51 protein-coding genes, 4 pseudogenes and 3 CRISPR repeat arrays (1 of these 58 running past the window's edge) are annotated in these 57,671 nt (G+C 39.9%); of the genes and pseudogenes, 20 read left to right on the top strand and 35 right to left on the bottom strand.

Going from position 1 to position 57,671, the window contains the following annotated elements; translation table 11 throughout:
- The 4 genes in view from H6G28_RS09620 to H6G28_RS09605 are tightly spaced (at most 9 nt apart) and all read left to right on the top strand, a layout consistent with a single transcriptional unit that may run on beyond the window.
- A protein-coding gene (locus H6G28_RS09620; protein WP_190670452.1) for an RAMP superfamily CRISPR-associated protein crosses the window boundary here: on the top strand, window positions 1–820 show its 3' portion. It extends 194 nt beyond the left edge of the window; only the last 820 of its 1,014 coding nucleotides appear in the window; its start codon lies off the left edge, out of view; the stop codon is at window positions 818–820.
- A complete protein-coding gene (locus H6G28_RS09615) occupies window positions 808–1,359 on the top strand; it encodes a hypothetical protein (RefSeq protein ID WP_190670451.1) in 552 nt (183 codons plus the stop codon). The genes H6G28_RS09620 and H6G28_RS09615 overlap by 13 nt, the downstream gene beginning before the upstream one ends.
- Before the next feature lies 1 nt (window position 1,360).
- A complete protein-coding gene (locus H6G28_RS09610; protein ID WP_190670450.1) occupies window positions 1,361–2,416 on the top strand; it encodes an RAMP superfamily CRISPR-associated protein in 1,056 nt (351 codons plus the stop codon).
- Between the two features lie 9 nt (window positions 2,417–2,425).
- A complete protein-coding gene (locus tag H6G28_RS09605; RefSeq protein ID WP_190670448.1) occupies window positions 2,426–3,124 on the top strand; it encodes a hypothetical protein in 699 nt (232 codons plus the stop codon).
- A 52-nt stretch (window positions 3,125–3,176) separates the two neighbouring features.
- Here H6G28_RS09605 and H6G28_RS09600 read toward each other — a convergent pair whose 3' ends face one another.
- The 10 genes from H6G28_RS09600 to H6G28_RS36775 all read right to left on the bottom strand — a co-directional run bounded on the left by H6G28_RS09600 (window position 3,177) and on the right by H6G28_RS36775 (window position 10,312).
- Window positions 3,177–3,998 (bottom strand): hypothetical protein, encoded by an 822-nt coding sequence (locus H6G28_RS09600; RefSeq protein ID WP_190670447.1) that lies wholly within the window; start codon window positions 3,996–3,998, stop codon window positions 3,177–3,179.
- A 114-nt stretch (window positions 3,999–4,112) separates the two neighbouring features.
- On the bottom strand, window positions 4,113–4,451 hold the full coding sequence (locus H6G28_RS09595) for a XisI protein (protein WP_015113645.1): 339 nt from the start codon (window positions 4,449–4,451) through the stop codon (window positions 4,113–4,115).
- On the bottom strand, window positions 4,439–4,630 hold the full coding sequence (locus tag H6G28_RS09590; protein WP_242048246.1) for an element excision factor XisH family protein: 192 nt from the start codon (window positions 4,628–4,630) through the stop codon (window positions 4,439–4,441). The genes H6G28_RS09595 and H6G28_RS09590 overlap by 13 nt, the downstream gene beginning before the upstream one ends.
- Before the next feature lie 16 nt (window positions 4,631–4,646).
- A CRISPR array of direct repeats spans window positions 4,647–5,404; the repeat unit is 35 nt; unit sequence GTTTCCATCCCCGTGAGGGGTAATTAATTGAAAAC.
- 295 nt (window positions 5,405–5,699) lie between these two features.
- Complete coding sequence (gene cas6 / locus H6G28_RS09585; RefSeq protein WP_190670445.1) at window positions 5,700–6,815, bottom strand: CRISPR-associated endoribonuclease Cas6; 1,116 nt, start codon at window positions 6,813–6,815, stop codon at window positions 5,700–5,702.
- Between the two features lie 150 nt (window positions 6,816–6,965).
- Window positions 6,966–7,196 carry a hypothetical protein gene (locus tag H6G28_RS09580; RefSeq protein WP_190670444.1) on the bottom strand — a complete coding sequence of 77 codons (231 nt, stop codon included), beginning with the start codon at window positions 7,194–7,196 and terminating at the stop codon, window positions 6,966–6,968.
- A 121-nt stretch (window positions 7,197–7,317) separates the two neighbouring features.
- Window positions 7,318–7,623: a hypothetical protein gene (locus H6G28_RS09575; protein WP_190670442.1), complete on the bottom strand. Its 306-nt coding sequence runs from the start codon at window positions 7,621–7,623 to the stop codon at window positions 7,318–7,320.
- 378 nt (window positions 7,624–8,001) lie between these two features.
- Window positions 8,002–8,271: a hypothetical protein gene (locus H6G28_RS09570; protein WP_190670441.1), complete on the bottom strand. Its 270-nt coding sequence runs from the start codon at window positions 8,269–8,271 to the stop codon at window positions 8,002–8,004.
- Window positions 8,272–8,529: 258 nt separating this feature from the next.
- Window positions 8,530–8,808, bottom strand: a complete 279-nt coding sequence (gene cas2 / locus H6G28_RS09565) for a CRISPR-associated endonuclease Cas2 (RefSeq protein ID WP_190588575.1) — start codon at window positions 8,806–8,808, stop codon at window positions 8,530–8,532.
- Window positions 8,808–9,854, bottom strand: a complete 1,047-nt coding sequence (gene cas1 / locus H6G28_RS09560) for a CRISPR-associated endonuclease Cas1 (protein ID WP_190670440.1) — start codon at window positions 9,852–9,854, stop codon at window positions 8,808–8,810. Before cas1 (H6G28_RS09560) ends, cas2 begins: the two co-directional genes overlap by 1 nt.
- Before the next feature lie 341 nt (window positions 9,855–10,195).
- Entirely contained in the window at window positions 10,196–10,312 is a 117-nt protein-coding gene (locus H6G28_RS36775; protein ID WP_242054509.1) for a DUF4351 domain-containing protein, read from the bottom strand.
- A gap of 29 nt (window positions 10,313–10,341) precedes the next feature.
- Between H6G28_RS36775 and H6G28_RS09555 the strand changes: the two genes are divergently transcribed.
- Window positions 10,342–10,566, top strand: a complete 225-nt coding sequence (locus tag H6G28_RS09555; protein WP_190670438.1) for a type II toxin-antitoxin system Phd/YefM family antitoxin — start codon at window positions 10,342–10,344, stop codon at window positions 10,564–10,566.
- 56 nt (window positions 10,567–10,622) lie between these two features.
- A CRISPR array of direct repeats spans window positions 10,623–12,771; the repeat unit is 35 nt; unit sequence GTTTCCATCCCCGTGAGGGGTAAAGGATTTAAAAC.
- 305 nt (window positions 12,772–13,076) lie between these two features.
- Here H6G28_RS09555 and cas1 (H6G28_RS09550) read toward each other — a convergent pair.
- The 3 genes from cas1 (H6G28_RS09550) to H6G28_RS09540 form a co-directional block, all read right to left on the bottom strand.
- Window positions 13,077–15,095: a CRISPR-associated endonuclease Cas1 gene (cas1, locus tag H6G28_RS09550; RefSeq protein ID WP_190670437.1), complete on the bottom strand. Its 2,019-nt coding sequence runs from the start codon at window positions 15,093–15,095 to the stop codon at window positions 13,077–13,079.
- 280 nt (window positions 15,096–15,375) lie between these two features.
- Entirely contained in the window at window positions 15,376–15,654 is a 279-nt protein-coding gene (locus H6G28_RS09545) for a hypothetical protein (protein ID WP_190588578.1), read from the bottom strand.
- The gene (locus H6G28_RS09540) at window positions 15,654–15,833 is read right to left on the bottom strand and encodes a hypothetical protein (protein WP_190670436.1); all 180 of its coding nucleotides are present in this window, start codon (window positions 15,831–15,833) and stop codon (window positions 15,654–15,656) included. Before H6G28_RS09540 ends, H6G28_RS09545 begins: the two co-directional genes overlap by 1 nt.
- A 114-nt stretch (window positions 15,834–15,947) precedes the next feature.
- On the opposite strand from H6G28_RS09540, the gene H6G28_RS09535 reads away from it, so the two are divergent.
- The 3 genes from H6G28_RS09535 (at window position 15,948) to H6G28_RS09525 (ending at window position 22,485) form a co-directional block, all read left to right on the top strand.
- Entirely contained in the window at window positions 15,948–16,691 is a 744-nt protein-coding gene (locus H6G28_RS09535) for a DUF4384 domain-containing protein (protein WP_190588580.1), read from the top strand.
- A 336-nt stretch (window positions 16,692–17,027) separates the two neighbouring features.
- Window positions 17,028–18,448: direct repeats of the CRISPR family, unit length 35 nt; unit sequence GTTTTCAATTCATTACCCCTCACGGGGATGGAAAC.
- Window positions 18,449–18,611: 163 nt separating this feature from the next.
- On the top strand, window positions 18,612–19,445 hold the full coding sequence (locus tag H6G28_RS09530; RefSeq protein WP_242054508.1) for a tetratricopeptide repeat protein: 834 nt from the start codon (window positions 18,612–18,614) through the stop codon (window positions 19,443–19,445).
- Window positions 19,446–19,512: 67 nt separating this feature from the next.
- Window positions 19,513–22,485, top strand: a complete 2,973-nt coding sequence (locus H6G28_RS09525) for a CHAT domain-containing protein (protein ID WP_242054507.1) — start codon at window positions 19,513–19,515, stop codon at window positions 22,483–22,485.
- A 158-nt stretch (window positions 22,486–22,643) separates the two neighbouring features.
- Here H6G28_RS09525 and H6G28_RS09520 read toward each other — a convergent pair.
- The 3 genes and pseudogenes from H6G28_RS09520 to H6G28_RS09510 all read right to left on the bottom strand — a co-directional run.
- Window positions 22,644–22,886 (bottom strand): annotated as a pseudogene (locus tag H6G28_RS09520) (helix-turn-helix domain-containing protein); the annotation flags it as partial.
- 818 nt (window positions 22,887–23,704) lie between these two features.
- Window positions 23,705–26,041 (bottom strand): cytochrome-c peroxidase, encoded by a 2,337-nt coding sequence (locus tag H6G28_RS09515; RefSeq protein WP_190670434.1) that lies wholly within the window; start codon window positions 26,039–26,041, stop codon window positions 23,705–23,707.
- 815 nt (window positions 26,042–26,856) lie between these two features.
- A complete protein-coding gene (locus H6G28_RS09510) occupies window positions 26,857–31,368 on the bottom strand; it encodes a CHAT domain-containing protein (RefSeq protein WP_190670433.1) in 4,512 nt (1,503 codons plus the stop codon).
- A gap of 457 nt (window positions 31,369–31,825) precedes the next feature.
- Here H6G28_RS09510 and H6G28_RS09505 point away from each other — a divergent pair, with 457 nt between their 5' ends.
- The gene (locus H6G28_RS09505; RefSeq protein ID WP_190670431.1) at window positions 31,826–33,592 is read left to right on the top strand and encodes a tetratricopeptide repeat protein; all 1,767 of its coding nucleotides are present in this window, start codon (window positions 31,826–31,828) and stop codon (window positions 33,590–33,592) included.
- Between the two features lie 118 nt (window positions 33,593–33,710).
- Here the strand turns inward: H6G28_RS09505 and H6G28_RS09500 are convergent, their stop codons facing one another.
- Window positions 33,711–34,031 (bottom strand): ArsR/SmtB family transcription factor, encoded by a 321-nt coding sequence (locus H6G28_RS09500; RefSeq protein WP_190593270.1) that lies wholly within the window; start codon window positions 34,029–34,031, stop codon window positions 33,711–33,713.
- A gap of 159 nt (window positions 34,032–34,190) precedes the next feature.
- Window positions 34,191–34,943 (bottom strand): PAP/fibrillin family protein, encoded by a 753-nt coding sequence (locus tag H6G28_RS09495; RefSeq protein ID WP_190670430.1) that lies wholly within the window; start codon window positions 34,941–34,943, stop codon window positions 34,191–34,193.
- A gap of 138 nt (window positions 34,944–35,081) precedes the next feature.
- Here H6G28_RS09495 and H6G28_RS09490 point away from each other — a divergent pair, with 138 nt between their 5' ends.
- Window positions 35,082–36,479 carry an aromatic ring-hydroxylating dioxygenase subunit alpha gene (locus tag H6G28_RS09490; RefSeq protein ID WP_190670429.1) on the top strand — a complete coding sequence of 466 codons (1,398 nt, stop codon included), beginning with the start codon at window positions 35,082–35,084 and terminating at the stop codon, window positions 36,477–36,479.
- A 147-nt stretch (window positions 36,480–36,626) separates the two neighbouring features.
- Here the strand turns inward: H6G28_RS09490 and H6G28_RS09485 are convergent, their stop codons facing one another.
- The 3 genes from H6G28_RS09485 to H6G28_RS09475 are packed head-to-tail and all read right to left on the bottom strand — an operon-like array spanning window position 36,627 to window position 38,855.
- Window positions 36,627–37,427: a hypothetical protein gene (locus H6G28_RS09485; RefSeq protein ID WP_190593267.1), complete on the bottom strand. Its 801-nt coding sequence runs from the start codon at window positions 37,425–37,427 to the stop codon at window positions 36,627–36,629.
- An 8-nt stretch (window positions 37,428–37,435) separates the two neighbouring features.
- Window positions 37,436–38,059 (bottom strand): hypothetical protein, encoded by a 624-nt coding sequence (locus H6G28_RS09480; RefSeq protein WP_199332809.1) that lies wholly within the window; start codon window positions 38,057–38,059, stop codon window positions 37,436–37,438.
- A 4-nt stretch (window positions 38,060–38,063) separates the two neighbouring features.
- The gene (locus H6G28_RS09475; protein ID WP_190871361.1) at window positions 38,064–38,855 is read right to left on the bottom strand and encodes a TIGR04255 family protein; all 792 of its coding nucleotides are present in this window, start codon (window positions 38,853–38,855) and stop codon (window positions 38,064–38,066) included.
- A 353-nt stretch (window positions 38,856–39,208) separates the two neighbouring features.
- Between H6G28_RS09475 and H6G28_RS09470 the strand changes: the two genes are divergently transcribed.
- Window positions 39,209–39,463 carry a hypothetical protein gene (locus H6G28_RS09470; RefSeq protein ID WP_190593265.1) on the top strand — a complete coding sequence of 85 codons (255 nt, stop codon included), beginning with the start codon at window positions 39,209–39,211 and terminating at the stop codon, window positions 39,461–39,463.
- Between the two features lie 3 nt (window positions 39,464–39,466).
- A complete protein-coding gene (gene mltA / locus H6G28_RS09465; RefSeq protein ID WP_190593264.1) occupies window positions 39,467–40,711 on the top strand; it encodes a murein transglycosylase A in 1,245 nt (414 codons plus the stop codon).
- A 75-nt stretch (window positions 40,712–40,786) separates the two neighbouring features.
- Here the strand turns inward: mltA and H6G28_RS09460 are convergent, their stop codons facing one another.
- Window positions 40,787–41,656, bottom strand: a complete 870-nt coding sequence (locus H6G28_RS09460; RefSeq protein ID WP_190593263.1) for a DUF5895 domain-containing protein — start codon at window positions 41,654–41,656, stop codon at window positions 40,787–40,789.
- Between the two features lie 273 nt (window positions 41,657–41,929).
- Between H6G28_RS09460 and H6G28_RS09455 the strand changes: the two genes are divergently transcribed.
- Both H6G28_RS09455 and H6G28_RS09450 read left to right on the top strand, forming a co-directional pair.
- Entirely contained in the window at window positions 41,930–42,634 is a 705-nt protein-coding gene (locus H6G28_RS09455) for a Uma2 family endonuclease (RefSeq protein ID WP_190670427.1), read from the top strand.
- A 134-nt stretch (window positions 42,635–42,768) separates the two neighbouring features.
- On the top strand, window positions 42,769–43,938 hold the full coding sequence (locus tag H6G28_RS09450) for a homocysteine biosynthesis protein (RefSeq protein ID WP_190670426.1): 1,170 nt from the start codon (window positions 42,769–42,771) through the stop codon (window positions 43,936–43,938).
- A gap of 107 nt (window positions 43,939–44,045) precedes the next feature.
- On the opposite strand, the gene patR is transcribed toward H6G28_RS09450, so the two are convergent.
- Window positions 44,046–45,062, bottom strand: a complete 1,017-nt coding sequence (patR, locus tag H6G28_RS09445; protein ID WP_190593260.1) for a heterocyst master regulator PatR — start codon at window positions 45,060–45,062, stop codon at window positions 44,046–44,048.
- Between the two features lie 375 nt (window positions 45,063–45,437).
- On the opposite strand from patR, the gene H6G28_RS09440 reads away from it, so the two are divergent.
- The 3 genes from H6G28_RS09440 to H6G28_RS09430 all read left to right on the top strand — a co-directional run bounded on the left by H6G28_RS09440 (window position 45,438) and on the right by H6G28_RS09430 (window position 47,423).
- Window positions 45,438–46,316 (top strand): tetratricopeptide repeat protein, encoded by an 879-nt coding sequence (locus H6G28_RS09440; RefSeq protein WP_190670424.1) that lies wholly within the window; start codon window positions 45,438–45,440, stop codon window positions 46,314–46,316.
- Window positions 46,317–46,662: 346 nt separating this feature from the next.
- Window positions 46,663–46,857 carry a HigA family addiction module antitoxin gene (locus H6G28_RS09435; protein WP_190593287.1) on the top strand — a complete coding sequence of 65 codons (195 nt, stop codon included), beginning with the start codon at window positions 46,663–46,665 and terminating at the stop codon, window positions 46,855–46,857.
- Window positions 46,858–47,087: 230 nt separating this feature from the next.
- Window positions 47,088–47,423, top strand: a complete 336-nt coding sequence (locus H6G28_RS09430) for a XisI protein (protein WP_190670423.1) — start codon at window positions 47,088–47,090, stop codon at window positions 47,421–47,423.
- A gap of 119 nt (window positions 47,424–47,542) precedes the next feature.
- Here the strand turns inward: H6G28_RS09430 and H6G28_RS09425 are convergent, their stop codons facing one another.
- The 8 genes and pseudogenes from H6G28_RS09425 to H6G28_RS37325 form a co-directional block, all read right to left on the bottom strand.
- On the bottom strand, window positions 47,543–47,950 hold the full coding sequence (locus H6G28_RS09425; protein ID WP_190593286.1) for a VOC family protein: 408 nt from the start codon (window positions 47,948–47,950) through the stop codon (window positions 47,543–47,545).
- Between the two features lie 122 nt (window positions 47,951–48,072).
- Complete coding sequence (locus H6G28_RS09420; protein WP_190670421.1) at window positions 48,073–48,672, bottom strand: MiaE family protein; 600 nt, start codon at window positions 48,670–48,672, stop codon at window positions 48,073–48,075.
- Between the two features lie 143 nt (window positions 48,673–48,815).
- Window positions 48,816–49,091 (bottom strand): annotated as a pseudogene (locus H6G28_RS09415) (transposase); the annotation flags it as partial.
- A 377-nt stretch (window positions 49,092–49,468) separates the two neighbouring features.
- Window positions 49,469–49,843, bottom strand: a pseudogene (locus H6G28_RS09410) (SDR family NAD(P)-dependent oxidoreductase); the annotation flags it as partial.
- 166 nt (window positions 49,844–50,009) lie between these two features.
- Complete coding sequence (locus H6G28_RS09405) at window positions 50,010–50,585, bottom strand: Uma2 family endonuclease (RefSeq protein ID WP_190670420.1); 576 nt, start codon at window positions 50,583–50,585, stop codon at window positions 50,010–50,012.
- Window positions 50,586–50,744: 159 nt separating this feature from the next.
- Entirely contained in the window at window positions 50,745–51,101 is a 357-nt protein-coding gene (locus H6G28_RS09400; RefSeq protein WP_190593255.1) for a DUF5615 family PIN-like protein, read from the bottom strand.
- Entirely contained in the window at window positions 51,098–51,343 is a 246-nt protein-coding gene (locus tag H6G28_RS09395) for a DUF433 domain-containing protein (RefSeq protein ID WP_190593254.1), read from the bottom strand. Before H6G28_RS09395 ends, H6G28_RS09400 begins: the two co-directional genes overlap by 4 nt.
- A 217-nt stretch (window positions 51,344–51,560) precedes the next feature.
- Complete coding sequence (locus tag H6G28_RS37325; RefSeq protein ID WP_277883224.1) at window positions 51,561–51,683, bottom strand: hypothetical protein; 123 nt, start codon at window positions 51,681–51,683, stop codon at window positions 51,561–51,563.
- 128 nt (window positions 51,684–51,811) lie between these two features.
- On the opposite strand from H6G28_RS37325, the gene H6G28_RS09390 reads away from it, so the two are divergent.
- From H6G28_RS09390 to H6G28_RS09380, 3 genes are all read left to right on the top strand, one after another.
- Entirely contained in the window at window positions 51,812–52,111 is a 300-nt protein-coding gene (locus H6G28_RS09390; RefSeq protein WP_190593253.1) for a BrnT family toxin, read from the top strand.
- Window positions 52,108–52,308, top strand: coding sequence for a phospholipase D-like domain-containing protein (locus H6G28_RS09385; RefSeq protein ID WP_190593252.1), 201 nt, complete (start codon window positions 52,108–52,110; stop codon window positions 52,306–52,308). Before H6G28_RS09390 ends, H6G28_RS09385 begins: the two co-directional genes overlap by 4 nt.
- Before the next feature lie 211 nt (window positions 52,309–52,519).
- Window positions 52,520–52,756: a hypothetical protein gene (locus tag H6G28_RS09380; protein WP_190593251.1), complete on the top strand. Its 237-nt coding sequence runs from the start codon at window positions 52,520–52,522 to the stop codon at window positions 52,754–52,756.
- Between the two features lie 188 nt (window positions 52,757–52,944).
- On the opposite strand, the gene H6G28_RS09375 is transcribed toward H6G28_RS09380, so the two are convergent.
- From H6G28_RS09375 to H6G28_RS09360, 4 genes and pseudogenes are all read right to left on the bottom strand, one after another.
- Window positions 52,945–53,157 carry a type II toxin-antitoxin system HicB family antitoxin gene (locus H6G28_RS09375; protein ID WP_190593250.1) on the bottom strand — a complete coding sequence of 71 codons (213 nt, stop codon included), beginning with the start codon at window positions 53,155–53,157 and terminating at the stop codon, window positions 52,945–52,947.
- Window positions 53,141–53,407 carry a type II toxin-antitoxin system HicA family toxin gene (locus H6G28_RS09370; RefSeq protein ID WP_190593249.1) on the bottom strand — a complete coding sequence of 89 codons (267 nt, stop codon included), beginning with the start codon at window positions 53,405–53,407 and terminating at the stop codon, window positions 53,141–53,143. The genes H6G28_RS09375 and H6G28_RS09370 overlap by 17 nt, the downstream gene beginning before the upstream one ends.
- A 96-nt stretch (window positions 53,408–53,503) precedes the next feature.
- Entirely contained in the window at window positions 53,504–57,502 is a 3,999-nt protein-coding gene (locus tag H6G28_RS09365) for an SMEK domain-containing protein (protein ID WP_190670419.1), read from the bottom strand.
- Between the two features lie 35 nt (window positions 57,503–57,537).
- Window positions 57,538–57,671, bottom strand: a pseudogene (locus tag H6G28_RS09360) (IS630 family transposase); the annotation flags it as partial.

The raw sequence follows: 57,671 nt of genomic DNA, 5'->3' as shown, positions 1-57,671 counted from the left end.
TGAACGTATTGTGAGAACGGTAGGTCATCCTGAATATGAAAAACCATCTAATACAAAACTGGTTTGGGCGAACAATCCTTTGGATACTGATAAATATGATTATTTATATGAAAATCCTCAAGCTGAACAAGGAGTAAAAAAGAAATTATCTGCACCGAGAATCTACAAAGAATCATCCTTCACAGATCAGATATTTGGTAATATTGCGATCGCCAGCCGTTTCCGCATTGAAGATGCCTATCCTGATACTTCAGTACCACTCAAAATTGAAGAGCGTAACGGTGTCGCCATTGATAGAGTATTTGGTTCAGTAGCACACGGGCCTTTTGATTATCAAGTCTGCACTGCTGGCGCTTTTAAGACCAAAATTCACTTAAAAAACTTTTCCCTCGCCCAGTTGGGATTAATTGCATTGGTGTTGCGTGACTTAAATGCAGGCTGGTTTGGTATTGGATTTGCCAAATCGCGGGGTTTGGGTATAGTGCGTATAGAGTACAACAGTGCTGTTGTCCAGTATCCTGGCTGCATATTAGATGATAAAAACCAAATTTACTCCTTTGGTAGTTCAACACCTTGGGATAAAATTTACCTTTTAGGGGCTGGAAAGTTTCTACAAGGTGATAACGCTAATCCCTATAATTTCCCAACTAACGACACAGAAAAACAAGAAGTAAAAAATGTGGCGTTAACAGCAATGGATTTTAAATTCGGTGTAGAACTGCGTTGGGATAGTGAGAATGGTGTCTCTGATTTATTTACTAAAGCTGTTGGGGCTTGGAGTCACTTGCTGCAAAATGGGGGTGCGGTATGTGCTTCGTAGGGGTAAATCAGCAACCGCTATCGGCGGAAGAATTAGTTAAATTACTGCAAAAATTCTCTACTCCACCGAGTTATTACTTTTTGCGCTGGGCGCATCGGGTAGGAGGATTTTGGCGACTAGGTACGGAAGATGCTGAATATACTAGTTTAGAAGCAGATGTGCGCGATTTGCTACGCAACGCCTCCGGCGATCGCCTGCAACAAAATCTTAACGAAACTTTCCCCAGTCCACAAGGACAGCTATTTAATTCCATATTAGAAATACGCTGGCAGCAAAAACAAGGAAAATATGAGGTTTTAATTCTCAGTTCCCAAGACAAAGCAGAGATTTTGCAGCCTCAAGATGAGGAGAATAATTTTCGCCTCATTAAAGCAGGTCATTGGGAAATTATAGAGCAGAATGTATTATTGCATTCACCTACAGAAACCCGCTTTCCTAAAGATTTGAACTCTGAAGATATCAAAAATATTGCTCAACGTTACTTTAGAGATAAACGCACTGCTACTGTCCATTTTGTTGCATTGACTATTAAAAAATAACATGGCTAGAAATTCTTCCCGTTCTCAAAATTTTGGTGGTTCAAATCAAGAACGTGGCCCCAGACCATACGATTTTGTTTATTTTCCTACAACACCACCAACTCAAAATCAACCGCCTGGACACCATAAATATTTACCAAACCATTTACACGGCACTTTATTTCTGACTTTAACAGTCCAGACAACACTGCATATATCAACAGGTGTAGTGCTGTTGGGCGAGGATATTAATCAAGCAGACATTCCTTTAATCAAAACAATGGTTCAAGGTAATGACAACGAACTATTAATTCAAGGTAGTTCGTTAAAAGGTTGTATTCGTTCAGTTTATGAGGCTATTACTAATAGCCGTGTCGGAGTTAAGCCCAAACAGCCCAATGAATACCCAGAAGAACGTCTACCAGCCAAGGAAAAAAATCAACTTTGTCCTGCTAGTATAGTTTTTGGTGCATCTGGTGAAAAATGGGGATGGCAAGGGTTAATCACCATTCAAGATGCTCATTGTGAAATAACAGGTTCTGAAGTTGGTTTTATGCCTAATCTTTGGCGACCTAGACCTGATGAAAATCAGGCATATTATAATAATGATGGTAAAACTGTTGGTTGGAAATTTTATTATAATATGAAAAATTCCATCGACAAAGGTTTAGATAACGGGATTCCTGTACAAGTAGCATTTAGAAATGATGAATTTAGTACTCAATTAAATTTTAAAAATCTCAAACCAGAAGAATTAGGAGCTTTACTGATTGCTTTAGGGCAAGATAAAAATTATCCCCTAGTCTTAAAGGTTGGTGCTGGTAAACCCATAGGAATGGGAAGTATGACAGTAGCCATCACTGAAGCAGAAATAGTACAAAATCAAGCTGATTTATATAATCGCTATACGTCTTTAAGTTTACCATCTAGTCAACTCTTAACCGATGAATCTTTGCAAGCTTTCATACAAAGTAAAATCCAACAAGCACACGAAGCGTTAATTGCTCAAACTCAATTACAAAAATTATCAGAAATCCTCAATTCTTCTACAAATCGCATACCTTATGAAAGTTATTAATTAAATAATATGACTAATATACTTGATGAACATTTACAAATAGCTCATAAAATTGCTAAGTTTTTGAATAATGAGCAAAAACGCATTGAACCTGGTAAAGAAGGTATTAGCACTGAGTTAAGTAAATTGATTACTTATCTTGACGCAAAAATTAAGCAAAATTCGTATCTTGATAAAAAATTAAGAAAACCATCAAGGTTTTTTACGTATATTGAACAATTAGTTGAACACGGAAAAACAATTGGGCATAGTAAAAAAACAACCAATTACTATGAAAGTATTAATGAAGTTTGTAATCAATACCTCAGAATTTATGAAAAAAAGCCTTTAGTAATTATCCAAATCTTAGGCTGGTCGCAACGCTTAATGCGGTATTACAAAACAGTAGATGATAATGATAATCTTGATATTTTACCAACTATACAACCAGAATCGAGAAAAACTCTTAAAGCTGTAGAGACTCCCAAAATAACAAAACCTCAGAAAACAGAAGACATAAAAACATTAGAAAGTCCTCAGTTACTCAAACCTGCTAAACCTATACCACCCCAATTAATAGAACCGAAGAAATCAGAAGATTCCAAAAATTTACAACGTCCTAGAACACCAGATTCTCCCAAGCCAATAAAAAATTCTCAACCCGAAGCACCGAAACCTGTAGAACCTCCAAAACCGTGGGAACGGTTTCCTAAAAAACCATCTAAATAAGTTGATATATCTCGATATAAATTTCAATTTAATAATAAGGAAGGCTTATTTATTATTGCTTTTCGCCATAAGCAACATAAGCAGAATCAGCAACAATTCCCATTAAGCTTATAGGTGCATTTACTGGAACATAATAATAATCAACTCGTGCCGCTAAATTATCAATTTCTCTAAACCTTCCTTTCACATAAATTACTAGAACGGTGGTTTTTTCCATCAAAGGCAAAATAGAATCAATTTGGGTTTTTACCTTTTCTTCCCGCTTATTTTCAGCTTCTTTATCTGATAATCCAACAAAATCTTGTCCTTCAAGTAGTTTAGAATTAATCAAATCTAAAACTAAAATATCTCCTAGTGGTTTTTTGGGCTTCCGCTTTTGATTCCAAAACCTAACTTTAGCAAAACCTCTGGCGCGTAATAGCTTACAATCATCGGGTTCTGTTGTATCATCGCTGGGTAAATAATAATCAACAACTGTTGAACCGATTACTCTTTCGCGCTGCAAAGAACGCTTGACACTCTCAATCTCAGCCTGGACTAAATCTGTAATTTTATTTTCTACTTCTCGGTTAATTAATTGACTGGCTAATTTTTTCGCATCATCTAAATTTTTACCTATAGCAAAGGCTAAAAAAGTACCTAAAAAGCCAAATACGACTAAGGTAAATTGCATTGCTGCAACAAATCTGTTAAAGCTTTCACCTAGTTGACCATTGGTAGCCTTGAGAAATTCTAACTGGCTTTTAAGTAGTTCAATATCATTGAGGTTTTTCGCAGGGGTTAATACTGGTGAAGGTGTGGCTGTTGGTGTTGGAGTTTGGGCAATAACCAAATCCCAAAGGTGGGATAAATCAATTGTAGGTAGCCAATCCATAGGTAGTTTGTGTATAGCGATTATTTCTTCATTTAATCATGCGCGATCGCACACATTATTATATTCCCACTTTAACTTAAGCGATCGCACTCCCTTAACAACATTGGAACTACATTAAACAACTACTCCGTATCCTGTGTACGGACGTTTATATGGTGGCTGCAAACCTAAAACAATATCTTCTTTTTGTACTCCCATCTCTAATAGTTCTTGTGCTAAATCCACATCTGTCATATTCTGCTGAATCCAGATTTTATCATTTTTAATATCAAAATGAATAACAGTGTGATACACACGACTTAAACCATTCCACCCTATACGCATCAATTGATAGTGGTCGTGCATTGTATCAAATATTAATTCGTTTTCAATCTCTTCACGTTGAGGTTTATACTTACTGTGTTTTGCTAATATTTCTTGGATAGATTGGCGGTATTGCTCTAGTTTGTCCATCTCACAATCACTTCCATAATTGGATCGTATATTATTAGTTTTAGTTGATGTCGCCGCACGGCAATTTTAGCAAGTTTAGTCTGAAAAAAGGTTTCATAAGCATCAACTGGAACTGCTAAATATAACTGACGTTCTGGTTCGTTTTCTTCCAGTGCAATTTGATTCGCATTATTACCCAATCCAGTAATTGATGATATTTTCATCCCCGTGAGGGGTAATTAATTGAAAACAAGATGAAATCAACAGAACAGAAGAAGCAGAGGTTTTTGTTTCCATCCCCGTGAGGGGTAATTAATTGAAAACCTGAAGATTTATTGTCCCTTGCGTGAGCAGCAAGCTGAGTTTCCATCCCCGTGAGGGGTAATTAATTGAAAACAGATCAAAGATCCAAAGCAAAAAGATGCTGCGGAAATGTTTCCATCCCCGTGAGGGGTAATTAATTGAAAACTGGTTTTTGAGTTAGTGATAGCATTACTGAATGAAAAGTTTCCATCCCCGTGAGGGGTAATTAATTGAAAACTGCAAAGGCGAAACAATACCTTGCAAGTTAAGGCAAATTTGTTTCCATCCCCGTGAGGGGTAATTAATTGAAAACAGCAAAATATCATGAATAGAATCAGGAGCGGCTTTGGTTGTTTCCATCCCCGTGAGGGGTAATTAATTGAAAACTTTTTCAAAAAAAATTAAAACCATCGTAAAATAGGCAGTTTCCATCCCCGTGAGGGGTAATTAATTGAAAACAATTTTTTTCCGCCACTCTCCCAGAGTTGACAGAAGTTTCCATCCCCGTGAGGGGTAATTAATTGAAAACGACGCGATAATTCTATCTCAGCTTGCTAAATGCAAGGTTTCCATCCCCGTGAGGGGTAATTAATTGAAAACGAAGAAAGGGCAGTTTATTGGGAAAATGAACATTCTGTTTCCATCCCCGTGAGGGGTAATTAATTGAAAACCCTACCCTTTTGGAACACTTGCTACAACTGGGTTTGAAAGTGCCATTTTCGCGGGGGGTCTGATTTTACTGTCAATAAGCATACTTTATTGACAATCAGACACCATTACAGACACCTCAAAGCCTTACTGAGTAAGTGATTCGCGGGGGTCAACGGAAGAATCAGGGTTTCAAGCATTGCCTTACCCCCGCGAAAAATTTGCGTGTGAAAAGTAAAAATCAAGACTTTAACTTTCACCAGGAAACGCAATATTAAGTTTTCAAGGTTCTGCTTTCTTGAAACAGAGTATACCAAACTACTCCTCAGTTTTTAAAGCGCGTCTTGCCAACTTGACATAAGTCTTCACTGTTTCATAAGGCATTTCTAAATCTTCTGCCACTACCTGCAACGACTCTCCCATTTCCCGCCTTGCTAAAATTGTCGCCCATTTCGTGGCTATTTCATCTGCTCGTTCTCCACCTGTTCGTTTGCGTCGTGCTTTAAATATCTGTGTTAAATCTTCAATGCGTTTCGCCAAGACAGTTTGCACATCAGGTATATCTTGAACCACTTGAGATGACCAACCAAAACGTGTTTGTCCCAAGCCAAAAGTAGTTTTGTGTCCAGTACCGCAGTAAGGTGCAAGTTTGCCTAAAGCATAAAATAATTGCTCAAATTGTGGCTGCTTGGCTGCTTCCTTTGCCAAAGTTAACTCTATCGCACCAGTAAATCCTGTGACTGCGCCTTTCTTTCCCGCCAGTACCTTTGCAGTTGTAAGTTGACAACGGGTAATCAATACATAATCCTCTACCCAAGCCAAAAAAGCATCCTGGTCAACAGCCATTCCCGAAAAATCATTCCAGCGTCGCAGGTAGCTATGAAATACATTTACTGGTACTGGTAAGGGGAAATGATGACCTTTGCGGCGAAAACTTGTCGGACTGAGAAATTTTAAAGCAATAGTGTCACTATGCTCAGATTCTAGAAGTTGGGCATAAGTTGTGGGAGAATGAGCAATACTAACAGAATGAATTTGCAAAGGTGCATTTCTTAACTCAAGTACTTCTGGCAAATTTTTTACCCACTGCACCATCCATTGTTGCACTCGACGAGATAAAGCTGTGACATACCAACGATAGCAAGTGTTTGCAGATAATTGTATTTGTCTGCCACTACTAATCATCTCTCCATTTAAAGCTGAAATAGTAAAAGGTTTTTCTGACTCACCATCATGGAGGTATGCTGAAAGTTCTGGGTCTTGGGAACGTACTTGTTCCAAAAACCAGGCGTGGAGTCCAATAGTGTACTGTGGGAAGAGGTCACAATCTTTTGCTGGGACTAACTCAAATTCTAAGCCGATTAACTCTGTGTCTGGCGGCCATGTCAGCTTATATGGAGAGGTATCTGCCTTTTTTTGAGAACGTCGAGGCACGGTGTTATTTGAATCACAGTCCTTGTATTTTATCTTGTTTCATCCCCACAAGGGGATAATAAAAAATCCCTAGCAAACGGTTTAGGCGATCGCTAGGGATAATAATATTGTTATGCCACGCTATAAAAACGCAGGTGTTTCGGTAGTCAATCAACTTAAAGCTTTATTCTTGGGTAAATTTCTCACTCCTTGCATATCAAAAATAATCAAAAACTTGATATTTTTGCTTGAATGTTGCAACACTTGTAAATAAGCAACTGCATCATCACGGCGACGAAATCTTGCAATAACATTAGAAATATCGCCAGCATTATCTGACAGTTGTTGATTAGATAAAACCCGAATAATGCACCAAGGATGCAGTTGCTCTTGATAGGTCATTATAACCACCTTGCAAATGTTATAAAATACCCAGAAATTCAGCTTTAAAATTGACTATTATCAAAGTAGCTAATGAGTATTTGTGAAGACATAGCAAGATGCTATTGACAAATTACTTAAACTATGAGTCATGCTGATTAAAGCATAACCAATGCAAAACCTGTTCAGGAATCTCCTCAAAATGTTCTAGAAAAAAATCCATCAAAGCCAAATGAAGTAAATCATTATGTGTGGGATAGCGTCGATTAGAGCTACTTCTGAACCAACCTCTTACTGTTGAATCAGAACGGGAACATATCAAGGCAATTAGTTCATAACTTACAGACCATTTGGCATAAAATTGTGCTGGTGTCATACTCAATTCCCAATTGCTATAGAGTAAAATCAGACGTTGTTCGCGTGCGCTGATTCGACGAAGATTAGACATAGTGAATAAGTAAAAAGTAAAAAGGCAAAAGAAAGAGCCAAGATTAGAAGTCGTAAAAAGTGGTAGGTTGGGTGTAACGAAGTGAAGCCCAACATTATTAAGACTTATGCAACTGGCAATTTTTCCTGTAGGGTGTGTGACGCAGCAAGAAGATTTGAACGTAGTCATGAGACTTATAGCGTCACGCACCAACCACCAATTACGACACCTGCATAAGTCCTGATTATTTAACGTGAGTTGGACAGAACCTAACCCCAACCCTGCTTGTAGCTAAAGCTGCTCAAAATCTATAACTGAGTACCAAAAAATGAGGGTCTTAAGCCTCTCCCCGCGTCGGGGAGAGGTTTGGAGAGGGGTTCTTCCAAATTTATTACATGATTAGTGAGAATCTAAATGTGTGATAATGATGCTTTTTTCCTCCGTATAATGCCAGTAAAATCTTTTCGCCATTGATGCAGAAGAACTCCAAATTTCACCATCTTTGCAGTAATAGCGATGGGTTCTTAAACTGCGATATGCAGGGCCATTATTAGCGAAACATTCAAAAGCTTTATCGTATTGTTTGCGGTCTTTTAGAGATAACGAATCAAGTTGTTTTTGGGCTTTTGCAGCGAAAATCAAACGGAATTTAACAGCTTGAATGTGCATTCAAAAGTTTCCAAATGTGCAAACTCGACCGAAAGGCTAGAGACAGTTGCACAGGTGGAGCGCGTGCTTTTTTCTCAGCGTTCATTTTGCGATAATTTATGTGGGTAAGTAGTTAAACATAATTAATTACACAAAGTCATTGCGAATGGAGCGAAGCGAAATGAAGCAATCGCAAGGGCTGGGATTGCTTCGCTTCGCTCGCAATGACTGTAATTAATTTTGCGTGGTTACTTAATACTTTGTTTGCGGTTGCGTGAGCTAAACTATAAACGCCGCGTCATCTACTACAAACTCAGGTTGCGTTCCCAATACTGCGACCTTGCAACGGTTGTGTGCAGACATGGGATAGAATCTCACTTGGTCTTCGCGTTTATTCACAAGTCGAAACAGGTATTTGGATAAAGTTTCATATTGATTTTCATCCAACACACACTCAAAAACCGACTTCTGCACCCGCAAACCATAAGACTCTAAAAGTTTTGCGACTTTGTTGCGACGTGTATCACTAACAATGTCGTAACAAACTAAATAAAACATTATTGTTTCACCAGCTTTAGAGGAACAGTTGGCGGTTTAGTAGTGTTGATGAAATCAGAATTTGCAGGATGAAACTTCAACGCCAAGGGACGATAAAATTCTACATCTCCCAGTAAAGATGCAAGATATTCTCGCACCTGTAAATCAAGACATTGGCGATAACTTATTTCTCCACCATAAGGATGTAGCACAAAAGTGCGTAGTTTTCCTTCCCAATGTTGGAGAAACTTTTGCAGAAGTTTGTGTGAGTGGTTTTTCCCGTTACCATTACCATTACCATTAGTATTAGCTAAATTTCGGACAAAATTGAGCACCAAGTCATCAACCATCAGTGCGCGAAATTCTGCGGTAAAGTCCCATGCTAAAGGTAGTTCATCATGCTCTTTGTGGTGTAAAATTGCATAATTGGGGTCGAGTCCTACTGTATTTAGCAGTGTGTAAATATATTGGTGTAGCAGTTGGTTGCCTAAATCGATGAGTCCACTAATACGCTTTCTATTGATATATGGAGAACTATTGTAGAAGCTGAGTAAAGAAGTCAAAGCACAGTAATAAATATTATCAGCTTCTTCGCTGTATTCCTGTAGTTCTTCGATTCCTGGTGCTACTGATAAATTATCCATCAAGAGCATTAGATAATTTAATGCTCTTTGGGTTGTGTAATTAGCATAGTGACGATTCCAGTTTTGCAAAAGAGTATGCTGATTGTGCAGTTTTGCCCAGATAATACTTTCTGCTATAGCGCGGTTAAATTCAGTCTTGCTTGCGTGTCTACGCTGGTAGCTGAAATATTTAGCTCGTGTTTGGGATGGGTTTTCTAGTCTGCCTAAATATTCACCAGTTTGGGTTAGATATAAGACGGGAATCTGATATGAAGTAACAAGTTTAATTACTTCTTTTGGTAAACTGATATTCCCAAAAATGATGAACTGATTGATATTCCGAATTGGAATACAGATGCGTTGATTTTGTTGATGCAACACCTTTAAATATTGGTGTTGAATTTGGAATGATACGTCTTGTTCTGTGATGTAAATGGTAGACATAAATTGAAGTCAACTAGGTTTAGTTGTAGGTAAGAAACTTTTCTTTCTTTACCTATGTTTCAATTTTTTCATGTTGATATATGGGTTCATATTTGCGTTTAAGCAATTTTTATATGACTTGGTATATGAGTTATATGAGTTGCTAACAAGGCATTAAAAAAAGCTGGAAATAAGTAACCACGCAAAATTAATTACAGTCATTGCGAGCGAAGCGAAGCAATCCCAGCCCTTGCGATTGCTTCATTTCGCTTCGCTCCATTCGCAATGACTTTGTGTAATTAATTATGTTTAACTACTTAGTATCCCAGACTTAAGTATATCTAAAATAATAAAGTGATTATTTATACTTTTTGTCGATTTAGCCAAGCTTCGAGTTCAGCCACTTCTGAGAAATTTAACAACTCTTCTCCCCATCCAGGGGTAAAAGCACAGTCACAGGTAAAATAGATGTACGCCAAGCCCCCATCCCCAAACCCCACAAACCACCATGAAACAAATTACCCTTGCAGAACTTCCCGAAACTGTCCAAAACCTAATTAACCAAGCTCAAAAAACAGGCGAACCCCTCACTATCATCCAAAATGGTGTCCCCTTCGCCATCATATCCCCCATTCAGAAAAAATCACTCCTGCAAACACTTTCTACCCTTGAACCATTGGACGAAGACTTTGCCGACGTGGACGAAGGATTATTGCCCTTAGAGGGTGTTTGAAAAAAGGAATTAAAACTCAATGAGTTTTTGCAAATTTTAGGAACCATCGGCGTAAAGTTTCCATCCCCGTGAGGGGTAAAGGATTTAAAACTCAAGTATATCAACGTGGTGATACTATCTTTATTCGGTTTCCATCCCCGTGAGGGGTAAAGGATTTAAAACTGGAATCCCATTGATCCTGAGAGTATAAGGATCAAGTTTCCATCCCCGTGAGGGGTAAAGGATTTAAAACTTTTTTGGGTGGTTTTTCTTCGTTAGTTGCAACAGTGTTTCCATCCCCGTGAGGGGTAAAGGATTTAAAACCGGTAGGATTCCAGATTAGTAAAATGGATGGCTGTCAAGTTTCCATCCCCGTGAGGGGTAAAGGATTTAAAACTTCTCATTAGCAGTTGCAAAATTGCTAGAGAGCAATGTTTCCATCCCCGTGAGGGGTAAAGGATTTAAAACACAAGTATTGGGTGCGTTCGCAATTACGGCAACTGGTTTCCATCCCCGTGAGGGGTAAAGGATTTAAAACACTAGTCATGAACTTAAAGGTGACGATTTTTATCGGGGTTTCCATCCCCGTGAGGGGTAAAGGATTTAAAACACAACGCCATTAGGTGTTGCGACAGTCGAATTAATGATGGTTTCCATCCCCGTGAGGGGTAAAGGATTTAAAACCGTGGGTAATTCTAAATCTTATTTTTATTGTTTTGAGTTTCCATCCCCGTGAGGGGTAAAGGATTTAAAACATTTTCCATTGAGGCTGACGGAATGCCCAGCCTGTCAGGTTTCCATCCCCGTGAGGGGTAAAGGATTTAAAACTTCAGGTGAATCAAATTAAAGTGGAGGAGTGGGAAGCGAATGTTTCCATCCCCGTGAGGGGTAAAGGATTTAAAACCCGGCACCAATTCCACAGGACTTCCCAAGTCCAATGGTATTGTTTCCATCCCCGTGAGGGGTAAAGGATTTAAAACACTGTTTCGCCGTCCAAAACACAGACGTTGGATGATGTTTCCATCCCCGTGAGGGGTAAAGGATTTAAAACAAAAGGATTTGTGGAATATTAAAAAACAAGAAAAAGTTTCCATCCCCGTGAGGGGTAAAGGATTTAAAACTCGAAGCTTTCGGTGCCGAATACAAAAAAGGACAATGGTTTCCATCCCCGTGAGGGGTAAAGGATTTAAAACCGAATCTGGTCTGAGAAGGAGCAAGTTGTTGTTGGGTATACGTTTCCATCCCCGTGAGGGGTAAAGGATTTAAAACACTGTTGGGTTTATTCTCTGGCATTGGATTTTTCTGTTTCCATCCCCGTGAGGGGTAAAGGATTTAAAACTTGCAGGCAAAGGAGATTTTTACATTAACATAAAAAAGTTTCCATCCCCGTGAGGGGTAAAGGATTTAAAACGAGCAGCAAAACAAGACGCTGTTCAAGAAAGAAATCGAGGTTTCCATCCCCGTGAGGGGTAAAGGATTTAAAACCCAGAGGGGACAAGAACTCTTGTTCACCGTACCGCTTCTAGTTTCCATCCCCGTGAGGGGTAAAGGATTTAAAACATTTTGCATCAATGCAGCACTTGCCTGATGCAGATCAGTTTCCATCCCCGTGAGGGGTAAAGGATTTAAAACATGATTCTCTTACAGGAAATCATTTTTCAAATCAAAAACAGTTTCCATCCCCGTGAGGGGTAAAGGATTTAAAACCTAATTTTCTGGTTAGCAACCTCAGAAAATTAGCACAGTTTCCATCCCCGTGAGGGGTAAAGGATTTAAAACCCCTTTAATTTTGCTAGGCTTGAATGGTCAAACTATGGGTTTCCATCCCCGTGAGGGGTAAAGGATTTAAAACGGGTATGCCAGGTATGGGTATGCCAGGTATGGGTGCCAATTGTTTCCATCCCCGTGAGGGGTAAAGGATTTAAAACAATTGGCATTTCCTGCTGCTCAGATGCACGTTATAAATGGTTTCCATCCCCGTGAGGGGTAAAGGATTTAAAACTTCGCAATCAAGGTGCATTCGTATGCACTTCTGAGGAGGTTTCCATCCCCGTGAGGGGTAAAGGATTTAAAACTATTAAGGACAGTATCCCTAGTAATGTTAGGGATTTATCTTGTTTCCATCCCCGTGAGGGGTAAAGGATTTAAAACGAATTTGTTTTGGCCGTTGGCCAAAACAATTCAATTGAGAGTTTCCATCCCCGTGAGGGGTAAAGGATTTAAAACCCTACTCTTACAGAGAGCTTACCAAATAAGGCTTACAGAACCATAAAACTGAGGGGGGTCTATTTTTAATGTCAACAAGCCATAGTTATTGACAATAAAGCAGTTTCAAAGCCACTCAAACCCTTATACAGTAAGCCATCTGAGGGGGTCTACGAAACAATCAGCTTTTCAGCCTTTGGATGACCCCCTCAGTTTACATTTCTTTACAAAATGGCTTTAGGAAACTAACCATGTTGATTGAATTTTCATGGTGCAGGCGTTGGTATAAACAATACCATACTAATCAACATGATGCAATTTCTTTATTAAGGTTTCCAAATCATTGGTCGATAGATTTTTACCTCTCCTGTCAGACAAGCTACGTACTCTCGCACTTGTAACTCTAAACACCTGCGAAAACTCACCTTATATCCTGTGTTGGGGTGCGTTAACTCAGACTGCAACTTTTCTTCCCAGTGCTTGAGAAACTTTTTCAACGTATGGGGTTGTAGATATACGCCTCCTTTTTCATCAGGAGAAGTAAAATCATCCTCTGTGAAAATATTGGAATTAATTAAATAAGCCACTAAAGAATCAACTAGTTGAGCGCGAAATTCCTCCATTAAATCGCTAACCAAAGCTGGGTGATTATCGCGGGGAACATGAAGATTCCCAAAGTGACTGTGTAATCCTACAGCTTGGATAAACGAGAAAATATTATGGCCGAGTAACGTATATCCTAAACTTAAAAGGCTATTTACAGGGTCAGTTGGTGGCCGCTTGGTACGCTTTTCAAATTTAAACGCACCAGAAAATAAACTTCCTAATGCTTGAAAATAAACTGTTGCGGCTCTTCCTTCATATCCTCGCAACGCATCCATACTTTCTGCAAAAGGTAATTTATCCATCAAAATATCTAAATCTTTGATTGCTTCTTTGACAAGATTATCGTCAAATTCTGATGATTTTCGGCGTTTTAAACGCATCAATAAAATTCGAGAGTTATGAATTTTAGCTGTCACAATTACTTCTGCTAGAGTTCGTGTAAATTCAGGATTTTGGCAACGTTCAACCTGCAACATCAAATATTCAACCTTAGCATCACCTGAAACTTGTAACCTACCAAAATACCTACCCTTTTGCGATAAATACATAATCGGAATCCTTCGCCGCAATGCCATACTAACAGCACCATGCGAAACATTACAACAACCAAACAAAACTACATTACTCACCCGCATTACCGGGACTTTAATGCGTAATTGACCTTGATAAAAAACCTGAAACTGCTGATTTTTAACGCTTAAATATGCGCCTTGGTCGGTTATATATAAAGTAGTCATAGTATCCTGCCAGTAATGAGATAAAGATGCTCTAGGAAAGTTAATTGGCTTGTCGATACTGCAAGCTTTAGGCGGACGAGAAACTGGTTTTATTGGTCTTGGTTTAGTGCGAAAATAAGGCGTACCCGAATCATTAGTTACCCATTCACCTTTGAGTACAGGTTTGGGTGGTGGCGGTGCATAAACTTCACCGCCAGCAAAGCGATAACCTAAAAAGGTAAACTCATCATCAGGAGTAAAAATCTGTGTCTTCTCTGGTTGGAGAGTTAAATAAACCTCTCCCAACCAAACAGTAATTTTGTCGAGGATGCGGTTTGCTTCTTGCCAACTATTACAAGCAATCACAAAATCATCACCATACCGTACTAAGTTAATACCTTGACTGAGACATTTTTTATCAAAATCAGTCAAATATAAATTAGCCAAAGCACCAGAAAGTATCCCTCCTTGTAACACTCCCTTACCAAAATTGCGATATTGTCCAACAATGATAATTCCTGATTGCAACTGTTGTTCTAGTAACTGTAAGATAATTGGTTCTAGTGATAACTGCTCCAAAAAAGTTAACAACAATGCCCAAGACAGATTGTCAAAAAAATTCGCAATATCAGCCTTAATTATCCATTTCGGTTGATATTGATAGTACCCATATAAATGCTGTACTGCTTGTTGGATATTATGTCCTGGACGATAAGCATAGCTGCAATCTAAAAAGGTATCTTCTAAAGGAAAATACAACTCATCAAGTAGTAATCGCTGGACAATTCTATCCCGCACAGTCGAGATACCAATCAATCGTTTATCACCATTTTTCTTAGGGACATAAAATCCCTTGGCGGGACTGGCTTTGTAAGCTTCATGATTGAGTTGATAGGCAATATTCTGCAATTGTTCGGTAGCCATTGACTCGAATAATTCAACAGAAATCCCATCAACACCCGCAGTCTTACTTCCCGCACGAACTTGCAACCATGCGAAACGCAGATGTTCTAAGGTGAACATGATGAATAAGTTAAAAGTTAAAAGTTAAAAGGCAAAAGCAAGATGGTTTGAAGCTGGATTTAGATCCCCGACTTCTTCAAGAAGTCGGGGATCTAACTAGGTATTTAAAAGGTGTAAAACTTCTTTTAGTACCTTGAATTTAATTGTTGCAGTGCTATATATGAGTTCGTGTCTGGGTTATTGAGTCTTTTATATGAGTTCGTATATGACTGATGCCAATTCAAAAATTATGACTAAGTTTGTTCAAAAGACGTTGCATAGCAACGTCTCTCAATTGAGATTACTGGATGGAAATTTGACGGCTTAAAATACTCATCACCTCATCTGGATTCCCCGTTGGTTGCAATGGACTCCAATCTCCTACGCTGGCGTAACCAATAACTTGCAAATAGTGAATTGTACTGGTGACGGCTTTGGGAGAACCGATGAGCAAATGTTTAATTGGTTCTCGGTGGGGAAATACTGGTTGGGAAATTTGCTTGGGAGTGGAGAAGTGGAAATTTTGTCTTAAAAACTGGACTAATTGGAATTGGGCGAATTTGAGTAATTGTGCCATCATTATCTGTATGCTCCTTTTGTGAGGGGTATAAAAGCGATCGCTCTCTTCTTTGCCGGAATCAGACGATCGCTTTTACCTTTTGTGGGGTTTAGATAAGGGCGGTTGCTTTGTTCTTGAGGGAAAGAAGCGATCGCCTTTATCATGTATTTAATATTAAAGTATAAAATTATACTTGTCAACTACTAATTCCAAAATTTTTATGACTAATTTCTCAATTTTTACAAACACAAATTATCGTGAAATAGCAGTCAACTTTTACCTTTTACCTTTTCACTTTTTACTTTTTACTTGTTATGTCTCGAACTCTGGTAGCATCACCCGAAGGCGTGAAACTGGCAAGAAAAGCCCTAAAAGCTAAAAACTTAACTCAAACAGATTTTGCTGAAGAAGTAAGATTAGGTTATTCAACTGTTAGTAATTTCTTCAACGCTAAACCGATATATCGTACAAACTTTCAAGAAATATGCGTGTTTCTGGGTTTAGATTGGAAAGACATCGCCGTGTTTGGTGATGTAGAAACTGAAGAACTCTCACCCCTCGATAAGTTATGGCAACAACTTCAATCATTAGGTTCGCCAACAGAACAAATGGGGTTAGTTTTAGTCAAAGAAGAAACACTAGGCTGGGGGAAGAAAACCCCAAGCCGATATGAGAAATCGGTAAAACTTGGTAGTTACATTCAAGTAGAGCTAAACTTCTCAACTCCGGGTTATTTGTTACTACTCCAAAAAGATACATCTAATCAAATGTGGTGTTTCTGTCCCTCATGTTTTGCTCAACAGCCACATTTAGATACAGGCAAAACCAGCTTACCGCAACTAGGTTCACCAATAAATGCTTTTCCCGTCGAAGGCACTCCCGGTAAGGAAGAAATTATCGCCATCATTACCAAAGAAGTACCTCAATTAGACTGGTTAACCCAAGATAATGATGAGGTTTTAGAATTAGAGGCTCGTCATTTGACAGAGTTACTAGAATATCTGACCAAACACGGAGAATATCAACTTTGGCATACAGATTATCTGATTACTGCATGATAGAAAAGTTAATGTTTGAAGCTTTTAAAATTTCAAGTACTTTGTTATACTGCCCTTTAAAAGCACAGAACCTTGAAAATTTAATATCAAGTTTCCAACTGAAACTTAAAGTATTGATTTTGACTTTCTTTACATAAGTTTACCTGCGGGGGTCAGGCAATGGCTGAAACCCTTATTTTTTCGTTGACCCCCTCAGATAGCTTACTGTATAAGCTTTTGAGGATAGTCTAATAGTCTGCTATTCTCAATAATATGTGTTTATTGACAGGTAAATTAGACCCCCCTCAGAAATGCCTATCTCTAACCCTCTCTGGCTAAGGCTTCTAAAAGGGTAGGGTTTTCAATTCATTACCCCTCACGGGGATGGAAACTGGCAGAATCATTCTGCCGTACTTGTTTGTGTGTCTGGTTTTCAATTCATTACCCCTCACGGGGATGGAAACTGTAACCCTCTTCAATCATATCAAAGACTGTCGGAAAAGTTTTCAATTCATTACCCCTCACGGGGATGGAAACTTTCTCCCTTCGCATAGCGAATGGAAGCATAGCCTCCGACAAGGTTTTCAATTCATTACCCCTCACGGGGATGGAAACAGCCGTAATGATGCCTGATGACTGCCCATACAACCCATAGCGGTTTTCAATTCATTACCCCTCACGGGGATGGAAACTGTTACACCAGTCAAGAAACTGGCGAGGGCAGGGTCGTGTTTTCAATTCATTACCCCTCACGGGGATGGAAACACGCGAGTGTTGCTCGCGTAGAGGTCTATTTTTTGTTTTCAATTCATTACCCCTCACGGGGATGGAAACATCTAAACTACCCAAGCAAGCCTGGAGGAATCTCGCTAGAGTTTTCAATTCATTACCCCTCACGGGGATGGAAACAGAATGAAGTCGGTCTGATCAATGCCAACTTCGTTTAGTTTTCAATTCATTACCCCTCACGGGGATGGAAACTCAATATAGCCTTTTTCATCCCAAAGTAGCATTAAGTTTTCAATTCATTACCCCTCACGGGGATGGAAACAAAAATTGTTGGCTGCCCCCCTAGAAACTTAAAGTGTTTTCAATTCATTACCCCTCACGGGGATGGAAACTGGTGATGTACTTTTCTAAAACCTCACCTTTAATTAGTTTTCAATTCATTACCCCTCACGGGGATGGAAACTAACCTAATGAGCGTCCCTGGGTCGATACTAGCATCAGTTTTCAATTCATTACCCCTCACGGGGATGGAAACTACTGAGATAGAATCATTTAAACCGTAAAATTCCTTAGTTTTCAATTCATTACCCCTCACGGGGATGGAAACAAGAACGATAACTATAATGTTTTGTTCTCCTCCAAAAACGGTTTTCAATTCATTACCCTTCACGGGGATGGAAACGATAGTGCGTCACCACAAAAATGTTGACTCACAAAAGTGTTTTCAATTCATTACCCCTCACGGGGATGGAAACTAATTGCCTTGGGCAGAGACTTCGGCTCCGCACAAGGGTTTTCAATTCATTACCCCTCACGGGGATGGAAACAGTTAATGGTTTCTGCTTCTTCAAGTGTTACACCATCCCGTTTTCAATTCATTACCCCTCACGGGGATGGAAACTGGAAAAATCCAAATTCCTGAACTTTTGGCAGGATATTGTTTTCAATTCATTACCCCTCACGGGGATGGAAACATTGGTGTTAATATCAGTAATGGAACATTACAGGTAAATAGTTTTCAATTCATTACCCCTCACAGGGATGAGGAATTTTAGATAAGATATACCAATCCTATTTGATTTGTGAAAATGGAGAGGCTCAGATCCCCGACTTCTTTAAGAAGTCGGGGATCTTGTTGTTCACTGATGATTTAGGAGTGCTATAAGTAATTAATAAAAGCGAAAAAAACATATAAACATCTGGAACTAGCAGATGAAAAAACTTATACAACAACTCAATCAACTTAACTTACAAGTTGTCGAATTAGCAGGAAAAGGAAACCTAGAACAAGCTCTAATAGTTGCCCAGCAAGCTGTAAATCTAGGCAAACATCAACAGCTAACAGAAAATCCTGAATATTGTGATAGCTTAAATAACCTCGCCGAATTATATCGGATGCAAGGACATTACTTATTAGCCCAACCGTTATACTTGCAAGCCTTAACCCTCAGAAAAAATCTTCTAGGTTCAGAACATCCTGATGTTGCCCAATCTTTAAATAATCTCGCCGCCTTTTACTATTCCCAAGGTAATTATGTAGAAGCAGAAAAGCTATTTTTATCAGCCCTAGAATTATGGCAAAACATATTTGGTCAAGAACATTTTCAAATTGCGACTAATTTGAATAATCTAGCAGAGATATATCGAGAGCAAGGCAAATATTTTCAATCTGAACAAGTACATTTAGAAGTTTTAGCAATGCGGAAACGCTTATTTGGTGAGGAACATCCTGATATTGCTCAAACCTTAAATAATTTAGCAGCCATTTACACCACACAAGGACGCTATGCTGATGCAGAAAAAATGCACTTAGAAGCGTTGACCATGAAAAAAAGCTTATTTGGCGATGAACATTTAGAAATTGCGGTTACTTTGAATAATTTAGCTGCATTGTATGACGCGCAAGGGCGTTATTCAGAAGCTGAAATTAAATTTATCGAAATTTTAGAAAAATGGACAAAAATTCTCGGAAATGAACATCCATACATCGCCTCTACTTTAAATAATCTGGCCAGCAATTATCAAGAACAAGGACGCTATCTATAGCAATCCTACCCCAAACGTGAGAAAATACGTAGATAAAAATCCTTGTTTTATAAGCGTTTGAGGCTTTTTGAACTCTCACATATCATTTAGGATTGCTATAGAAGCAGAACAGAAATATCTCGCAGCTTTAGCAATGCGGAAATGCCTGCTAGGAAATCAGCATCCTGATGTGGCTGTGAGTTTGAGTAACTTAGCAGAAGTTTATCTTAGCCAAGGGCGTTATTTAGAAGCTGAAAAACTGTATTTAGAAGCTCATACCATCAGAGAAAAATTGTTTGCTTCTGAACATCCTGATATTGCTGAGACTTTAAGTAGTATTGCTGTTGTTTACACATATCAAGGCCGCTATTTAGCAGCAGAAAAGAAATATTTGCAAGTCTTACCAATGCTAGAAAAATCTCTTGGTAAAGAACATCCAATTATTGCCCAATATTTCTTGAATATAGCAGCACTTTATGAAGAACAAGGACGCTATGCAGAAGCGGAACAGAAATATTTAGCCGCGTTAGAAATCCAAAAAAACACTCTAGGTAACTCACATCCAGAAATTACTAACACGCTCAACCAACTAGCTGTAATTTATCGTCTCCAAGGCAGGTATACAGAAGCCGAAAAACTACATTTAACAGCCTTGGCAATGGCAAAAAGCTTGTTAGGAGAACAACATCCATTTGTGGCTGTGATTTTAAATAACTTAGCAGTATTATATGATGACTTAACTCAATATCGAAAAGCAGAATTATTATTTTTACAAGCTTTAAACATTGTGAAAACTGCTTTTGGGAATCAACACCCGCAAGTAGCCACCACAATGAATAACTTAGCTGTGATTTATGATTTTCAAGGGCGTTATCAAGAAGCAGAACAACTGCATTTAGCAGCATTAAAACTGAGACAGTCATTATTAGGAAAAGAACACCCAAAAGTTTCTATCAGCATTAATAATTTAGCTGAACTCTATTTCTCTCTGGGGCGCTTTGCGGAAGCAGAACAGAAATATATCGAAACTTTGGCGATACGAAAACGCTGGTTAGGAGATGAACATCCTGATGTGGCGTTTAGTATGAATAATCTGGCGACTGTGTTAGCTGCTATCAATCGTCCAGATGAGGCTTTAGATTATCGCATCGCTGCCAGCAAAATAGAAGACAAGATTATTAGTAACATATTTTCGTTTAGTTCCGAAAGCGATCGCCTCTCCTTCCTCGACAAAATCAGAAATAATGTTGATTTATTTCTTTCCTTAGTCTACAAACACCTATCACACTCAGATAACGCCAAACTCGCAGCCTTAGATTTTATTTTAAAACGCAAAGGACTAACAGCATCGGCGCTGGCTGCTCAAAACCAAGCCCTCTACAGTGGACGCTACCCCCAACTCCAAGAACAATTCCGCCAGTTGAGTGATTTAAATACGCGACTGGTACATTTAACCTTCTCTATTCCCCAACCCGACATCAGCGCAACCACAGAAAAAACCACACACCAGTTTAGAACCTATCGAGAAAATATTACTCAACTGCAAGCCCAGTATAATTACTTGCAAAAACAACTAGCATTGCAAGTTCCAGAAATTGGGTTATCTGAGCAAACTTTTGACCGTCAAGCCATAGCCGCAGCTTTACCGCCTGATTCTATTTTGGTCGAATTTGTCCGCTTTGATGTATTTGATTTTCAGGCAGTTGCCGCAAACCAAGAAACTCAATGGTATCCGCCGCGCTATTTAGCATTTATTTTGCCAGCCGGACAACCAAACGCAGTGCAGATGCTTGACTTAGGAATAGCCGCAACCATTGATGAAGCAATTCAGGCATTCCGCTTACAAGCCTCTGACTATCACCAGCCAACATTAGCTTTGAGAAAAACCTTCAAAAAACCAAAGCTGCATATTCAATCTTACGATTCCACAGGCGCTATTCAACTAAGTCAACTGCTTTTTGCACCTATCCGTGAGTTTATTAAAAATAGCCGACATCTGATTATCGCACCCGATGGCAACTTAAACTTAGTACCGTTTCAAATTTTGCCTATCAATAGCACTGGTACAAGACTGTTAATGGATGAATACACCATCAGTTATCTCAGTGTCGGCAGAGAAATTCTTCACAGCAAAGTTCCAAAGCCAAAACATTCCATCTCTGCACCGCTAATTATTGCTGATCCTGATTTTGATTTAACAGCAGAGTCCGCTACCCAGATAGCTTCCAAGTCCGAAACGCAAATCAAACCACCCATCCCAGAAACAACCTTCCGTCGCGCTGTGGGGACAAGATTTTTGGGTGAAAGTGTGGCGAAAAAACTTCTAGATGCAAAATTATACTTAGGTGCAGAAGCACTAGAAAGCCGCCTAATTAATAGTGAGTGTCCTAATATCATGCTGATTGCGACTCACGGTCTATTTTTGAGTGACTCTGAACTTCAACGACGCGATCGCCAGCGTACTTTTTTGAGTATAGAACGTCTGCGAACCACCAAAACAGAAAACCCGATGATGCGTTCTGGACTGGCTTTAGCAGGTGCTAACACATGGCTATGCGGTGGCACTCTTCCTCCAGAAGCAGGTAAAGGTTTTGTGTTTGCCCAAGATATCGCCGGTTTAGATTTGTGGGATAATCAACTGACGGTTCTTTGTGCTTGTGATACTGCCAGAGGCGATATTAAAATCGGCGAAGGGGTGTTTGGTTTGCGTCGGGCTTTTGCTGTAGCAGGTTCACAAACCCTAGTTATGAGCCTATGGCCAGTTCCCGATAGAGTGACGGCTTTCTTGATGGAAAGTTTTTTTGATCATCTACAGTCTGGTGTTGGTCGTGCCGAAGCGTTACATCAAGCTCAGAACTATATACGTACAATTACTGTCAAAGAATTACAGCAATCTGCCTTGGGTGTTGAGGCACTCAAAGAAATTTTACAAGTCAATGAATTATCACCAAACACTCAGATTGATTGTCAAGAAAAAGACACACCTTTACAGCATCCTTTTTACTGGGGAGCTTGGATTTGTCAAGGAAGCACAGAGCCACTAACAATTAAAGCAATATAGAGAGATATTACACTAGTACAACAATGCAAAAGTAAAAAGGCAAAAGTAAAAAGAAAGAATAACGATACTACAAGCCTTTTAGCAATTTCTTATGGTCACTGAGCGTACTTGTACTGAGCGCAGCCGAAGTAGCCGAAGTGTGGTATGTTTATTTACGCAGGTCTATCAATTTTTAGTTGAACTAAAGACGCTTTTTGATTGTAATAGTTTGGCTGCTCTTTTAACTCCGGCAAATGACAAATTAATGGGCATCTATCGATAGGACAGCGATTTTGTTCATACCAGTCAAACCTCTGAGCAAGCAGATAATTATACTGACAACGCAGCATCTCCAGCGTTTTATCAATTTTTTCTGCTTGCTCTTTAGTGGGTTTGATTTTGTATTGGTATGAGGTTTTCATCACTTATCCTTGTTTTTCGACCTAGAAACAACATAACATGATGTGTAACCATTGTGTAACTGGGATGAAAAACAAACAATTAAGATTAAGAATGTCTGAACGCAGATTCAGTAAGCTCAAAGAATACGCAGAGTATGCTGACAAAACAATGACTCAAGTGATAGATGAGCTTATTGACTCGTTACCAAGCATAAACAATGCTGACTCCTCACCTACCCCCTGTCCTGTCAAGGAAAGCGGATTGAATTGGTTGTGGGTCAATTCGTCGTCAGCCAAAAATTCATCCCACACTGCCCTTCGGGTCAGATGTGGGATGAATTTTTGATTAAGCTAAATTTCTAATTAATGATACTTTGGGCTTGGATTAATTCAAGTCTTGCTTTGGAATACTTAATTTTATGTACATAAAATTTTTATTTTAGTACCAACAAAAAATAGTGATTATTTTAGCTTTGTATCTACTTTTTTATACTCAATTTAACTCCGCGCATAAATTTTGATTGGTGATGTATCAAAAAAAGGACTCACATCACGCCATACAATTTGATTTTTTACTGCTTGTGAGAAATCCGGGTATATGTATGTCTTGATTATGGTCATAACTGAATTTAATTTCTAGAAGCCCCTCAATAAAAAAAGCCTGGGTTACCAGGCTTTTTTTGTGATGTTATACAGTTAATAAATCAGTCGTTCAATTAACCAGTACTAAACTATAGCAATCCTAAATGATATGTGAGAGTTCAAAAAGCCTCAAACGCTTATAAAACAAGGATTTTTATCTACGTATTTTCTCACGTTTGGGGTAGGATTGCTATAGTTTATTGATTAACTCTGAGGAAGTTTGGCAATGGTTGACCACCATTACGACCAACTGCGGGGATTTCCAGTAAAGAATCAGCAGCTTGTTGAGTACCATCTTCAGTTTGCACACTGTAATTGACAACAACAGAGTTTTGATTTCCTGGATGACCGTTGGGAATCAACAATTGTGGATGGTCAAAGGGTGCTTTTTGATAACGGACTCGTTCATCAGTTAGGCTTCGCAAAAAGGCGACCAAATCGTCTTTTTGCGCTTCTGTTAAGTTAAGTGGGGGAATTAAATTGGTAGATGAGCGAAAATCTCCACCCCGATTGTAAAACTCTACTACTTGTCGTAGGGTTAACTGCCCACCATTGTGGAAGTAGGGAGCAGTGAGTTCTACATTTCGCAGACCAGGAGCTTTGAAGGCTCCAGTTGATACCACTTCTTCATTCGGAGTCAATGGTGGATTGAGGGTGGGAGGTGCTTCCCCGAAAATCTGTTGGAATTTACCTTGTTGAGCGAGTGTTGCTTCTGAGAGGGAATTACCAAAAGTGTCTTTTCCACCTAGACCGGGGTCTTCTTCTTTGGGTCTAACACCAATGTTGAAGAAGCCTGTATCTTCAGGTGGGAAAGGAGGTACTGGTACACGTCCAATGCGTCCGACGCTCTTGACTCTGCTCACAGAAGCGGCTGTCAATTCTGTTCCAGTGTGGCAAGCAATACAAATACCTTGGTTTTGGAAAATTTGCCATCCTCTTTGTTGTTGTTGAGTTAAGGCGGAGTTTTTTCCGCTCAGAAACTGGTCAAAAGGTGTTTGATCAGAAATCAGAGTTGCTTCATAGGCTTGAATTGCCAGGCCAAAGAACAGTGAGAAGTTATACTCCGGTAATGTGTACTCTATGGTACTCAACGGACGTTTTCTGGGTTTGCGATAGAATGAACGATCGCCAGTTTGCGGATCAACACGAATCACCATGTTTGATCGCCACCATTGTGGTTGAAAGGCTTGTTCAATTAATTTTTCATAGGTGATGTTTAGTCCCTTTTGCGGTACATTTCGGGTTGATTTACTGAGAAGTCCCAAAACGCTGTCATTATAAGCCACAACTTGCTTTGCTAGTGGTTGAACTGCCAGTAGCTTTTTACCCAGTTTTCTGCCAAATCTTCTCAAGGGTGTAGTGGGGGTTGATGGTCGCCGTCTGGAAGCGATCGCATTGTTAGATGATTCCGGTGTTGACTCGGCTGCATCGTTGTTAATAGTGTTGATTACCCGACCACTGGCAACATCGCTAATTTTCACTGTATTGTCAGTTTCGGATAAATCAGCGACTAATGGTGCAAAGGGTGCGATCGGAGGGACTTCGGCAAATGTTTCAATTGCTGCAAGTGGTGGCCCTACTGCTTGGGAAGCGAGTGAGGAATTATTCAACCGGACTTGCACATCTTCTAAGCGTCTTGGAGTAGATGCTTTCAAAACCAGAGCTTCTGGATCTCTTGCGCCAAATCCATTGACTCCGTTAAAGATATCTTGAGCGCGTCCATCCCAGAAGTTGCGGAAGTTAAACACCGCATTAATCACGCTGGGGGAATTTCGACCGGTGACTTGACGAACGTTGGTACCTTGGACGTTGAATACTGTGTCCTTTAGGGGGGTGACATCATCCCGATCGCTTCCTGGAATCACATCATTAAACTGTGTTCGGAAGACTCCTTGAGAACCTGCAACGTCGTTTGTATCAGCTAAAACAGTGGAATTATTGTTAGTTGGGTCAGCTAGTTTGTGGAATGGGTAATCGGCTGCTGTTAGCTGATAATTCGGCGCACCACCGATGGTGAAATTATCATTTCCGGGACTAATTTGGTTTTTAGACCTGTTGTCTGCACCTGCATGGAAGTGACAGCTGGCACAGGATTGAATACCGTCAGTTCCCAACTGCATATCCCAAAACAAAGCTTTTCCTAGAGCGATCGCAGCTGTCTTGTTCCGAATAAAATCCCCAATATTATCTGGTTCTGGAACTGGTACGGCACTGAGTGGAGGTAGTGTAGCTACTTGGGCTGATACTAGTTGGGCTGACAATGTGTGTCCAGCCAAAATTGCTACCACCACAAGTGCAGCGATCGTCACACTTCTTTTGATGCTTTTAGATAACTGAGATGTGATTCTGCCAAATCTCTTTAGTATTGAGAACATCAAGATTGGCAGAATTTTGATGCTATTCAACAACCTTAATAACATCTCGATTAAGGAAGAATTAGTATTACCTTCCTTTTTTTGGCGAGCTAGAATGATATCCTGAGATAATTCTGGCTCAGACGATCTGCTATGGTTAGTGTTTTTACCATTGCTCATTTCTTTCTGAGTTTGTTGTTAAATTTAGGAAAATTTCAGCAGACTGTAATACTAAATTTGATTTAGTTTGAACGCTTTATTTTACTTTGATAAATACCCAAACCAAAAAATAGATATAGGAATCAGACAGAAGTGTTGAAATTACTTGTGTAGGTAGGGAATAGGGAACAGGAAAAGAAGTGATAGAGTTTTACCTAGCTTTGCAGAAATAAAATATGATTCCTATATCATAAAAAAACTGTTTCATTTTCATCAAATATTGAGCAATGAAACTATTAATTTATCCCATAAAAAGGCTGATTCATCAGTTCTTTGCATCAGACGACTGAGATTGTTGCGAAAGTGAAGCAATTTATGAATCATCACTATATGACTTTCGCAGCACCCGCGTTTATCTGAATTTTTAAGAGTGTGGTTTCAGCGAATCATGTTGGTTTAGTTAATTAATCAAGCAAAATCAGGCTCGTACTAATTAGTCAATACAGCCTGTTGACGTATATAAACACAATTATAAAGATACTAATTTCGGAATTTGTTACAAATTTTTATATAACGCGATGTGCGACTGATTCTTAAAACCCCTCTCCAAACCTCTCACAAGTGTAGGTTTTTAAAAAAGTGATGAGTAGCGACTCTAAAAATCACGATTTAATCAGAGTTCCACCCCCCTCACACCCTTACACCCTTACACCCCTACACCCTAAATCAAGGTTTTTGGGGCATAACGTAAAAAACCTACACCTGTCAGGGGTTGGGGGTTAGGTCTGAGAGAAAGTTGCACACGGCGTTATATAGGGCTTGCTGAATTCGTCCGTCTACCAAGGATTACCAATCATGGTAAAGGCTGACCAAAAATAAGGATGAGTCAGGCTTTTGTCACCAAGTTCTAGTAGGACTGGTGGTAGAGGTAAATCACCATGAGATGTTTTGAGTTTACCGTTTTCTAGGCGTACTTCTCCTTTCAGCATAGCTATTTGTGCTTGTCGGAGGGCTTCGGCTTTAATCGGGGCTTTTTGTAACTTTTCGTAAAATTCGGTCATTAAGCTAAATGTGCCTTCATCGGAGACATACCATAAACTAGCTAATGCAGATTTAGCACCAGCTTGTACCGCAAAGCCAGCAAAACCTAATTCTGCATCTTCGTCACCCAAGGCTGTACGACAAGCACTCAGCACAACTAGTTCTACAGGGGGGTTATTCCAGCCAAGTTGACGCATTTGATCCATTCTCAGTTGGCTATCCCACAATTGAATATAAGAGTTACCGGGCGCACCTTTTCTAAATTCACCATGAGTTGCTAGGTGAATAATGCCGTAGGGTGTTTGTTGTCGTTGGGCTTTGAGATTTTTCAAGGTGAAGGCTTCGTTTAAAAAGGCTTTACCTTGCCAAATTTTTTGAGTGATGGTGTTTAATTCTGTGGGGACGGCTGGTAACGGATCGAGGGTCATGAATTTCGATGCGCCCATACCCAAAACTTGGGCTTTTTTAATGTCAACATATTGAGTGTTAGTTAAGCTGAGGCTGGGCATTAAACCAACACTATAGCGTTCAACTAAATATTGTTTACCATCATAAAGTGCGGCTACGGGCATAGCGCGTAATCCCGTATCCATGAGAAAAACTAAGTTATTAATTTCTCTGGTTTTGAAGTTAGATTCAAGGGGTGCAATTAGCCAATTGTATAGTTGTTCAGCAGGCTTGATATAGGTGCGACGCAGGGCGGGGTCTGTAACTGCACTGCTTAATTGACGGCTGGCGGCGATAACTTGCGATCGCGTTACATTTGGAAATACTTGCCGAATTGGTTCACCTTTAGCTGTCACCACTACCAATTCTAAAACATCGTTATCTTTAGAAAGAATGGGTAGTTGAGCCGTTTCTTTAATGCTTGCAGGAACAAATGAAATGTAAATTAAGGCAGGTTTAGCACCTGTAGAAGCTTCAATTTTCGTGAGAACTTCTTGCGCCTCTGTCACAGTTTTAACTAGAGGTTTGCCCTCTCCTAAATACTCCCCAACTTTGTCAGTAAACTTTTCATCCAGTTTAGATACTGGGTCTACAACAACTTTTACTGGCGGATTAACTATGATCGGTGGTACAGGAATGGGGTCATCAATGTTTGGTTCGGAAACAACAGTTACATTCACCTGTTGCGGATCAGATTGAGAAACGCCATCACTGCTTCTGACTGTGAAAGCTGGGATAACACCATTGGAATTTGCTGGTGGCGTATATACTAAAACCGTACTAGAAGTTAATACGCTACCAGATGTCACGGGCGTACCATCTTGAAAAGTTAAAGTACCTGATGAAATCGCATCAAAAATGATCGTCAAGTTGTCATTATTGACATCACTGATCATCGGATTTAAAGACCCAAATGTAAAAGTTATCGATTTATTTGGAACTGTGGAAAAGAGTGAATCGGTTGTGATGGTGGGTGGCGTATTTATGGAAGTAAAGTTAGCGGCATTACCAGTATCTGTAACTGTGCCGCCATTGGGTAAAACTGGAAATGAAGTAGTTGTTGTGGGCGTATCATTTCTCACAATATTTCCGGCTGTACCATTAGTAGTGGAATTGCCCACAATAAATGGGACGTTATTCGGCCCGCCATCATGTTGAATTGTGATTGAGCCGGATTGAGTGGTACCAGTGGCGTTAATGGTATCACCAGTAAAACCACCTTCACCATCAGGAATGAAGCTTATACCTCTTACCAATCCATAGGCCAAAACATTAACATCTCCGCCTTGGGCTGTACCTACGCTAAAATTAAAACTTTGAGTATTAATACTATTAAAAGTAATATTATGCCCAAATGTGCCACTAGTTCCGGCTTGGAGGGTGACTGCACCTGCAACAACATTTCCGAAACCTGATGCTGATGTGTCAATATCACCTGTGGTAATGCTACCGCCTGCGGTTAAAGTCACATCACCACTGGTGTTACTGAAACCAGAGCTAGTAATATTTTGAGTCGTAATATCACCTGTAGCACTGATAATTACAGGGCCACCATAAAGACTAAATGAAATATCACCTGTGACATTTACATTACCTGGAGAAGATGTGCTTCCTGTTGATGTGAATGAAGAGCCACTGGTAATAAAACTAGAGGGATTACCAGTGGTAACTTCTTCTAAACTAGTCACACCTGCTCGTAAAATCAAAGCTGGCTGACTACTCAAAATTTGACCATCTGGAGTAGTACTAGAAAGGGCGGTATCTGCACCAGTTATCACAATTTCGCCAGTCGTAATACTGCCACGGGATTCTACTTTTAAAGATGGCCCATTATAGTTCCCAAAGGTAACATCTTCGTTAGAACTAAAAATTGGGTCAACTAAACTAATAAAGTCTGCCCCTTGCTGCTGAGAATTGAGAATTGAAAATTTACCACCACTAGCAAAATGCGCGTCTAAAGAAATATTGCCATCACTGATTAAAGAGAGATTACCACCACTAATAAATGTTGTTTGCTGTAAGTGATTAATCGCAAAAATATCAATACCTTGATTGCCTTGAATCGTCAGGTTATTGCCAGCAGTAGCCGAGAAACTTTTAGCGACACTATCACGCACTCTGACTGTATCTTTCGCCAGTAAATTTAAGTTATTTGTGGCAGCAAGTTGACTTTCTGGTAGTGTTAAATTGTGGTTAGCTGCCAGGGTGACATTTTTCCCAGATGCTTGATTGACGACAACATCACCATTACTCACAGTCAAACCAGAACCAGTTAACTTTACTTCACCATTATCTACAACTAAATTAGTGGCATTGCCACCACTACCACCAGTTAATAACGCCGCTAAATCATTCGATGGCAAATTATTATTAGTAGAATTTAATGGTTGAATTTCCAAACTCAACGGATTTCCCGCCAAACTGACTTTGAGTAAACTACTTCCCGGTACAGCCGCAATTGTGACGTTACCCCCAGGGGCTGATAAACTGCCTGTACTTACCACTGTGCCACCAAATAAACTTAAATTATTACCATTTGGCACAGCTAAATTAGCTTGGTTGAAAATTGCACTAGCAACACTACTATCAAAGGCAAAACTATTGGGTGTACCAATAAGTTGACTGTAGTTGTTTGTGCCAACAGCATTTAACCAGTTATTATTCCCAAAACCGAGACGAGTTGCTGTAGTAGCTGTAAAGGAGGCTGGTACATTTAAACTGGCATTTTGCCCAAAGATAATACCTGCGGGGTTGATTAAATATAAGTTGGAATTGCCACCACTGACGCGAATTACGCCGTTAATGATGGATGCGTCTCCACCTGTGACTCTGCCTAAAATGTTTTGGATGGATGGTTGGGATAAAAAGTTGGCTGTTTGGTTGGCATCGAGTCCAAATTTGCTGAAGCTATGGAAAAGGTTGGCTTTGTCGCTGCTGAGGCTACCACCACCAATATTAATGTTATTACCTTGGGTGTTAACTGTTGTACCTGTGCCGTCGTTGGCGGGGGTGATGTTTTGGGCTATGGCGGCTGTGGGTATGAGGCATAACAGCAAGGCAATATTGCTGAGTGCTAATGTTGGCTTTTTAGCTTTGGTAATAGCAGGGAAATTTATCTTGCTACCAGGAATGAGGGCTTTTTTTTGTAAACTAGGTTGAATTTGCTGTCGGCGTTTTTTTGCCTTGATAATTGCAAGTTGGGAGTTCTTAATTTGCTCTTGTCTGCGTTGCTGTGATATTGTTTCGGGATGGGTGCGATAGTAGTATAAGGGCTGATAGATATGCTCTACTTCCGCAACTTCGGAAAGTCGCAGACATAAATCATAATCTTCTGCTGTTGCCAGTGTTTCGTCAATTCCTCCAGCTAATTCCAACACTTCACGGCGAATTAGGCGGAAATGAAATGTCATGAACCGATTTAACAGTTCTTCTCGGCTATAAGGTACCAGACAGCGATAGCCATAACTAAGAATTGTATTATTTTCATCAATGTCTAAATAGTCGGTGTAAACCCAGCCAATATTGGGTTTAGCATCTAATACGGCTGTGGTTTCTGCCAGGGCGGTGGGGGCGAGTAAATCATCACTATCTAGGCAACCAATATATTTACCACGAGTTTCAGCGATCGCACCTTTTAAAGCTTTGGCTACTCCCAGATTATATTTGCTGGCTATTACCCGCACGCGGCGATCGCGCTGTTCATATTCACGGGCAATGGCTAGGCTATGATCTGTAGAACCATCATCCCAAATCAATAGTTCAAAATCTGGGCGAGTTTGTGATAAAACACTTTCTATGGCTAATTTGAGATAATTGGCGCGATTGTAAACTCTGATGATGATAGAAATTACTGGCTGCATAAAAATTATATTTTTTTAATTTTTTTATTGAGAGTTTAAAATTTTTAGTTATCTTTTGCATCAATAGAATATAGATTAGCTTATTAAGTTGCCAACAATTTATAAAAGTTTGCAGTTTCTCCTAGTTAAAGATGTTAATTTTTGCGAATGTTTGCAAAATTAATTTGTTATGGATGTGTTTGCTAAAGTTAATACGGACTAATTCATTTATGGAGGGAGGGAACAGGTGACAGGTGACAGAAGAAGAATTTATGTAACTAAATTCTGTGTGAGGATTTAAGTAAGTCGGTGGAAATAAACCAAAGTATATTACGAAGCGTAAATATCCTGGAAACACTTACAAATGACCAATGACCAATAACAAATGACAGCCCTCACTAGTTATTTTTAATTTCACCGACCTGCTTAATTGATTATTGTCGGTAACATTAAATATTTTTGAAAAATTTAAAAAAATATGAGACATTTTTATGATACTCAGCCAACACAAAAACAAGCGATTAATAAGGGGATAAGTAAAGCAGTTACATCCAGCAGCATTATCGGGGGACTAACGGCAGTTTTTGTATTAGCAAATTCGTTAGTACCAACAACTTTGTTTGCCCAAGAAAAATTAGAAATTAAAGACTTTGACTATTGGGCGAATTTTTGTAAGTTGTTGGGAGAGGAAAAGAAATATGATGAAGCGATCGCAGCTTGCAATCAAGGTATTTCTATCAAACCCGACGAACCAGAAATTTGGATTACCCGTACAGAAATTCTACTCCAGCAAGCCAAGTATAGTGAAGCCTTAGTATCAGCCGATCGCACCTTGCGCCTGCAACCCAAATATTCTTTAGCTTTAGCGCAAAGATGTGAAGCCTTATTAAATTTAAACAAAACTACCGAAGCGATCGCCGCTTGTGATTTAGCCTTACGTTCTGATGGTAACTGGGGCAATCATACAGAAGTTGTAGCCTTATATAACCGGGCTTTAGGGCAAAGTAAATTAGGACAATTAGACGCAGCAATTACCTCCTATAATCGCGCCTTAGAAATTCATCCCGACAATTCATTAGCCTTAGTCGGAAATTGCCAAGCATTATCCAATTTAAACAGATTCAGTGAAGCGATCGCCGCTTGTGACGCAGCCATTAAAGTTAATAAAAACTGGGGTGATACTACACCTGCAATTGCTTGGTATACTAAAGGCTTGGCACAGAAAAAAAACGGACAATTAGAAGAAGCGATCGCTTCCTTTGATCAAGCCGTAGCCATGAATCCCAAAGATGCAGATATTTGGTTAGAACATGGTAGAGCATTAGCAGCCATTAGTAAACCAGAACAAGCAGCAGTTTCATACCAATTTGCTGTCAAACTAAGTCCTAATTATGCTTTGGCTTTAGCCAGTCAAAGTGCCAGTTTCAACAAATTAGGCAAATTTAAAGAAGCACAAGCAGCCGCAGAACAAGCACTCCAAGGGGATAGTCGCTGGGGTGATGTTAGCCCCGCCTTAGCTTGGCAAGAAAGAGGAATCGCCCTAGCCGGATTAGGAAATTATGAAGAAGGATTAGCCTCAATCGAAAGAGCGATCGCCCTCAATCCCAACTATGCTGAAGCATGGAATAATCGTGCCGCAACTCAATGGTATTTAGGCAGATATTCTGATGCAATTGCCAGTAGCGATCGCGCCACCGAAATCAATCCCAAATATGCCCAAGCATGGTTTAATAAAGGCAGAATCCTCAAAACCTTAAACCGCTATTCCGCATCCCTAGCAGCTTATAATAAAGCCTTAGAAAATGTGGGCAAATTCACAGATCAATCACTCATAGCCAATATTTGGGCTAACAGGAGTGTGGTTTTGTGGCATTTATCAAGAAATCAAGAAGCCTTAGTATCTGCGGATAGAGCGATCGGTATTAACCCTAATTTACCCCAAGGATGGTACAACCGAGGCATCGTTTTATTTAATTTAGCTCGATATAATGAGGCGATTAATGCTTATAACCAAGCCAGTACTTTAGCTCCTATGGATGCAAATATCTTAGCAGGTAAAGGCGTTGCCTTATTAAGATTGGGTAAATTAGAAGATGCAGTCAATACTTTTACCGCCACCTTACAACTTGATCCCAAAAATGCTTTAGCATTAGCTAATCAACCCATTGCCCAACAAAAATTGCAAGCACAACAAGAACAACAAAAACCTAAATTACCAGTTGTACCAGAGACTAAAGTGCGTTAATCCTAATATCCAGTTTCAGTCTTCTAATTTGTACTAATTCGTAGTGTTCAGATCCCCGACTTCTTGAAGAAGTCGGGGATCTTGCTTCTCTACAAAAATAACAAGTGCTGAGTAGAAACTAATCACAACAAGAACGTACAGATGATATCAAATTATGCTGACTATAACCTGCTAAATACTGTTCTAAAACACTAAATTGGGGAATATTTAAACTGTAATAAATCCAACGTCCTTCTTGACGAGAATTAACTAAACCAGCGTCCTTCAAAGTTTTGAGGTGAAATGAGAGTTTTGATTGACTAACATTCAAAGCATCGCATAAATCACATACACAAAGTTCTTGCTGTCGCAATAATTCCAGCACATTAATCCGTAACGGATCGGAAAGTGCATGAAAGCCCGCAGCAATTAAATTTGGAACAGTAGAGGGAGTTTGCATGAGGATGAGTGGGAGTGGGGAATAGAAATATTGTAAGAATCCAGGAGTCAGAATGTTGGTATATTTTGTAAAATTATTCTGGCTCAACAGATGAATAGTTGTGAATTGCTATTAAATTCTGACTTCTGACTCCTGAGTTCTGAATTCTTACAAAATATACTATTGCCTTTCACATACTAAAATCATTTCCTTTTCGCCACAAGTGATTCGCAACTCCTCATCAAGATAAAGAATTTCTAGCCGACCTTTAGGCGATCGCTCCATGATAAACTTAGCTTCTCCAGTCTCAGAATTAATTCCTTGTGGCGGAACCAGCCCAAACATTAATTTAAACAAACCAAACATCAAACTGTCTTTAAAACTGCGTTTGACATTTTGACTCTGCTGACCAAAAATTGTTCGCCATTCATCCATTTTATTTGGGTCTTTTGGTGCTAAAATCCCTCCAGTAAATTTGACTTGTAGCGCCGTATCACTAATTGGTTCACACACACTCAAATTCCGCACAACCCCCGATATTTGTGGGTAATTTTCATCAACCGTTGTAAATTCCACAACAATATCATGACTACGCTGTTCGCCATTTCCTAATAAAAAAATAGGTTGTGAAACTCGGTCAATTACTAATTTTAGTGTTGTCGGCTGAAACATATTAAACGCCAGACGACCAAGAGTGTAGACAAACTTACCATTTCCCAACCGTTTACCGCCCGGAAAATTAGGCGCACTAATTAATACCCAATTACTATCTAATAGCTTACCTTTACGAGTTGGTGCTGGATTTGGGTTAACAAGTCGCAAATTTTCAATAGCAGCAATTACCGTTTCGTCCTTAGTGTTACCACCACAAGCAGCCAATATCTGACGTAAAGCTAGTTTCGCCTTTACACATTCTCTTGTATCTACTGCCATAGCGTTGAAATTCTTTTATGCAACTGCTTGTTAATCTAGACCATTGGCTGATTTCATGTTGCTTGCCTGCCATCTTCTTTAAAAAATTGTTACATTTTTGGTGGGTAGACAACTATTACTTGAAGCATCTCACTCATTATGTCCAACAGCTTGTTAGAGCCATTATCCCCAACAACCACAGAAAATTTACCTGCTGGTGGACTAGACCCAGAACGCTTTGATTGGTTAGAAGTTTGGTATCCTGTCCACTATGTTGCAGATTTAGATAAATCCCAGCTAACACGCTTCACCTTACTAGAGCGAGACTTAGTTTTATGGTGGGATAACAATGAACAAACTTGGCGGGCTTTTGAAGACCAATGTCCCCACCGTTTAGCGCCACTTTCCGAAGGCAGAATTAATGAAGATGGACGGCTAGAATGTCCTTATCATGGTTGGGCATTTTCGGGAACAGGCAAATGTGAAAGCATTCCCCAACAAGTACCAGGCGGAAAAGCCGAAACATCTCCCCGCGCTTGTGTAAAATCATTCCCAACCACAGTCAGACAAGGGTTATTGTTTGTTTATCCTGGTCAAGCTGAGAATGCTGCCAAAACACAGGTTCCCATCGTTGATGTTTTAGAAGAAGATACAGATGCCTGGGTTTGTCTGAATACCTTTCGAGACTTACCTTATGATGCTTTGACATTAATGGAAAATGTTCTCGATTCCAGCCACATTCCTTATACCCATCATCGCACCGTTGGCAACCGCGCTAATGTTGCGCCAGTCGAATTAGAAATTGTCGAGTCTGGTAAATGGGGCTTTAAAGGACTTTGGCAAGAAGGCCCCCGCAAAGGCACTTTAGGCAAACAAGATACTACCTTTATTGCGCCGGGGTTGATGTGGCATGATCTCACCTCCAAGCAATTTGGTAGAACATTAACAGTCGTTTACGCAACTCCCATCCGTAAAGGAGAATGTCGTTTATTTGCCCGTTTTCCCTTTAAGTTCTCATCAAAATTACCAGGATTATTTCTGAAACTCACGCCTCGCTGGTACTCTCATCTAGGGCAAAATGGCGTACTGGAAGATGACCAGATTTTCTTACATCACCAAGAACGGTATTTAGAACAAAAAGGTGGCACTGATAACTTTAGCAAAGCATTTTATTTACCAACTAAAGCGGATATTTTTGTATTTCAATTGCGTTCTTGGGTCAAGCAATATTGTGCAGAATCATTTCCAGGAAAAACTTTACCGCCGCCACTATCCAAAGCAGCTTTATTAGATAGATACCATTCCCACACCAAACATTGCAGCAGTTGTCGAACTGCCCTAAAAAACCTCCAAAGTTTGCGTTTAGGAGTAGTAATAGCAACAGCATTAATTTGGAGTTTATTATCTTTATCAGTATTATTTCCTGGTGATATTTCTCATATCACGGTCATTATTGCCAACTTAGCTGTATTACTTGGTGGCGGAATTTGGTTTGGTTTAGGCAAGTTAGAAAAGCAATTTTATCAAGGGCGAGAAATTCCACCGCGAAATATATAGCAAAGCAGGGTAGGTTGGGTGGAGCAACAGCGAAACCCAACAAGGTTTTGATAATGATTCTCGATCGCACTTTATTCTGCTATCTATTCCAATCCTGGCAAGGTTAGCTGAACTGCTGATGATTTTGAGGCGGCAGGGTAGTTACAACTAAATCACTGGGTCTGGAGGCTCAGTGCGATAGCTTAAGTGTTCAAGATGATATTCAACTGTATCACGCATATCGCGAACCGTGAATTCCATTTCAGAAACCGCTTCGCAACTGCATAGAATCACCGTGCCACAATTCTTTGTCTTTTCTAAAAGTTTCGGAAATTCCGTTTTCAGGTTTTGTACAATTTCTTGAGCTATCGTGCTGTATTCCTCCTTATCAGTGACATAAACAACGTATAGCCTGAGTTCATAGGGTTCTTCGGAAGGAAGTTCATGTTCGGGGTCATAGGACAGACGGAAAAACAATATTCCAGAAGAATTTTGCTTGCCTTTCTTATCAATGTGTTTAAGAAATTCACGAAGCCGATCAACAAGGCTGTTCGGTAGAGCATGGCGGCGATATCTAGCTGCCAACCAATTCTGAAGAATCTGCCGAGAACGAGGAGTAAGTCCATAAGATTCGTCAGGCTGCACTGCTTCAAGCGTATTTTTGTCTAATATGAATCTTTCTGGCGCGAGCAGCTTAAGGAAAACAGGGGTTTCACCATGTGTGTATTCCAGGTGTAGAGTGCGGGGGTTTTTCCCATGTGTATAATTTCCATCGCACTCCTCTAGAATACGAGCAAATATAAATTCTACAGTTGGCTCAACATCTAGATTGTCATTGGCGATATCGCAATCATGAGATATTGCTATAGCCAGATCAGCATCAGGTACGTCGCTCAAACCTACTGCCTGAAAGTCTTTCTGCGCCAGTACGCTACCCTGCCGCCAGGATGTGTTTCGAGACCAAGGCATTGCTCGCACTAACTCCTTTCATAGATAGACACAGGAAACTCACTCAATACATCATCGAGCGATCTCAGGTGTTTACCAGATCCCTTAGATTCACGCCGGGTCTGAGCTTCTCTATCAGCTATTGCCTTGAGAGTTGGTAAAAATGTTATTGGGTCTTCATCTGTCTTGAGTATGTCGAGCAAGGAACGCCCATTTAAAATTGGACGATGCACCAGTTTATCTAGACGGATGATGTTTGCGTGATTAAATTTGTCTGCGGCGCGAGATAACTGCTGAATACGTATTACAGCTTCTTCTTTTGGCTCTTGTCCTGCCAGCCAAGCATAGACAGTAGGACGAGTGACCCCAAGAACAGAAGCCAGATCAGACATATTTACAGAAAATACATCACGGATATTGGCAACATGATCAGCAGGGGAGCGTGTATCAATATGCTTGGACTGAGAAGGTTCGATATGTATACGTGGATCATAGACCCATCTGTTTAACTCGGTAGCACTTTGAGCAGTCAAAATACCACCTGTGCCTGGCGTTAAAACTGGTGGATCAATTAACTTGATAGCTGGATGAAAATTATTGGTCTTTTTATCTTGAACAGGAGAGGAGGGATAAGGTTGTATTGTTATAGTCATAGTCTTAAGCCCACTTTTCTCTAGCGTATTCAGTCACCGAAACATTGAAAGCATTGGCGATGATGTCGTGCGCCTTCAAAAGCTGATCTTCAATTTCTTTAAGGTCAAAGCTGTCTCGTCTAACGACGAAATAATCAGTATCTAACACGGCATTTCGCCCATTAATCTCTGTGAATCGGGGTTTCAGCTTGAGCTGTAACAACATCAAGTCAGGTGACAAAGCTAATCCCCCATCCGTAATCAATGCTCTAGCAACCAAATTACCAGACCCGATAGTTGTGACCGTCTCAGTAAAGCTATGATTTAGACTACCTTGTAAGCTTGGAGAAAATCCAAGCAAAGATGGACTCAAGTATTGTTGGAGAGTATCATTATCCATCGGCACAACAGCGTCAAGATAACGAAGTCCAATCCTTTCAACATAAGCCAGTTCAACTATTTCATGTACCAAACTTAAGCCAGATATGGTTTTGTTCAAAAAATCTGCAAAGGTCTCGTATCTAGTAGTGTGAAAAACCAAGGCATTCGAGAGCAATACGTATCCTTCGGTACACTCAGTATTCGTGAAACTCCAGCGCCTATGTGGTATATGACGAACATCAGGTTGTGATTCGTCTAGTCGGCGAATTTCGAGTTCAACTTGATTTTCGTCGCGGAAGTCAGGGAACCCACTTCGGCGCAGGCGCTCCTGCAAATGGGCAACATAATCCGACATTTGGGTAATTGGGTTAAATTGAACCTGAGCCAATGTGTAGAACACGGGCGCAAGAGTCATTTTCGACGACGTTGCTGTCATATACCCCGCAAGGATTTCATGGTTCTACTTTACATCTCATTTTACACTTTTACGGACTGAAATTATATAAATAAAATTTTGGTTTAGCTTAACGGTTAAAAATTGAGGAAACGTCTCTACATGGTTTTGGGTTTGACTCCTTCTTACTCCTAGCCTGCATAGAGATTTCCAGGAACAGGTTCAACTATTGGCCGTCTAGAGGGACAATAAAAGTCAAGACTTAGGAGTAGTAGCTCATGGTTAATTAATGCAAAACTCTCCGGATAGCTTTTCTTGCTCCCGTATGCTTACCCTTTTCATTCTGGGGTGACGTGGTTAACATGGGTTGAACATATTTTTAATGATTCAACTTTATGCCTAGAACACCGAATGAGTACGCTGTACACCTGTTGCTGGAAACTGGTCATCGTGAAGAAGTGCGGTTTCCAACTATTCAAGAATTTCAAAAATGGTATAGTGGCGAACTAGTACCCAAGTCTACCTCGAATGATTTTATCAGTGTACCGATCAAGAATATTCAGGGAGAGTATATGGTTGTCCGCCCATCTCGGATTGTGGCAATCCGGGTAGAACCACTGTTTAGTTCTAGTGTTGAAAGATTCGACTAAATCATGAGAAAAACCCTTGCTTTGGCTTCTTTGAGTCTAGGAATTGCCCTTGTTAACACAATTTGGCCAGCTGTTGCTCAAGTTCCGACGACTATACCATTACCTGTACCGTTACCTACACAGCCAAGCACTCCCCCTGAGTTCCAATTACCACTCGAACCTGTAGAAATTAGTGATACTTGTACTCCTGTATCTACTTGTTTGGGATGGGATGATCAAATTTTTGGTCGTCCAGGCAAAAGTGGCGATCGCAAAGCTCTTTTAGCGGCCATTGACAATAGTTTAGATTATTTGGCAAAAGATAAAGCGATCGCCGCCTATCAAGATTATCCGGTGCCAGGAATTACCCGCGATCGCGTGCGGCGCAGTTTACTGCGTTTCCGGCAATTAGTCACAACAGCCAAATCTGCCAGTCAACTCAGAACAGCCGTTCAGCGAGAGTTTGTGTTTTACAAGTCTGTTGGCAATGATGGCAAGGGTACTGTTAAATTTACTGCTTACTATGAGCCTATTTATCAGGCCAGTCGCGTTAGAACTTCTATATATAAGTATCCCCTTTATCGACTACCGCCAAATTTTGACCAATGGGCTAAACCCCACCCAAAACGCATTGAGTTGGAAGGCAAAGATGGTTTACTGGGAAATAAAAGCCAGTTGCGCGGTTTGGAATTGTTGTGGTTCCGCAATCGCTTAGACGCATACATGGTACATATCCAAGGTTCTGCCCAAATCAGGTTAACCAATGGCAAAACTACTTCTGTTGGTTACGCTGGCGGTACTGACTATCCTTGGACTAGCATCGGCAGAGAACTCGCCAAAGATGGCAAACTGCCCCTAGACGGCTTAACCATGCCACGCTTGATTAGTTTCTTCCAGCAAAATCCTCTAGAGTTAAATAATTATTTGCCTCGTTGGGAACGCTTTGTGTTCTTTAAAGAAGCTCCAGGAAGAAAAGCCACTGGTAGTATTAATGTGCCGGTGACAGCAGAACGTTCCATTGCGACTGATAAATCGCTGATGCCTCCTGGCGCACTAGCACTAATTAATGGTACATTCCCCTATCCTGCTGCTGGTGGCAAATTACAACCGCGTACTGTCAGCCGTTTTGTCTTAGACCAAGATACAGGCAGTGCGATTAAAAGCCCAGGCAGGGTAGATTACTTTATGGGAACTGGTAAACTAGCAGGCGATCGCGCTGGAATTACAGGTGGCAATGGTTCACTATATTATTTGCTACTCAAAAACTAGGGAGTAGGGAATTGGGAGTAGGGAATGGGGGAAGAAAAATTACTTACTCCCTACTCCCCACTCACAACTCCCCACCTAATATGGTGGATAACCAAAATCATCTTCATCAGCGTAAATATAGGAACTAGAAACACCAGCCATAACTGGTTTACTGGTTTCTGTTCTCACTGGTTCCTTACCAAATTCTTTGTATTCTTCAAAATACTTGCAAATAATTGCTGACTCAGGCGCATCAGAAGCAATCAAGTATTGTGTTAATGTTCCCACTGTTGGATGCTTGTAATCTACAGTCGAAGCAACCAACACAGTATTCGGCTCAATTCCTCTTTCTTCGCACTCAATTATCGGGCAGAATATCCCATGCGCGTGGAACAAAGGGCCTTTTGGTGTTAATGGTTGTTTACGATATACAGCATAAGCTTTTTCTAATTCGGCAACAAAACCACTCACCACTTTGCCTTGTTGAAACTCACAATAGGTTTTGCTGAAACTTGCTCCGGCTGCACCATTCAGGGTTAATTGTAGTGGCAAGTCATGTAAAAATTTCTTATCTTCACTGACTAAAAAAATTAAATAGCGCGTAAAAGTTTTAAACTTCAGTTTATCCGCTAAAAAAGCATCATAATTTTCTTTGAGCGTACCTAACTTCAGCCCTGTTTCCCGGTCTTTGACTGACAAAGGGCCTCGGCGCACTATCACCAAGCGCGGAGTAGTAGTCATAAAAACTGTTTCGACACCAGAGCTAAATTCATGCTCTACTTGCTGCCAATTTTCATCCGGCTGAAAACCCACAGCATTAGCATTATCTAACTTGATGGCGAGACCATAGGTTTGCATCCCATCAGTGCCATACCGAGGATTAATCATCTGACACCAAGGGATGACTTGAGAAGGCGGCGCATTAAATTTTTCGTCCTCAAAGTCGAACTTAGCAGATGCTTTCATCGTTTTAGGCTGTAGGTAAGTTTTACTATCCAAGTTGATTGTTATGCGCTGATGTGGGAATCGTATCTCCCATTTGTACCATCCAAATGGTACATTCTGCACATTATGAAGTAGATTTTAACAGGAGAGGCTAGAGGCTAGGATAAGAAATAATCTCGCAACCAAATATAAAAAATCTTTTCCTCCTACACCCTTATACCCTTACACCCCTACATCCTGTTTCCAGCTAGACGCTAAAATAAACCCATCACTACCAGATGCAGTCATCTCCTCATGTCCCTCGCCAAAGAACTAGACACTCCTCAAGCAACCCCAGAAGATGTTATCTTTCCTCCAGGTGATTTATACAGCGACGAACCTCCCTTGGAAACAGAACTGCATCTAGAGCAGATTATGCTCTTACTCAAATGTCTAAAGTGGTTGTGGCGAGACAGAAACGATTTCTACGCGGCTGGAAATCTAACTATTTACTACAGTTGGAATAAACGCAAAGATGAACACTTCCGGGGGCCAGATTTTTTTGTCGTGCTGGATACAGAGCGTCGAACTCGCAAAAGTTGGGTTGTTTGGGAAGAAGAAGGGAAATATCCTAACGTAATTTTAGAGATTCTTTCAGAATCAACGGCGAAAACCGATAAAGATTTAAAGAAAAAACTATACCAAAATACTTTCCGCACACCTGATTATTTTTGGTTCGACCCAGAAACTCAAGAATTTGCTGGATTTCATTTAGTTGATGGTCAATACCAAACCCTAGAACCCAATGCTCAAGGACATTTGTGGAGTCAGCAGTTGGGTTTATACTTGGGGATTCATGAAGGACTATTGCGATTTTTTACTCCAGTCGGTCTATTAGTTCCAACGCCAGAAGAAGCCGCCGAATTTGAACGTCAGCAAAAAGAACTAGCGCAAGCACGAGCCGAAAAGTTAGCAGCGAAACTGCGGGAATTAAATATTGACCCAGAAACAATTGATTAATCGGGAATAGGTGATAGGTTACAGGTGATAGTAAAGGTTACTGGGCGACTTGTACCGAGCGTTCGCGCAGCGTCTCCGTCAGGAGAAGTCGAGGTAAGTCGAAGTACACCCTTACACCCCTAATTTTGATTATTATGCGAACGATCGCCGAAATTAACGAGAAAATCAGCCGCCAGCGTGCAGTAGTTTTAACAGTTGAAGAAGTCAAAGCCAGAGTTGTAGAAGTTGGTGTCAGCAAAGTTGCCAAGGAAGTTGATGTGATTACCACCGGCACATTTGAGCCAATGGAGTCTAGTGGTGCGATTCTTAATCTCGGACACACTGACCCCCCGATTAAAATTCGCCGTTGTTGGATAGATGGCGTACCTGCATATACAGGTTTTGGGGCGGTAGATTTATACTTGGGTGCTAGTTGTGCCGTGGAGACGATGGACGGTGAGGAAATCCGCGAACGTGGCGGTGGTCATGTGATTGAAGATTTGATTGCCGGGAAACAAGTACAAGTCAGGGCGCAAGGACAAGTTACAGATTGTTATCCACGGGCAACATTTGAAACTACCATTACCCGTGACACTATCAATCAATTTTATTTATTTAATCCGCGTAACCTTTATCAAAATTTTATCGTGGGTGTGAATGGTGGCGATCGCCCACTTTTTACTTATCTCGGCCCTTTACAACCTCATCTTGGTAACGCCGTCTACTCTAACCCTGGGGCAATTTCTCCCCTATTTAACGACCCCGATTTGCAACTCATTGGCATTGGGACACGGATTTTCTTAGGTGGCGGTATCGGCTATATCGCTTGGGAAGGAACGCAACACTTCCCCTTACAAAAGCGGTTAGCTAATCGTACACCCATTGGCCCGGCTGCTACCTTAGCCTTAATTGGTGATGCTAAACAAATGTCAGCCAGTTGGGTACGTGGTTGCTACTTTAAAAGTTATGGCCCTTCGTTGATGTTGGGTGTGGGGATACCATTCCCCGTATTAAACGAAACTGTCGTTGAACACTGTGCAGTGCAGGATAAAGATTTAGTCGCGCCCATCGTCGATTTTTCCATTCCCCGGCGCGTGCGTCCGACCTTTGGGTTGGTGAGTTACGCCCAACTGAAATCCGGGCGACTCACCATTGAAAATAAAACTGTGCGTGCTGCACCTTTAGCTAGTATGTCCTTATCTCGGCAAGTCGCCCTAGAGTTAAAACAATGGATTGCAGCTGGCACTTTTACCCTCACAGAACCAGTCGCCCCCATTCCAATGGAGCGATCATTTTTGCCCCAAGATCGTTGGACAGATTTTTAGTTTTGAGTGCTGAGTGCTGAGTGCTGAGTACTAAGAGTCAGTAATTCAGCTTTATTTAGTACCGCAGGCACTCTCTTAACTCAGCACTCAGCACTTTCAACTCAGCACTACTCTTGCGGTGGCTTTTGTTTTTTAATGGGCTTAGGAACTGGAGCAGATGATTTTGGCAGAGGTTTGGACACTGCTGAGGCTTCACCGCCGCCGATCTTTTTGACTGGACGTGGGCTGGAACTGTCTCCAGGGCTACGTCTGGGCGGGAATGGTCGGCGACCACCGCCACCACCACCACCACGGAAACCACCAGGGCCACCTCTTTGGGGTGGTCGGCGTTTTTTGGGTAAATCCGCGATCGCTTCTGCTGTTTCTATGGCTAATAAGTCACCATCTCGTTTGACTTGGAAATCCCAAAACTTGCCCACAGCTTTAGTCGCTAGGACACCTTTGAGTTTTAATTTAAAGTATTTGGGTTTTTCATCTTGTTTGCGAGCAGCCTGCTTAATTTTGACAACTAAATTTTTGTCATCAAAAGATTGGTAAACTACTTCGCCACGCACAGAAAAACCACCATCGGGAATATCTGATGAAGCTTTAATGTCGCTTTTATCTGTTACAGCAGCATCGGCTTGAGGCAATTCATCATCGGCCGAATCTTGTGCTTGCTGTTTGGCTAAATTTTCGGGTTCCCATACACCCACAATTTGCAGATGTAAGGCATCGGTTTCTTGCTTAGTACGGGGATAAACTACCCAGAGGTGATTTTTTTCTAAATCAAGGTGATTCTTGACTAAGCTCATAATTCGACCGAGGAGAACAGCTTGGATTTCCACACCATCCGCAGTCAGGAGCGTACCTTGAGTAAACTGTTCACTGCTTGCAATGTAGCGACCCCGGACTAATCCGATCGCTCTGTACTGCATTGGTTCGCTGGGTGGTGGAATTGGTTGCTGTCGATTGGCTAAATGAGCATCGTTGGCAATCTCACTAGGATCAGTAGACGAATTTTCCGATTCAGAAACAGTAGCTACTACTGTTGTGACATCAAGAGCCGTATCTGTTTCGGTTTCAGGTTGATTGGACTCAGGCAAATTAGAAGATTCAGGCGAAGGCATCAGGTCGGAATTCATAAAAACTCCTTGCGGCGGAGACACATCCCATTGTGGGATTTTACTAAAGCAACTGGAAAGCGCGTTTGTGCGGCTGATGAAAGTATATTGTGTTCCACCAAGACACACGACAACGCCAAATACAATTCCAAAAACGCTAAATTTACATTTATACTCTAAATGTTTAATCTAGCGTCTAGACACTAGTTTCGGAAGCATATCATAGGTAAAACTCTGACGGCTCCCCCTAAAGTCATCAATTACTTTAGCAGTGTAAATAGTTATTTGTTATAAAATTCACAGACAATTGGCGGTATTCCGCAAAGTTTTGGAAATTTTCACTTTCCAATTTGTGTCAATGATAATGTCATTAGAGTTCTGGAGAATTACAAAACTGTGTCTGAAGCTCGTAATCGTTGGATAGTCCGGGTTATCTTGGCATTAGCAGTTCTGATGTTTGTGGGTGTATCTATAGTTCCTATTATTAGCGCATTCAATAGCCCGACATCGACAAACCAGAATGCTGCAAATCCTACAGGTAACTTAGCTTCCTCTGACCAAAAAACAAAATTGCAAGATGAAGTACGGGGTTATGAACTAGTTTTACAACGGGAACCTGAAAATCAAACTGCCCTGAAAGGTTTATTACAAGCACGTTTACAACTTTTAAGCTTGAATCAAGGTGATGTTCAAGGAGTAATAGCCCCTTTAGAAAAACTAGCTAAACTCAATCCTGAAAGATCAGAATATGGAGTCCTCCTCGCTCAAGCCAAACAGCAAATTGGCGATAAAGAAGGAGCTGCCCAAGCATATCGCACAATTTTGGATACTAAACCAGGCGATTTAAAAGCTTTACAAGGTATGGTAGCACTGCTCTTAGACCAAAAACGCCCGGAAGCTGCGATCGGTCTATTACAAGAAACTTTAAATAATGCTACCCAAGCTAATACCATTCAACCGGGAAGTGTGAATGTAGTTGCTGTGCAAGTGCTACTAGGCAATGTCTATGCAGCCCAAAAACGCTTTCCTCAAGCGATGAATGTCTATGACCAAGCGATTAAAAAAGATCCCAAGGATTTTCGCCCGGTCTTAGCTAAAGCCATGCTGTTGAAGGAACAAGGCAAAACAACCGAAGCTAAACCTTTGTTTAGTAATGCAGCCAGTTTAGCGCCTGCCCAATACCGAGACGAAATTAACAAAGCTGCAACCGCTTCCCCAACTCCTCCGCCTGCTGCATCTGCCCCACCTGCACCTGCAAGTACTCCCAAACCTTAAAATATTGGGTGGTTTAAGATAACTGTAAAAAATAAATGTTTTGGGGTTTCTCTGGCAGGAACCCCTAATAAATGCAAAAATTCCAATCTGAAGAGATAAATGGCACGCCCACCCATTCACCCAGGAGAAATTCTTGGGGATGAAATCACAGAACTTGGTATGACCGCAAGTGATTTAGGGGAGCATCCCACTTTTTTGTATGTCATTGCGAACGCAACGAAGTGAAGTGAAGCAATCGCAAAGTCTCGCACTAAGAACAAAACCATGCGATTGCTTCGTCGTCCCTCCTCTCTGCGAGACGCTACGCGAACGCAATGACTTTTATTCTTTAGTTGCTAAATAAAAACTGGGATGCACCCGTGATTTAGCTCGTGTTCTCCATGTTCCTAAAAACCGGATTACCGAAATCATCAACGGAAAAAGAGGGATAACAGCTGATACAGCTTTACGATTAGGTCAATATTTTGGAACTGGTGGAGAATTTTGGCTAAATCTTCAGAAGAACTATGAGTTGAGGTTAGCTGAACAAACTGTAGGCTAGGAAATTCAAGAAAATATAGCAATCCTAAAATTCAAGAAAATATAGCAATTCTAAATGATATACCAACATCTCTCTACCTTGTCTCCTTTATCTACCTTGTCTACCTTGTCTCTTTTGTTCATTTCTCAAATAGGACTGCTATATGAATATTAAGAATTACCGCGCTTGTTAATTCAACGCTATCAAGTGCGATTGATTATTTTTTCTCCAGATGAGGAGGCGATTATCCAATGGCAAAAGTAGAACAATATCGACAACTTATTCAAGAGCTTTTACAAGCTTATAGCGAAATTAAAGCTAGTAATGAAGAAGTAGACGCTGAAGTTATTTTTGATCAAGAGCGCGATCGCTATCAACTAGTTCATGTCGGCTGGTCTAATAAACGGCGTGTATATGGTTGTGTTTTACACTTAGATATTAAAAACGAAAAAATCTGGATTCAGCACGACGGTACTGAAGGTGGTATTGCTGATGAACTGACTAGCCGAGGTGTGCCTAAACAAGATATTGTCTTGGCTTTTCATTCTCCTTTTAAACGACAATTTACCGAGTTTGCAGTCGGCTAATACCATTTTGAATTGTGAAAGAACTTATTAGTCAGCCTTTCTGCACTCCATCTGTAGATAAATAATTATTTTCCAAATGGTTATTACAAATGACGAAGGACAAATGACAAATGACAACCTTAATTCACCGTCCCTAAATTACTAAAAATTTCAATTAAATTACCATCGGGGTCACGAAAATGAGCGGTGCGGAGTCCCCAAGCTGGACGGTCTAAAGGTTGGGTGACAATTACAACGTTGCGTTCTTTGAGTTTTTCGTATACTTCATCAACGTTATCAACGGCAAAAATCAAAGCCATTTTATTATGACAATCTGAGGCTGAAGGTAAATAAGCACTGGGAATTGCTTCAGCCATGAAATCTTTTCTAAATAAGGCTAATTTGAGGTTATCTCCAGTGTGTAACTCAGCATAGCCACTATTTTCATCCCCCCAATCAATCCAAAAGCCCAATACGTCACGGTAGAAGAAGAAACAATCTTTATAGTTGTTTACTAACAGCCTGATATGTGTTAATTGAAGCATGATAAATATGATGTCTATTAGTGAATATATAGCCGTAGTCACTGAGGTTAGCACAGTATTAATTTCTTAAGACCTTGAATTTAACTGGTTAATACTCAGCACTCAGCACTCAGCACTTTGCTTGACTAACTGTGTATTCTCGGCTCTGGATGCAAGTTTACCAGGATATCGCTTTCAACAATTGCTAACTCATCAAGTCTTTGCTGAACAATTTCACGTTCAAAGTAAGTGTCTGCTAAAACCCAGTATGTACCAAAGTGTCTGGCTTCTGATGCCATTAAGCCTTTATAAAATTTCGCTAATTCTGGTTCAGGACAATGTGTGGCTAATAGTCCTAGTCTTTCGTGACTGCGGGCTTCTATTAAGCCGGTGACGAGTAAGGAATCTAAAAAACGGTCTGGTTCGTTGGGACGGACTGCGGCTTTCAAACCTGCACCATAAGGAGGCGGCGATAAGGGTGCAAGGGGGATGTTGCGACGTTCTAGCCACTGGTTGACGAGTTCAAAGTGTTCTAATTCTTCACGGGCGATCGCAGTTAATTCCCTAACCATTTTAGTATTAGAAGGATAGCGAAACATGAAATTTAACGCCACCCCGGCGGCTTTGCGTTCGCAGTGGGAATGGTCAAGCAAAATAATATCTAAATTTGCGATCGCTTGTTCGACCCAAGCATCAGAGGTGGGTTGCTTGAGGGTGTTGATAGTCGGTAATCCAGAAGTAAGCACAGGCTAAAACAATAAAAATGGCAATCCTGCTGAGTATCCCAGCAACTCGATTTTGACATACTCCCCGGCGTGAAAGCACGGGGATTCTAGGCTCAAACAGCGATTGCAGGCGTAGCCCGACTTACATCACCTAACCCGATGGTTCATGCCCCAACCATTTCAATCACTTGAGATGCGTTCTCATCCCTTGCGTTCACGGATTGGCAAGATGGGCAACGCCATTCTCTCATAGATAAATCCAAATCTTCTAGAACATGGCCACAACTAGCACAAGTCTTACTGGATGGATACCACTGGTCGATAAACACAACCAATTTATTTTTCTTCTTAGCAACCCATTCCAGGATTTGTAGAAACTCGCCAAACGCCAGATCCGATATTTTCCTACCCCAAAGACGTTGCATTCCCTTGAGAATCAAATATGTAGGCGAAGAATAACAAATTTCTATTGAATCTTGACAAAATTTTAAGTAAATCACCAAAGCATAGTAATTTTCCTATGTTGTTACAGAAACATTGTGGTTGAAGTTTATCAATCCTACTTTCCTAGGAGAAATTATCTATATGCTTTGGTGCTTTTTTAGCGGATATTTCCGCCATAAGGGTAAAAGTAAAGGGCTTATAAAGAATATAATAGCCCTTTAGAAATTACTGTATCAGCCCGCACAATTTTTCGAGATTACTGAATAAATTTTGTCTAGCGATCCCCATGTCAAGAAAATTGTATATTTTCACCAACTTTGCCTGATTAATTATCGTGAATTCTTTGTATCGATTCATAACTAAATACAAAATTTTACCAAGCAATTGGTTGGCGATCGCGGAAAAATCCTCCAGTAGAACCATCATCTGGAAGGGTTACCAGCCATACGATTGTGTCAACGCCTTGTTCTGGTGTACGTGGTGCATTTGCGCCACCCATATCAGTTTTTACCCAACCAGGACAAACAGAATTAACTAATATATTTGTGCCAGTTAATTCACTAGCAAAAATTCGGGTGACGGCATTTAAAGCTGTTTTAAAAATACGGTATCCAGGGAAACCTCCCTCCATATCTGTTAACTGTCCCATCCCTGAAGAAACATTCACTATTCGTCCATAATTATGTTCTTTCATTAAGGTAATTAATGCTTGAGTAACACGCACTACACCAAAAACATTTGTATCAATTATTGTGTTAGAGCAATTGATAGTGTAGCGATCGCTGATCCTATGATGACACGGTTAGCGATACCTCCGATAAGCTTCCCTAACGCCTGTCTTTCTGTTTGTAAAATATATAAAAGCAAAAAGTAATTCTTTGTATACTAAACATTATTCATAATCAAAAAATCAATTACCAAATTCTTCCCAAATTCAAAACAAAACCATTTAAAATATCTTCCCCTGATACTGTAACAGGAGATTCCAAAAGCTCAAATTCCTTACCTTGTCTATAAATTTCTACCTGACGAGATTTACGATTAATTAATAAACCTAACCGCACACCATTGTCTATATATTCCCTCATCTTTTCCTGTGCAACCTTCAAACTATCACTTGGGGAAAGTAACTCAATTACAAAATCAGGACAAATAGGAGGGAACTTTTCTTTTTCTACATCTGTTAAAGTATTCCATCTTGACAACTTTATCCAAGCAGCATCAGGAGAACGGTCTGCACCATTAGGTAATTTAAAACAAGTAGAAGAATCAAAAGCTATGCCAGTACCATCAGCATCAGTCCAATTCATTACTTGTTGAGTAATTCTCGCATTTTTATTACCGGTTTCTCCTCCCGTAGGCGGCATAATAATTAATTCTCCAGTTGCGCTGCGTTCAAATTTCAAGTCCTTATTTGCTTGACATAGATTAAAAAATTGCTCATCTGTCAGTTCCAATACTGGTTTGAGATTGACTGTAAAAGCATTCATAGCAATATTCCAGATTAAATATTAAAGCAGCAATTATATTCGCCTTAGATACTATTCTATATTCCATTACCCCGTTGGCAACAAGCGATCGCACCTCTCCACAATCCTAAATGCGATCGCTCGTCTTCAACAGAGTAAAATACACTTTATTTTCAGTATTCAATTCTCCAGCCTACGAATGCGAATTGCTGTTGGTGAAATAACAGTAAAAGCTCCCAGTAATTCAGAGTGGTGTTGATTAATAGCATTGGCAATAATCTCTGATTTGCTGATTGTAGATAACCCTGCTAATCGAGTTAAGATAACACCTGATGCAATACGACGTAAGCGGAAAACTAACTCACCAAAATCTTTGTCTGATGTTAATAATATTGCTTCTTCTTGGTTAGCCAAATCCAGCACTACATCATCTGAAATTCCTGGCTCCATTTCAGCAACGTACCACACTAAATGGCCATCTTGACGCAAACGCTCAACAATCGGCCAATCTAAATTCTCGTCTGCTAGAAACTTCAAGAAACGTTCTCAACAATCGGATAAATCACATCATATCGTAAAGCCTCAGCCGCAAATGCCAAAGCTGCTTGAATTGCTTCGCGTGTTAGTCGCGGATGTGATTCTAATATTTGTTCTGGGGTTTCACCAGCAGCTAATTTTTCTAGAATTAACTCAACAGTGATGCGCGTACCTGCAATTACAGGTTTACCCATCATTACTTTTGGGTCGGATACAACTATTTGTTTAAGCGGTTTTTGCATTGTATTGGCTCATTGCTTGCTTTCTATATCATGCCATTAATAACTTACGATACTTAATGTAAGCTAATGCTTGTATGGCTAAATGCGTGATACCTATCGTAAGATACACAACATATACTAAACGCATTGAGTAATTACAATAATAAACCAGATATCAAATACTGTTTTTAGATAAAATATACTGTTTGTGCAATTGAGTGTATCTTCTCTACTATGTCTAACAGCGATCGCACTCCACATTCCCAAACGCGATCGCTGATTCTATGATGACACTGTTAGCGATCGCCTGTATGGAGAGATGAGCGATACCTCCGGTAAGCTTCGCTAACGCACTCCACATTCTCAAACGCGATCGCCTGTTTTTCTAGATGAGCGATACCTACAGTAAGCTACCGTTAAAAATGTCAAAGTATAAAATTATTGTATAATTATGATGCCAACTTATTTACTCTTCTTTAGTTTATAAATTTGCGTTATAATTTTGATTGGAATCCGGCCAAAGAAAAACAAAATATTAGTAAACATCAACTCAATTTTCGTTTAGCATCAACTGTTTTTCGTGATCAATATCAGTTAAGTTTATATGATGAGGAACATAGTGATTATGAAGACAGATGGATTACGATAGGTTTAGATGAAACGGGTATTTTAAGGGTTGTTATTCATACTTTTGAACAAACAGATGAAGATTCCTGCTTAATTCGTATTATTTCAGCACGGAAAGCAAATTTTAATGAGCAGCAGTGTTATCAAGGCAGAAAACTATGAAAGCGGAATATGATTTTTCACAAGCTGAACAAGGTAAGTTTTATCATCCTGATGCAACGTTTCATTATCCGATTTACCTTGAACCAGATGTTGATAATTTTTTAAATAAAATTGCTCAAGAGAAAAATATTGATGTGCAAATTTTAGTCAATGAATGGTTGAGAAATAATATTAAATTAATTGAAAGTATTCAGTAAAAGCAATAAAGGCAATTACACTCGATAACACTCCCAAAGCGCGACGCACTCCCCATTTCCAAAAGCGATCGCTGATCCTATGATGATAAGGTTAGCGATACCTCCGATAAGCTTCCCTAACGCCTGTCTTTCTGTTTGTAAAATATATAAAAGCAAAAAGTAATTCTTTGTATACTAAACCTAGAGTCAAAAAATTATAGTTATAAATTTTATGTCTAGCTATCAAGAAGTATTACAACAAGCTCAAACTTTAACTCCTGAAGAACAAATACGCTTAATTGAAGATTTATCCAGCTTAATTCGTCAACAGGTAACAATGATATCTAAACCAAAGCGTAGCATTTTAGAATTGCGTGGGTTGGGTAAAGAAATCTGGAATGGTGTTGATGCTCAAGAATATGTTAATCACGAACGCGATTCATGGAATATCATTTTTTGTGACGAATGACGCACGTTTACCTTCGTTGCCAGGGTTATCAGTGTTAGTGTTAGAGCAATTGATAGTATAGCGATCGCTGATTCTATGATGATAAGGTTAGCATCGCCTGTTTGCTATCATGAGCGATTGTAACGTAAAAATTTCTAGAGCGATCGCCTGTAGAAAAATATGAACATGATTTATATTTTTTTAATCACCTAAGCAGAGATCAAACGCTGTTTTGGTTCAGGAATGTGACGACCTAATTCTTGAGCAGTTTCAATCCATTCCTGCATAATAATTTCTACATTTTGTAGTGCTTCTTGATAAGTTTCACCATCAGCAGCACATCCAGGTAATTCTGGTACTTCTGCTATAAATGCTTGGTCTTCTTCACTCCAATAGAGATTAATTTCATAACGCAGATTCATCTTGTTCTCCTAGTTCATATTTGAGAATTACTTCACGCACTTGCTTGACCTGATAAGCTTTAGCTTTTCCTTGTTTGGGCTGAAGATTCAAGATTTCCTCTATACCATCTTTTGTATATATATGATGGCTACCGCGAATGCGCTCATCAAACCCTAGTTTAATTAGTAGTTGACACAACTGCTCAAAGGCAATGTTTTTATCTGATGTTCCTGATAATATCTTAGCCAGTAGTTTATCTATTTGACTCATTATTTACCATAAGCGATCGCATCTCATAACTCATAGCAAATTTGATATTTCGTAGCAAGTTGAGTTTTGGTTTTGTAAAATCAACACATAACACCATTAACTCATTAAACTGATTACCTTTGCCACTGCTGCTGCTTGTTCAGGATATAGTTGCGCTAGATATTCGCACACCTCATAGGCAGAATCGAGGTAATAGGCACAAGGAATTAACATTTTCTTGAAATTAGGGAAATCACCTATCTGTACAAGCAATGAAGCAATTTGTAGAAGTTGTCTGTTTCGATCTGTAAGAATAGCCTCTGTTGTCCTCAGAGCTTTTTCACCTAATCCTGCTAATACTTGTATAGCAGCAATTATCTTAAGCGATTCCATTCGCTGTTGTTGGTCGTCTATTTTGTCTTTAGTTTTAAGACTAGCTTCGAGAGTCGTGACTTTTTCTTGTTTATTGTATTGCTCTTTAGCAATCATCCAAAATGCTCTCATTCGCTGCCAGCTATCTTCAATTTCATCTGTAATCTTAAGTGCGGTTCGCATATCTCCCATTTCTGCGAAAGCTGCTACTATTGACACTAGATTTACATCTCGCCGATTTCCACTTTCTCTTGCCAACCTCAGCAGATTGTTAATTCTTACTTGTGCGGTTTCATAATCAATCAGAGATTCTAATACAACTTCTGTGCAGATAATATTTATCGGTTTACCTTCTATAAAACTTTGTACGTCCGATATATACGGTAGGTTTTGTGAAGCACTAAAAAGAGTGTTTAGTGCTTCTTCCCTCTGTCCAGATTTTTCCTGTAACCTAGCTATAGTTTCTAGAACTTGGGATTTAGTCGAAGTCGAATAAGATTTTATGCTTTGAGCAGTTTTACACGCAGATGCAAAATATTTTACTCTGGCCTGTGCTAGAGCTATAAATTTGAAGCTTTGTATATGTTCCCATTCCTTTGTAATCTTATGTGCAGTTTGAATGGCTTGCTCAAAAATTTTTTTTGCATCATCTTCTTTTTCCACCTGTGCTAACATTTCTGCTACTCTCGCTAGGGCGGTTGATCGTTGCCAGAAATTATGAATAGTTAATGCAATTTGATGAGCTATACTGATGGTATTTGTTGCTTCCTGTTTTGATAATGCTTTAATTTGTACTTCTGCTATGCCTGCTAATGTTCTTGCTTGTAAAAAAGCCAATTCATATTGTTCATACACTTTTGCCATTTGAAGAGCAGTGGCAAAAGTTGTCCTTGCTGCTAAATTTTGACCTAATTTCGCTTGTTCCTGCGCTATGATACCCTGAACTGTTGCTCGTCTATCTGAATTATTAATCCTAGCCGCATAATCAAGAGCTTCATCATATTGTTGTTTATCTGAGTGCAAAACTGCGATTCTAAATAAGATTTCATTTTTATCGGATTCTGCGTGTACCGCTTCATCTAATCTATTCTTAATTTTTATTAATTCATCATCTCTATTGGCTTCATTTTCAATTTCTTCATTATCTTCAATAGTCGATTTAGAAAAGTTTCCTCCCGTTTTAATAGCCTCTATCTTCCTCTCTAAATTTTCTAATTGAGGATTAGTATCCGATGAATTGCTTATTTTTGTGGCTGAATCATAAGCTTCAGTAAAAGTCGCTAACATTTCTTGCTGATACCCAACTTCTCCTTGTGTTTCTCCTATCATAATCATTGTCTCCAACCAATCATGGCTAGGAAAATACATTTGGTTAATTTCTAGGGCTTTGTCAAAAGTAGCTGCTGCTTTTATATCCCCTTTCTGTCTCTGTGCCTTTGCTATACTAGCCAATTGCCATATTTTTTTTTGTATATCTGAGTTAATTTTTAATGTAGTATCAATAGCCGCAGTAAATTGATCAAAACCACTGAGATACATAGACAGAAAGTGTCTATAGCGATCATTTAATAGTTTCTGTTCTAAAACCTCACAAATACTATGACTTATTTCAAAATTATGAGCAAGAAAGTATGCAGCAAAATCACATAGCCAATCAGCATCTCCCTGGATATCGAAACGTGGTATTTCCTTCTGCTGCAATCGCTCCAATGTTGCTATTGCCTCTTTTAATTTGCCTGTATCCTTCAATTCCCATGCTAGTAGCAGATACCACAAGACACATGGCTCAATTTCATAAAAATCCGCCCTTGCTAAGGCACGGTTTAAACTACCTTTCCGCAGTGCATCTAAGGGGGACTCTTGCGAAGTTGTCTCTACTAACTGCTGTGCATGAATCAATAGGAACTCTGCCATTTCACCTGCTTTGTCTTCTTCAGCCGCACCAAGTAAAGCAATCTGAATGGTTTTGAAAGCTAAATCTGGCTCATCAGGTAAATTTTCCTGCTGGCAAGATGCAAAAGCTTTATTTCTTGCGATCGCATACAAATCTTCCCACTGCTTTTTATCTTGCAAGTGTTCAGCATAGTGCCGCAACGCATAAAAACTCTGGTTTTCCTGCCAGCAACTACAGTAGTTAATCAAATCTTCTAAAGCATCTTCGGCATCATCACCCAACTCATTTGCAAAAGTTTTTCCCAGCAATGGGTGTGCAAAAGCATAAAGTTTGTCTTCAGCAATTTTCATCCAGCGTGTCACTTGCCAGCACTGTTGTAACTGCCTTAAATGGCGATCACGCATTCCTGTAATTTCCTTGACATCCTCTTTTTCAAGAGTCCCTTTCGCCACCGCCAGCAGTGCAAAAAATTGCCAACGCTGATCAGGTAATTCCAATTTGTCTAAGCGTTGTAGCTGCTGCTTTATATACTGCTCAAATCCTTTTGGCGTTTGTGCTAAAACTTCCCCTATATCCTTTCCTTGTTTTGCTGTATAACTTAAATCTTCAATCAGGTATTTGAGGTAGAGAGGAAAGCCTTGTGTAATTTCATCAAGTTGCTTAACAAAATGAATATCATCTGCGAATATTGCTAACTCACCCTCACCAGCTTGTTTTAACCAATCTGCGATCGCTTCATTAGGTAATCGGTTAAGAGGAATAACTTCTCCATTATCTATCCAAGCATCTAGGTATTCTGGTTTTTCTCCCTCTTCTGCTCTTGCTGAAGCAATCACAAATACATTTTCCGGTAGAGGAGTGGGAAAAGGTGGCTCAAAGGGATTTTCAGCTTCATCTAAACTATCTAGAACAATGACTAAAGGTTTATCTTTAAGTGCGGCATATTCTCCTAAGATGTCATAAATTGTATGCCACAACTCTTGTTCATCATTTGGTACTTGCTGATATCTAAATTCTTCGTAGTAAGTATAAAGCTGTTGCAGCAGGTGGCGATAAGCATTTTTTACAGAGCGCGTCACATCATATCGCTGACTAAAGAAATGGTAAGCGATAAAATATTCTTTGTTCTGCTGTAACTTCACCCAGTTTGCTAGTAGTGCTGTTTTACCAAAACCTGCACCACTTATCAAAAGTCTGAACCCACTGGAATTTTCACTTAAAAATTTGTCAAGTTTTTTAACTTCTTCAGAGCGTCCAACGAAAAATTGTATATATTCTTTGATAATTTGCTCAACTTCATCAACAATCTCCCTGTCAGTTGCTTTTCTATTTTCACCAAAATTTGCTTCTAAAATGCTTTCAATTATGCGTGCTTTCTCGATTGGAAAATTTGCAACTTCTTTAAGAATGTCCCGATAATCCTTAATGTCCTTATCTTTATCAAAATTAAACTTCCCTTGAATTATTTCTTTATGTCCACTACCTCTATTATTTTTCTTTTCTGTCAAAATATAAATTATTAATCTATTATACTTTTGGTACAATTTATCGTTATCATCTGCAAATTTTTCTAAAGTCTCTTTAATCTTCTTATTATCAGATGTTGATGTGATCTGAAAAGCTACTCTTGCAGTTTCATCTCCTAAATCAATACCTTTATAGTTCTTTTTTTTTGTATAGTTAAGATTTTCAAGGTGTTTATAGCCATAAATCTCAGAAAACAGATGTATCAAAATAGTTTCAGCAACTTTATTAGAGTCTGTTTTATCCATTGCTATACCAGTCTTAATCCAATCTCGGAAGCGTAACATTAACTCTCTAATTCTATTTTGTGATTTTTCTAAATTCATATTTATTTAAATTAATTATAGCAATCCTAAATCAGTTATGAGAAAACACCATAGGTATGGAGTTTGGGAAAGTCAAAAATTTGACCGTGAATTGCTAGTTCAAATAACGCTTTCACCACAGTAAAAGAATGACAGAAAAAATAAAACTCTCTGATGAATCGTTTGGCGT

Origin of the sequence: Nostoc sp. FACHB-190 (assembly GCF_014696905.1) — a bacterium.
Classification (GTDB): domain Bacteria; phylum Cyanobacteriota; class Cyanobacteriia; order Cyanobacteriales; family Nostocaceae; genus Nostoc_B.
The sequence above is the reverse complement of the archived record's forward strand: the minus strand, read 5'-3'. Positions and strand labels throughout refer to the sequence as shown.

Coding starts and splice junctions, on each gene's coding strand:
- H6G28_RS09615 (WP_190670451.1), top strand. CDS start 808: ATGTGCTTCGTAGGGGTAAATCAGCAACCGCTATCGGCGGAAGAATTA.
- H6G28_RS09610 (WP_190670450.1), top strand. CDS start 1,361: ATGGCTAGAAATTCTTCCCGTTCTCAAAATTTTGGTGGTTCAAATCAA.
- H6G28_RS09605 (WP_190670448.1), top strand. CDS start 2,426: ATGACTAATATACTTGATGAACATTTACAAATAGCTCATAAAATTGCT.
- H6G28_RS09600 (WP_190670447.1), bottom strand. CDS start 3,998: ATGGATTGGCTACCTACAATTGATTTATCCCACCTTTGGGATTTGGTT.
- H6G28_RS09595 (WP_015113645.1), bottom strand. CDS start 4,451: ATGGACAAACTAGAGCAATACCGCCAATCTATCCAAGAAATATTAGCA.
- H6G28_RS09580 (WP_190670444.1), bottom strand. CDS start 7,196: ATGACCTATCAAGAGCAACTGCATCCTTGGTGCATTATTCGGGTTTTA.
- H6G28_RS09575 (WP_190670442.1), bottom strand. CDS start 7,623: ATGTCTAATCTTCGTCGAATCAGCGCACGCGAACAACGTCTGATTTTA.
- H6G28_RS09570 (WP_190670441.1), bottom strand. CDS start 8,271: ATGCACATTCAAGCTGTTAAATTCCGTTTGATTTTCGCTGCAAAAGCC.
- cas2 (WP_190588575.1), bottom strand. CDS start 8,808: ATGTTTTATTTAGTTTGTTACGACATTGTTAGTGATACACGTCGCAAC.
- cas1 (WP_190670440.1), bottom strand. CDS start 9,854: ATGTCTACCATTTACATCACAGAACAAGACGTATCATTCCAAATTCAA.
- H6G28_RS09555 (WP_190670438.1), top strand. CDS start 10,342: ATGAAACAAATTACCCTTGCAGAACTTCCCGAAACTGTCCAAAACCTA.
- cas1 (WP_190670437.1), bottom strand. CDS start 15,095: ATGTTCACCTTAGAACATCTGCGTTTCGCATGGTTGCAAGTTCGTGCG.
- H6G28_RS09545 (WP_190588578.1), bottom strand. CDS start 15,654: ATGATGGCACAATTACTCAAATTCGCCCAATTCCAATTAGTCCAGTTT.
- H6G28_RS09535 (WP_190588580.1), top strand. CDS start 15,948: ATGTCTCGAACTCTGGTAGCATCACCCGAAGGCGTGAAACTGGCAAGA.
- H6G28_RS09530 (WP_242054508.1), top strand. CDS start 18,612: ATGAAAAAACTTATACAACAACTCAATCAACTTAACTTACAAGTTGTC.
- H6G28_RS09515 (WP_190670434.1), bottom strand. CDS start 26,041: ATGAGCAATGGTAAAAACACTAACCATAGCAGATCGTCTGAGCCAGAA.
- H6G28_RS09510 (WP_190670433.1), bottom strand. CDS start 31,368: ATGCAGCCAGTAATTTCTATCATCATCAGAGTTTACAATCGCGCCAAT.
- H6G28_RS09505 (WP_190670431.1), top strand. CDS start 31,826: ATGAGACATTTTTATGATACTCAGCCAACACAAAAACAAGCGATTAAT.
- H6G28_RS09500 (WP_190593270.1), bottom strand. CDS start 34,031: ATGCAAACTCCCTCTACTGTTCCAAATTTAATTGCTGCGGGCTTTCAT.
- H6G28_RS09495 (WP_190670430.1), bottom strand. CDS start 34,943: ATGGCAGTAGATACAAGAGAATGTGTAAAGGCGAAACTAGCTTTACGT.
- H6G28_RS09490 (WP_190670429.1), top strand. CDS start 35,082: ATGTCCAACAGCTTGTTAGAGCCATTATCCCCAACAACCACAGAAAAT.
- H6G28_RS09485 (WP_190593267.1), bottom strand. CDS start 37,427: ATGCCTTGGTCTCGAAACACATCCTGGCGGCAGGGTAGCGTACTGGCG.
- H6G28_RS09480 (WP_199332809.1), bottom strand. CDS start 38,059: ATGACTATAACAATACAACCTTATCCCTCCTCTCCTGTTCAAGATAAA.
- H6G28_RS09475 (WP_190871361.1), bottom strand. CDS start 38,855: ATGACAGCAACGTCGTCGAAAATGACTCTTGCGCCCGTGTTCTACACA.
- H6G28_RS09470 (WP_190593265.1), top strand. CDS start 39,209: ATGCCTAGAACACCGAATGAGTACGCTGTACACCTGTTGCTGGAAACT.
- mltA (WP_190593264.1), top strand. CDS start 39,467: ATGAGAAAAACCCTTGCTTTGGCTTCTTTGAGTCTAGGAATTGCCCTT.
- H6G28_RS09460 (WP_190593263.1), bottom strand. CDS start 41,656: ATGAAAGCATCTGCTAAGTTCGACTTTGAGGACGAAAAATTTAATGCG.
- H6G28_RS09455 (WP_190670427.1), top strand. CDS start 41,930: ATGTCCCTCGCCAAAGAACTAGACACTCCTCAAGCAACCCCAGAAGAT.
- H6G28_RS09450 (WP_190670426.1), top strand. CDS start 42,769: ATGCGAACGATCGCCGAAATTAACGAGAAAATCAGCCGCCAGCGTGCA.
- patR (WP_190593260.1), bottom strand. CDS start 45,062: ATGAATTCCGACCTGATGCCTTCGCCTGAATCTTCTAATTTGCCTGAG.
- H6G28_RS09430 (WP_190670423.1), top strand. CDS start 47,088: ATGGCAAAAGTAGAACAATATCGACAACTTATTCAAGAGCTTTTACAA.
- H6G28_RS09405 (WP_190670420.1), bottom strand. CDS start 50,585: ATGAATGCTTTTACAGTCAATCTCAAACCAGTATTGGAACTGACAGAT.
- H6G28_RS09395 (WP_190593254.1), bottom strand. CDS start 51,343: ATGCAAAAACCGCTTAAACAAATAGTTGTATCCGACCCAAAAGTAATG.
- H6G28_RS37325 (WP_277883224.1), bottom strand. CDS start 51,683: ATGTGGAGTGCGTTAGCGAAGCTTACCGGAGGTATCGCTCATCTCTCC.
- H6G28_RS09385 (WP_190593252.1), top strand. CDS start 52,108: ATGAAAGCGGAATATGATTTTTCACAAGCTGAACAAGGTAAGTTTTAT.
- H6G28_RS09380 (WP_190593251.1), top strand. CDS start 52,520: ATGTCTAGCTATCAAGAAGTATTACAACAAGCTCAAACTTTAACTCCT.
- H6G28_RS09375 (WP_190593250.1), bottom strand. CDS start 53,157: ATGAATCTGCGTTATGAAATTAATCTCTATTGGAGTGAAGAAGACCAA.
- H6G28_RS09370 (WP_190593249.1), bottom strand. CDS start 53,407: ATGAGTCAAATAGATAAACTACTGGCTAAGATATTATCAGGAACATCA.
- H6G28_RS09365 (WP_190670419.1), bottom strand. CDS start 57,502: ATGAATTTAGAAAAATCACAAAATAGAATTAGAGAGTTAATGTTACGC.